A 57,671-nucleotide genomic window follows, 5' to 3' on the forward strand; every position below is an offset into this window, starting at 1 on the left:
GGAACTCCAAAGATTCCATTGATTTCCTATATCCGAATTTTGTCGATTCTGTTTGATAATGCCATAGAAGGAGCTTTGGAATCTGCGGAGCCAAAAATCTCAGTCGCTAATTTTTACCAAGATGGTGACTTTGTTTTCATGATTGAAAATTCAACCAAGGAAAAATCGGTAGATTTAACTAAGATTTTTGAGCGTGGCTACTCAACCAAGGGAGATAATCGCGGCCTCGGCCTAGCAACACTAATGGATTTCCAAGATGACTACGAAAATCTGTCGGTTGAAACCCACAGTTCAGATTACACATTCACACAAGTAGTGAGAATATACGATAGAGAAGGTAAAAATATTGGATAATTTAATAATTATTTTTGGCCTTTTGGTTAATTTTATAGGTTTTATTATATTAGGAATTTTATTTCAACAGATAACAAAGGTTAAAATAACGTTTTTAGAGTGGGTATTGATAATAATATTTGTTCAAACTGGTTCATTTTTAATGGACCCTAAAAAATGCTCGACGGTTATTTTAGTACTAATAAAAGATATTTCAGTGATTTTTTGTTTAATCTCACTTTCATTTCGCCATAATCCTAAAATAGGGATAAGATATCATATTTTTTATGCTTTGTATCCGATTAATCTTTATATGATTTTACAGGGAGTTTATGGTTATGGCATATTAGCAATCTTTTCAATAAAATTAAATCCACTTGCAATGACTTCACCATCGTTAGGAATTCTAATTGTCATGATGACTGAGGTTATTATTCCACCGATTTTTTACTATTTAGTTTCAAAATGGTTGAACATTGATATTTCAAATGTTCGAAAAACGCTAAAAAATTACCTTAGTGCAAGAGCGCTTAGGCTTGTTAATGTTGCTTTGTTGATTTTTTATCCGGGAATGGAATGTTTTGCGGCACTAACGCCTTTTGAGGATATGTCGATGAACAGAAATATTTATAGAGCAGTTATCTTCCTCTATTTCATTCTTCTTTTTATTTTCCTCTTTTATCTCAATTTCCGTCATGGGCAAGAGCAGAAAAATGAATTGCTTCGCAATCAAGAGATGGAGCTTGTGGCACTTGAAAATTATAGCAAGCACGTGGAGAGTTTATATGAGGAAGTGCGCAGTTTCAGGCATGACTACGCTAATGTCCTGATGAGTTTAAAGGTTGGAATTGATCAAGGCAATCTTGATGACATCAAGAAAATTTACGACGAAATTACAGCCGATTCGACGAAGCTAGTCAAGAATAATAAATTTGACCTGACTCGCTTGGCTAACATCGCAGACAGCGGCGTCAAAAGTCTCATGTCAGCTAAGTTTTTGCAAGCTGAAAATCAGGGCATCGAGATTAGCCTAGAAGTTGCCGAAAAAATGGGAACTCCAAAGATTCCATTGATTTCCTATATTCGAATTTTGTCGATTCTGTTTGATAATGCCATAGAAGGAGCTTTGGAATCTGCGGAGCCAAAAATCTCAGTCGCTAATTTTTACCAAGATGGTGGCTTTGTTTTCATGATTGAAAATTCAACTAAGGAAAAATCGGTGGATTTAACTAAGATTTTTGAGCGTGGCTATTCAACCAAAGGAGATAATCGCGGAATTGGTCTGGCAACGCTGATGAATTTCCAAGATGACTACGAGAATTTATCGGTTGAAACCCGCAGTTCAGATTATAAATTTACACAAGTAGTGAGAATATATGAGGGAGATAGTAGATGATTGAGATTATTGGATTTATTATTACAATGTTTTTGAATTTTTTTGGATTTATCATAATAGGTTTTCTTTTTCAACAAATAACTAAAACTAAGATAACTTTTCTAGAATGGTGTGCAATAATTTTATTTGTTCAAACTGGTTCAATTATTTTTGGTATCTTAACTGGTAATACTTTGAAAATAGGATTACTAGTTATCAAAGATATTGCCATTATTTTAGTTTTTATGCTGATATCGTATAGACATAATCCAAAATTAGAATTCAGATATCACATTTTTTATGCTTTATATCCAAATAGTCTTTATTTGATTATACAAGGAGTATTTGGATATACAATAATGGGACTTTTTTCAATCAAACTCTCTCCAGTCTCTACTCAAGTACATTCTTTAGCAGTATGGCTTTTTACTGCTATGGCTATTTTTGTTCCACCAATTTTTTATAATTTGCTTTCAAACTGGTTAAACATTGATATTTCAAATGTCAGAAAAACACTAAAGAATTATCTTAGTGCAAGAGCACTTAGATTTATCAATATTGTATTACTGTTTTTTTATCCAGGAGCGGAGTGTTTTGCGGCTATAGCACCTTTTGAGAAAAATTCGATAAATATAACTATTTATAGGGCGGTAATCTTCCTCTATTTCATTCTCCTTTTTATCTTCCTCTTTTACCTCAATTTCCGTCATGGGCAAGAGCAGAAAAATGAATTGCTTCGCAATCAGGAGATGGAGCTTGCGGCACTTGAAAATTATAGCAAGCACGTGAAAAGTCTTTATCAGGAGGTTCGCGGTTTCAGGCATGACTACGCTAATGTCCTGATGAGTTTGAAGGTTGGAATTGACCAAGGCAATCTTGATGACATCAAGAAAATTTATGAGGAAATCACGGCCGATTCGACGAAACTGGTCAAAAATAATAAATTTGACTTGACTCGTCTGGCTAACATCACAGACAGCGGCGTCAAAAGTCTCATGTCAGCTAAGTTTTTACAAGCTGAAAATCAGGGTATCGCGATTAGCTTGGAAGTTGCCGAAAAAATGGGAACTCCAAAGATTCCATTGATTTCCTACATCCGAATTTTGTCGATTCTGTTTGATAATGCCATAGAAGGAGCCTTGGAGTCAGAAACTCCAAAAGTTTCAGTCGCTAATTTTTACCAAGATGGTGACTTTGTTTTTATGATTGAGAATTCAACCAAGGAAAAATCGGTGGATTTAACTAAGATTTTTGAGCGTGGCTATTCAACCAGGGGAGAAAATCGTGGACTTGGTCTAGCGACGCTGATGGATTTCCAAGATGATTACGAAAATCTGTCCATCGAAACCCGCAGCTTAGATTACACATTCACACAAGTAGTGAGAATTTACGAGTCATAATTTTCTTAAAAAGCTAATTTTTGTCCTCTTAGGAATGTTTTTTGTCCTTTTAGGAATTGGGCGTCAAATTGGCACGAAAAAAAGGTATGATAGATATGGTTATCAGAGGATAACTTCTTAGTTGGAACATTGACAGATTAGATTTCTTATCGCTTTTGCTTTTTGGGTTAGTGGCAAATGAGTTTAGAAATCTTAAGAGTTTTATTGATCAATCAACCTGCTATTTCAGGTTAGTTATTATTGGAGATTAGGGGGAAATAATAGCTGGCATTATTGTCAAGTATTGGTTTAACTTTTGACATCTGTTTTTTCAGAGAATACTTACAATACTTTTAAAATCATTTCTGGGGAAGATAAAGGTGATTTATGCGCTAGTATTAGTGTTTTTCTGGGAGAAAAATCCATCCATAAAAAAAGAACTACTTGATATTAAAAGGAAATAGTTTGATGAGATTGTAGAGAGAAAGACGAGCGGAGCACTAGTATCCTTCATCGACCGCACACCAACCCTTTCTACACATCGAGTCATGAGTGTTGATTTTAGAAGATAAGACGTTTTTGTTTGCAACTAATAGTTTTTTAGTCCCTGTCGGTCGATAGGGATTTTTTATATGTTACAATAATAGATGATCAATGATGTTATTGTTTAAGGGAGAAAACAATGATTGATATCTATGTATTAGAAGATAATGTAAATCAGCAGTTCCGTATTGAGAAAATGATTGGAGACTTACTTGAGACGAATCAGTGGGAAACTCGTCATTTTGATTTATTTAGTGAACCTGATTGTTTAACTAACCTAGTTGAGGAGTCTTTTCCTCAAATTTTTTTCCTGGATATTGATATTCACGGAGATAATACCAAAGGAATCGAAGTGGCTAAGGCGATAAGGGAAAAATCACGCACAGCGACAATTGTTTTTGTGACGACTCACTCTGAATTCATGTTATTAACTTATCGAGCACAGGTTAGTGCACTTGATTTTATTGATAAAACAGATAAAGATGATGCGATAAAAGATAACTTAAAAAAATGCTTGCAAAAAGTTTTTGAGGATCAAGGACTTAACATTCCTAAGGAAATATTTGTTTTTGAAAATAACAAAACGAAAATCCGCATTCCTATGGAAGATATCCTTTATTTTGAAACCGCAGAAAGCCATCGTCTAAAGTTGATTACAAAGACTGGGCAACGTCACTTTTATGGTTCAATCAAAGAAGTGATGCAAGCTAATCAGAAATTATTTAGATGTCATAAATCATATCTTATTAACCTAAATAATATTGTTAGGTTAGATAAAAAAGAAGGTTTGGTTTATTTTGACGATGATAAAGCTTGTTATGTTTCTAGAAAATATATCAAAGACTTAAGATCAAAAATGGAAAATCTGAAATAGAAAAAACGCCAGCTTATTAGTTGGCGTTTTGTGCTTTAAAAAGGAAAGGACGGGATTTGAACCCGCGTGTGAAAGGATTCCACTTGCCAGATTTCGAGTCTGGTGCCGTACCAAGCTGGGCCACCTTTCCAAGCTCTAATAGGAATGTGAAGTGTGCTTAATCAAAAACACTAGCTAAGTCCGCATTTCTAAAAGACAATGTCATTATACTCCTTTGGAGTAAAAAAGCCAATCAAGTGAAATCTTTTGGCTTGATTACTGAATAAACGCCCATTTTTTGCTATAATAGGACTATCAATCAAAAAAAGGAAATACATTTGCAAGGTAGAATTATCAAGTCTCTAGCAGGTTTCTATTATGTAGAATCTGATGGAGTTGTTTATCAAACACGTGCGCGTGGAAATTTTAGAAAAAAAGGTCAAACACCTTACGTCGGTGATTTTGTTGATTTTTCAGCAGAAGACCATTCAGAAGGTTATATTTTAGCGATTCATGACAGAAAAAACAGTCTTGTTCGCCCACCAATTGTCAATATCGACCAAGCGGTGGTCATCATGTCAGCTAAAGAGCCTGATTTTAATGCTAATTTGTTAGATCGTTTCTTGGTTTTATTAGAGCATAAGGCGATTGAACCAATTGTTTATATTTCAAAAATGGATTTATTGACAAATCCTGATGAGATTGCAGCGATTCAACAACAATACCAAGAAATTGGCTATCAATTTTGCACATCTTTAGACGAATTGCTTCCGCTCTTGACGGACAAAGTGACCGTCTTTATGGGACAGACAGGTGTTGGAAAATCAACGTTGTTAAACAAGATTGCTCCTGGCTTAAAACTAGAAACAGGTGAAATCTCAGATAGTCTTGGGCGTGGTCGACACACGACACGAGCTGTTAGTTTTTATAATGTCAACGGTGGTAAAATCGCTGACACGCCAGGATTTTCTTCACTGGATTACGAAATAACTAATGCAGAAGACCTGAACAAAGCTTTTCCAGAGCTGCGTCGCTTAAGTCGTTTGTGTAAATTCCGTTCATGTACGCATACTCATGAACCATCGTGTGCGGTCAAAGACGCCGTTGAGTCTGGAGAATTTTGGCAGTCACGTTATGATAACTATCTTCAATTTCTCAGTGAAATTGAGAATCGTCGCGAAACATATAAGAAAGTTGTAAAAAGAAAGTAGGTACTTATGTCAAACAATAAAATCGCTCCATCAATTTTAGCTGCTGATTATGCTAACTTTGCTTCAGAATTAAAACGTATTGAAGAAACAAGCGCTGAATATGTGCACATCGATATTATGGATGGCCAATTTGTACCTAACATTACTTTCGGTGCAGATGTTGTGGCTAGCATGCGTAAACACAGCAAACTCGTTTTTGATTGCCACTTGATGGTTGTCAATCCAGAACGATTTGTTGATGCTTTTGCGCAAGCTGGTGCTGATATCATGACAATTCATGCAGAATCAACCCTTCACATTCACGGTGCCCTTCAAAAAATTAAAAAAGCTGGCATGAAAGCTGGTGTTGTTATCAATCCAGGTACACCTGTTTCAGCTATTGAACCTGTTTTGAGCTTGGTTGACCAAGTGCTTATCATGACAGTTAACCCAGGATTTGGTGGTCAAGCCTTTATTCCTGAAATGCTTGACAAGGTTCAAAAAGTCGCTAAAATTCGTGACGAAAAAGGTTATGACTTTGATATCGAAGTTGACGGCGGTGTGGATAACAAGACTATTAAAGCTTGCTACCAAGCTGGAGCTAATGTCTTTGTTGCAGGATCATATCTCTTTAAAGCTAGCGATTTGACTGCACAAGTAGAAACATTGCGCGTGGCTTTAGATGACTAAGGTAGCTGTATTTGCTGGTGGTCAATTATCAGATTTCTCCACCGGATTTGATGTCTTTGTTGGTGTGGATCGAGGCAGTTTGTTTTTGTTAGAAAATCAGCTCCCACTGGATATTGCAGTTGGTGATTTTGATTCAGTTAATCAAGATGAATTGCAAGAGATTCAGCGTAAAGCTGGTGTTTTTATTCAAGCAAATCCTGAAAAAGATGACACCGACACAGAACTAGCTCTGAAAACAGTTTTTGAGCAGTATCCAAAAGCCCAAGTGACTATTTTCGGAGCTTTTGGTGGTCGAATTGATCATATGATGTCAAATCTCTTCTTGCCTGGGGATCCTGATTTAGCACCATTTATGCGTCAGATAACTTTGCGAGACAAGCAAAACAGCATTCAGTTTTATCCAGCAGGGACTTGCCAAGTTTTACCAGAAGCTGAAATGACCTATGTGTCTTTTATGGCTGATGGCGATGCGGATTTAACCATCGAAGGGGCTAAATATAATTTGAATGCTAAGAATTTTTTCAAAAAGAAAATTTATTCTAGCAACGAATTTTTAGACCAGCAGCCTATTACAGTTACCTTAGCATCGGGTTATCTTATCGTTATTCAAAGTAAGGATAGGTAATATGTTAGTAATGACTTTATTGTTAGGAGTCATCGGAGTTGCTTTGTTGATTTACCTTTTATCAAAAATTGCAAAGCTAACTGATGATTTATCACAAAAAATGGATGATAATGCGGATAATTTATCTGACCAAGTATCTTACCAACTTGATTTAGCTCAAAAAGATCAGGTCTTGGCTTTGAATAATCAGCTTAATCGTCTGCAAAATGATTTATACACACAATTAAATGATATTCGCGATGTGCTTCACAAAAGTTTGAGTGAAAACCGCGACCGTTCTGACCAACGCTTAGAAATCATTAACCGTAATTTGACAAATTCTGTCAAAGAAATGCAAGCGTCTAATGAAAAACGCTTAGAAGAAATGCGTCAGACTGTTGAAGAAAAGCTAGAGCAGACTTTGCAGAATCGTTTGAAAGCTTCGTTCGAGACAGTTTCAAAACAATTAGAATCTGTTAACCAAGGCTTGGGTGAGATGAAAACAGTCGCTCAGGATGTTGGTACCTTGAACAAAGTGCTTTCTAATACGAAAACACGTGGTATTCTCGGTGAGTTGCAATTAGGGCAAATTATCGAAGATATTATGACGCCAAGTCAGTACGAACGTGAAGTACCAACCGTTTCTGGCTCAAGTGAACGCGTGGAATATGCTATCAAACTCCCAGGAGTTGAAGACGATGGTTATGTTTATTTGCCAATCGATTCAAAATTTCCGTTGGAAGATTATTATCGCCTAGAAGACGCTTATGAAAGTGGCGATAAAGAACAAGTTGAACTTTATCGTAAGTCACTTTTAAATAGTATCAAACGCTTTGCTAAAGATATCAATAAAAAATACTTAAATCCACCTGAGACAACCAATTTCGGTATTATGTTTTTACCGACAGAAGGATTGTATTCAGAAGTGGTTCGCAATGCTAGCTTCTTTGATAGCTTGCGACGTGATGAGAATATTGTTGTGGCAGGTCCGTCAACGCTGTCAGCTCTGTTAAATTCGCTTGCTGTCGGATTCAAAACTCTTAATATTCAGAAAAATGCGAACGATATCAGCAAGATTCTAGGGAATGTTAAGGTGGAATTTGAGAAATTTGGCAACATGCTTGTTAAAGCTCAAAAACAAATTAACACTGCAAATAATACCTTGGATAGCTTGATTTCCACACGAACAAATGCAATTATCCGTGCGTTAAATACAGTAGAATCTTACCAAGATCAAGCAACGAAAAGCTTGCTTAACCTCCCACCATTAGAAGAAGAGGACAATCATGAAAATTAGTCAAATGAAAAAAGACGAACTCTTTGAAGGGTTCTACTTGATAAAATCTGCAGAACTTCGTAAGACAAGAGCTGGTAAAGATTACATCGCCTTCACCTTCCAAGATGATAGTGGTGAAATCTCAGGAAATCTTTGGGATGCTCAGCCTTATAACGTTGAAGAATACACTGCAGGTAAAGTTGTTTATATGAAGGGACGTCGTGAGGTTTATAACGGCACACCACAAGTGAACCAAATTACGCTACGTAATACACGAGAAGGTGAGCCAAATGACCCACGTGATTTCAAAGAAAAATCACCTGTTGATGTTCTTGATGTTAAAGAATATCTTGAACAGATGATGTTTAAAATTGAAAATGCGGTTTGGCAACGTGTGGTCCGTGCACTTTATCGCAAATACGACAAAGAATTCTTTACATATCCAGCTGCTAAAACCAACCACCATGCTTTTGAATCAGGCCTAGCCTACCATACAGCAACTATGGTTCGTTTGGCAGATGCAATTGGTGATGTTTATCCGCAGCTTAATAAGAGTTTGCTTTACGCTGGTATTATGCTTCATGACTTGGCTAAAGTTATTGAATTGACAGGTCCAGACAATACAGAGTATACAGTTCGCGGTAATCTAATCGGTCACATTGCTTTGATTGATGAAGAAATTACAAAAGTTTTGACAGAGTTAAATATCGATGATACGAAAGAAGATGTTATCATTCTCCGTCACGTTGTTTTAAGTCACCATGGTTTACTGGAATATGGTAGCCCAGTTCGCCCACGTGTCATGGAAGCAGAAATTATTCACATGATTGATAATATCGATGCTGAAATGATGATGATGACAACGGCCCTAAGCCGTATCGATGAAGGTGAAATGACAAATCGTATCTTTGCTATGGACAACCGTTCTTTCTATAAACCAAAGCTATAATTAATCGATTTAAGAAATTCTAACCGTGGTTCGTCCACGGTTTTTTTAATATAAAAAAAGGTATCCAGACGGATACCTTTAATGATGTACAGTTGTATTATTTATTGCTTAGTATAGATATCTTGGTCGCCATCGCCTTCAGTCAAAGTGAGTTGATTACCGTCTAATTGATAGGTTTTCATATCATCACCGATTAGGATAATCTGCTTGTCAGCATTGACTTTTACGGGATCGATATCGATTTCTCCGTCGTATTCTTTAGTTTCTAGTTGCCCAGTTCCGTCTTTGATGGTCAAAGTTTTCACTTCATCAAATCTTTCTAGAACATAAGTTCCATCCAAAACAGTTGATGGTGCCGCGTTAGAAATATCTGAGCTGGAAGGACTAGATCCTGGATTGGTTTGGCTTGGCGTTGAAGTAGTTGAGCTTGAACTACTTTCTGAGATAGTTGAGCTAGTTTTTGCAGTTTGATTTGAAGGAGTAGCGTTGTTTTGCGCCTGACAAGCTCCTAAAAAAATTGCTAAGAGTAGCAGCCCAGTTAATGTAAACAGCTTTTTCATAATTAGACCTCCGTTTATCATTGATTCATGTGCAAGTGCACGAGGGACTATCAATTAAGCCAGAAATATTAGCTATATTATTTACAGCAGCTTTCCTTACCATTATTATATCATCGAGCATTTTTTACTGTCAAAAGATATCGCTTACTATATTGATATGACAGCTTTTCTTCCGATTTTTAAGGTGAAATGTCATGGTTAGAAAAAATATCAAATAACAAAATATTTTAATATTATGCTCTCTGGAATACCTTTACATTAGGAAAAAACATAAAAAATGTAGTTTTTTTATTAAAATGTTCGTTTTTTTCGTTTTCTTATGTTATAATAACAAAAACAGATACTAAAAAATGGAGAAATTATGAAATTACGACGTAGTGAACGCATGGTTGTCATCTCCAACTATTTGATTAACAACCCTTATAAGTTGACAAGCTTAAATACTTTTGCTGAAAAATATGAAGCAGCAAAATCTTCGATTTCTGAAGATATCGCCATCATCAAAAAAGCTTTTGAAGAATCTGGAATTGGCGAAATTGAAACAGTCACAGGGGCAAGTGGAGGTGTCATTTTTACACCAGGAATCTCTGAAGAAGAAGCAAGAGCGGTTATTGAAGACTTACGTGATAGTATGTCAGAAAGTAATCGTATCCTTCCAGGTGGTTATATTTATTTATCAGACTTGCTAAGTACCCCACGCATTTTACAAAGTGTTGGGCGTATTATTGCTAATGCCTTTAAAGGACACAAGATTGATGCTGTTATGACAGTTGCAACAAAAGGTGTGCCATTAGCTAATGCTGTAGCGAATATCTTAAACGTACCTTTTGTTATTGTTCGTCGAGACCTTAAAATCACTGAAGGTTCTACGGTTTCTGTCAATTACGCAAGTGGATCAAGTGACCGTATTGAAAAGATGTTCTTGTCAAAACGTAGCTTGAAACCAAATAGCCGAGTATTGATTGTCGATGACTTCCTTAAAGGTGGTGGTACTATTTCTGGTATGGTTAGCCTTTTGACAGAATTTGATAGTACATTAGTCGGAGTCGCTGTTTTCGCTGAAAATGCCCAAGAAAAACGTGACCGCATGAACTACAAATCATTGCTAAAAGTTTCAGAAATTGACGTTAAAAATAACCACGTTAAAGTTGAACTTGGTAATATCTTTGACAAATAATCAAAAAGAGGCGAGAGCCTCTTTTTTTGTATCTTCGAAAATAATGTTTTAAAACAGGAAAAACAAGCAAAATCAGTTGACATGTTGCTAGTCTTATGGTATTATTATGAACGGTACTTTTTACTTTTGGTCTCTCCAGAGTGTACAGAGACGTGCTGACAAATGTTGCAAAGTACACATTTTAGATAGGGACTGTCACCAAGCGCCCTATCAACCAAAATAAAAATCTTACAGGAGAAAAGTAGATGCCTACAATCAACCAGTTGGTACGTAAACCACGTAAATCTAAAGTTGAAAAATCTAAATCACCAGCTCTTAACGTTGGTTACAACAGCCACAAAAAAGTTCAAACTAACGTATCTTCACCACAAAAACGTGGTGTTGCAACACGTGTTGGAACAATGACACCTAAAAAACCTAACTCAGCCCTTCGTAAATTCGCTCGTGTACGTTTGAGCAACCTTATCGAAGTTACTGCATACATCCCAGGTATCGGACACAACCTTCAAGAACACAGTGTTGTTCTTATCCGTGGTGGACGTGTAAAAGACCTTCCAGGGGTACGTTACCACATCGTTCGTGGTGCACTTGATACTGCAGGTGTTGCTGACCGTAAACAAAGCCGTTCTAAATACGGTGCTAAACGTCCTAAAGGATAATAAGAAGGGAGATAAGAAAGAATGAGTCGTAAAAATAGAGCGCCAAAACGCGAAGTATTGCCAGATCCATTATACAATTCACAACTTGTAACACGTCTTATCAACCGTGTTATGCTTGATGGTAAACGTGGTACTGCTGCATCAATCGTATATGATGCATTTGAACAAATTAAAGAAGCTACTGGAAACGATGCACTTGAAGTATTCGAAACAGCTATGGAAAACATCATGCCTGTTCTTGAAGTACGTGCTCGTCGTGTCGGTGGTTCTAACTACCAAGTCCCAGTTGAAGTTCGTCCAGAACGTCGTACAACTCTTGGACTTCGTTGGTTGGTAAACGCATCACGTGATCGTGGTGAACACACTATGAAAGATCGTCTTGCAAAAGAAATCCTTGATGCTGCTAACAACACTGGTGCTTCAGTTAAAAAACGTGAAGATACACACCGTATGGCAGAAGCAAACCGTGCATTCGCACACTTCCGCTGGTAATCTGCAAGATAATGATACGTTACTTCGAATGCATTTAACTTGTTTTACTACTGGCATTCGAAATTGGCTTAATCAGAATTTATTTCTGCTTAGGTTGTATCAAATTTAATAAAACATCTTTAGAACGGGTAGGTCCTGCCTATCCGTTCTAAAAGTATGTTATAATAAAGTAGTAAACTAAATTTATAATAGGAGAAAAAAATGGCTCGCGAATTTTCACTTGAAAAAACTCGTAACATCGGTATCATGGCTCACGTCGATGCTGGTAAAACAACAACAACTGAGCGTATTCTTTACTATACTGGTAAAATCCATAAAATCGGTGAAACACACGAAGGTGCTTCACAAATGGACTGGATGGAACAAGAGCAAGAACGTGGTATCACAATCACTTCTGCCGCTACAACTGCACAATGGAAAGACTACCGCGTAAACATTATCGACACACCAGGGCACGTGGACTTCACAATCGAAGTACAACGTTCACTTCGTGTTCTTGATGGTGCGGTTACAGTTCTTGACTCACAATCAGGTGTAGAACCTCAAACAGAAACAGTTTGGCGTCAAGCTACTGAATACGGTGTTCCTCGTATCGTATTCTCAAACAAAATGGACAAAATCGGTGCTGACTTCCTTTACTCAGTAAGCACACTTCACGATCGTCTTCAAGCTAACGCTCACCCAATTCAATTGCCAATCGGTTCTGAAGACAGCTTCCGTGGTATCATTGACTTGGTTCGTATGAAAGCTGAAATCTACACTAACGACCTTGGTACAGATATTCTTGAAGAAGACATCCCAGCAGAATACGTAGATCAAGCTAACGAATACCGTGAAAAATTGATCGAAGCAGTTGCTGAAACTGATGAAGAATTGATGATGAAATACCTTGAAGGTGAAGAAATCACTGAAGCTGAATTGAAAGCTGCTATCCGTAAAGCAACTATCAACGTTGAATTCTTCCCAGTTCTTTGTGGTTCTGCCTTCAAAAACAAAGGTGTTCAAATGATGCTTGATGCGGTTATCGACTACCTTCCAAGCCCACTTGACATCCCTGCAATCAAAGGTGTTAACCCAGATACAGATGAAGAAGAAGAACGTCCAGCTTCAGATGACGAACCATTTGCAGCCCTTGCGTTCAAGATCATGACTGACCCATTCGTAGGTCGTTTGACATTCTTCCGTGTTTACTCAGGTGTATTGAACAGCGGTTCTTACGTTCTTAACACATCTAAAGGTAAACGTGAACGTATCGGACGTATCCTTCAAATGCACGCTAACCACCGTAACGAAATCGAAACAGTTTACGCTGGTGATATCGCCGCTGCTGTTGGTTTGAAAGATACTACAACTGGTGACTCATTGACTGATGAAAAAGCTAAAGTTATTCTTGAATCAATCGATGTTCCAGAACCAGTTATCCAATTGATGGTTGAACCTAAATCTAAAGCTGACCAAGATAAAATGGGTATCGCTCTTCAAAAACTTGCTGAAGAAGATCCAACATTCCGTGTTGAAACTAACGTTGAAACTGGTGAAACAGTTATCTCTGGTATGGGTGAACTTCACCTTGACGTCCTTGTTGACCGTATGAAACGTGAATTCAAAGTTGAAGCTAACGTAGGTGCTCCACAAGTATCATACCGTGAAACATTCCGTCAAGCTACTCAAGCACGTGGATTCTTCAAACGCCAATCTGGTGGTAAAGGTCAATTCGGTGATGTTTGGATTGAATTTACTCCAAATGAAGAAGGTAAAGGATTCGAATTCGAAAATGCTATTGTCGGTGGTGTGGTTCCTCGTGAATTCATCCCTGCAGTAGAAAAAGGTCTTCAAGAATCTATGGCTAACGGTGTTCTTGCTGGTTACCCAATGGTTGACGTTAAAGCTAAACTTTACGATGGTTCATACCACGATGTCGACTCATCTGAAACTGCCTTCAAGATCGCTGCATCACTTGCACTTAAAGAAGCTGCTAAAACTGCACACCCAGTTATTCTTGAACCAATGATGCTTGTTACAATCACAGCTCCAGAAGAAAACCTTGGTGACGTTATGGGTCACGTTACAGCTCGTCGTGGACGTGTTGATGGTATGGAAGCTCACGGTAACAGCCAAATCGTTCGTGCCTTCGTTCCACTTGCTGAAATGTTCGGTTACGCAACAGTTCTTCGTTCTGCAACTCAAGGACGTGGTACATTCATGATGGTATTTGACCACTACGAAGACGTTCCTAAATCAGTTCAAGAAGAAATCATCAAGAAAAATTCTGGTGAATAATTACTCATAAAAAGGATGCTCAAATGAGCGTCCTTTTTTGTAATGAAAACGGTAATAATATTTGCAATTTTAGCGAAATAGTTATATAATAATAGCGTTGAAAGGTTGATTTGTGCCTACGTAAGTTAATCTTTTCACAATTGTCTAAAAGGGAAACCTTTTAAAATAAAAAATTTTTTTTTGATTTTCATAAGGAGGAAATCACTAATGGTAGTTAAAGTTGGTATTAACGGTTTCGGTCGTATCGGTCGTCTTGCATTCCGTCGTATCCAAAACGTTGAAGGTGTTGAAGTAGCTCGTATTAACGACCTTACTGACCCAGCTATGCTTGCTCACTTGTTGAAATACGATACAACTCAAGGTCGTTTCAACGGTGATGTTGTTGTTAAAGATGGTGGTTTTGAAGTTAACGGTCAATTCGTTAAAGTTTCTGCTGAACGTGACCCAGAACAAATCGACTGGGCTAACGACGGTGTAGAAATCGTTCTTGAAGCAACTGGTTTCTTTGCAACTAAAGCTGCTGCTGAAAAACACTTGCACGAAGGTGGAGCTAAAAAAGTTGTTATCACTGCTCCTGGTGGATCAGATGTTAAAACAATCGTATTTAACACTAACCACGAAATCCTAGATGGTACTGAAACAGTTATCTCAGCTGGTTCATGTACAACTAACTGTCTTGCACCAATGGCTGACGCTTTGAACAAAAACTTCGGTCTTAAAGTTGGTACAATGACTACAGTTCACGGTTACACTGGTGACCAAATGACTCTTGATGGACCACACCGTAAAGGTGACTTCCGTCGCGCACGTGCTGCTGCTGAAAACATCGTTCCTAACTCAACTGGTGCTGCTAAAGCTATCGGTCTTGTTATCCCTGAATTGAACGGTAAACTTCAAGGTCATGCACAACGTGTACCAGTTCCAACTGGATCACTTACTGAACTTGTTTCAGTTCTTGACAAAAAAGTAACTGTTGAAGAAGTTAACGCTGCTATGCAAGCTGCTGCAACTGAATCATTCGGTTACAACACTGACCAAGTAGTTTCAAGCGATATCGTAGGTATCTCATTCGGTTCATTGTTTGACGCAACTCAAACTGAAGTAACTGAAGCTGCTGACGGTACTCAATTGGTTAAAACTGTTTCATGGTACGACAACGAAATGTCATACACTTCACAACTTGTTCGTACTCTTGAATACTTCGCAAAAATTGCTAAATAATCATTGAGTTGATCAGTTAAAGAGAGGATTTATTCCTCTCTTTTTTTTGTTTTCTGTAAATATGTTCTTTAGATCTCGTGCGCTTGTAGAGGCTGTGGGACAAATTCTATTGATTTAACTACCTCTTTTACAGGTTTTGTGATATAATTAGCATGTATAAAAAATTATAAGGAGTCCTATCAATGGCTAAATTGACTGTTAAAGACGTTGATTTGAAAGGTAAAAAAGTCCTTGTCCGTGTTGACTTTAACGTACCTTTGAAAGATGGCGTTATCACTAATGACAACCGTATTTCTGCGGCTCTTCCAACAATCAAGTACATCATCGAACAAGGTGGTCGTGCAATTCTTTTCTCTCACCTTGGACGTGTTAAAGAAGAAGCTGATAAAGAAGGTAAATCTCTTGCTCCAGTAGCAGCTGATTTGGCAGCTAAACTTGGTCAAGATGTTGTCTTCCCAGGTGTTACACGTGGTGCTGAACTTGAAGAAGCTATCAACAACCTTAAAGATGGTGAAGTTCTTCTTGTTGAAAACACTCGTTTTGAAGATGTTGACGGTAAAAAAGAATCTAAAAACGATCCAGAACTTGGTAAATACTGGGCTTCACTTGGTGACGGAATCTTCGTTAACGATGCATTCGGTACTGCACACCGTTCACACGCATCTAACGTAGGTATCTCTGCAAACGTTGAAAAAGCTGTTGCAGGTTTCCTTCTTGAAAACGAAATTGCTTACATCCAAGAAGCTGTTGAAAACCCAGTTCGTCCATTTATCGCAATCCTTGGTGGTTCAAAAGTTTCAGATAAAATCGGTGTTATCGAAAACTTGTTGAAAAAAGCTGATAAAGTTCTTATCGGTGGTGGTATGACTTACACATTCCTTAAAGCACAAGGTATCGAAATCGGTAACTCACTTGTTGAAGAAGACAAACTTGACGTTGCTAAAGAACTTTTGGCTAAAGCTAACGGTAAATTGATCTTGCCAGTTGACTCAAAAGAAGCTAACGCTTTTGCTGACTACACTGAAGTTAAAGATACTGAAGGTGCAGCTGTAGATGCTGGATTCCTTGGTCTTGATATCGGTCCTAAATCAATCGCTAAATTCGACGAAGAATTGACTGGTGCTAAAACAGTTGTTTGGAACGGACCTATGGGTGTATTTGAAAACCCTGATTTCCAAGCTGGTACAATCGGTGTAATGGACGCTATCGTTAAACAACCAGGTGTTAAATCAATCATCGGTGGTGGTGACTCAGCTGCCGCAGCTATCAACCTTGGCCGTGCAGACAAATTCTCATGGATCTCTACTGGTGGTGGAGCTTCTATGGAACTTCTTGAAGGTAAAGTACTTCCAGGTCTTGCTGCATTGACTGACAAATAATTCTCAACTTTGAGAATAGAAGAGCCCTTTGGGGCTCTTTTTTGTTTACACTTGAAAAAGTAAACGCATTCCAGTCTAGCGAAAACGATTTAAAATGTGTTAAAATAAAGAAAATATATTGGGTTGTGGGTTATGAAGTATTTGAAAGATCTTTTATCAAATTATAAATTTGATCCGAGTAAGTTTAAGTTAGGGATGCGAACGCTGAAGACAGGTTTGTCTGTCTTTTTGGTTCTCTTATTATTTCATTTATTTGGTTGGGAAGGGCTGCAGATTGGAACGCTGACGGCTGTTTTCAGCTTACGTGAAAGTTTGGATAAAAGTGTTCACTTTGGTTTTTCGCGTATTGTTGGAAATAGTGTCGGTGGTTTTCTATCTTTGCTCTTCTTTTTAATTAATCAATTTTTCCACAACCAATTTTGGGTGACTTTAATTTTTGTTCCAGTATTTACAATGCTTGGCATTATGATCAATGTTTCGATTAACAATAAAGCAGGGATTATTGGTGGAACTTCGGCACTTTTAATTATTACGTTGTCTATTCCAGCTGGGGATACGATTTTATATGTCTTTGCAAGGGTGTTTGAAACATTCTGTGGAGTCTTTGTTGCTATACTCGTTAATTCTGATGTAGATATGGTTCGCGAGTGGTTGAAAAATAAAAATGAAAAAAATTAAGTCTTAATGTTATATTTTCTAACATATGGGGTTGACAGTTTAGAATTTTCAGACTATAATAATTATCGGAAGGAGGTCATCATGAAAGAAAAAGAACTCAGACGTTCCATGGCGGTTTTTCCCATTGGGACAGTAATGAAATTGACCGATTTAACAGCACGTCAGATTCGTTATTATGAGGATCAAGGGTTAATAACCCCAGAACGTACTTCAGGTAACCGTCGTATGTTTTCATTAAACGATATGGATCGATTGCTTGAAATTAAAGATTTCCTTGACGAGGGGCTTAACATTGCGGCTATCAAACGTGAATACGCAGATAGACAAGATAAAGCACTTCAAAAGCAGAAGTCTTTAACTGATGCTGATGTTCGTCGAATCTTACAAGATGAACTCCGAAACCAAGGTCGTTTTTCGGCCCCATCACAGTACATTAGCAATTGGCGCATCTAAAAATAAGCGCCGCTCGGTTATTTCGGTTTTAAAAGGAGACCTAAATTCATGACTATTACAGCAGCTGACATCCGTCGCGAAGTCAAAGAAAAAAATGTTACATTTTTACGCTTGATGTTCTCAGATATCGCTGGAACATTGAAAAACGTAGAAATCCCAGCAACTGACGAACAACTTGACAAAGTATTGTCAAACAAAGCAATGTTCGATGGTTCTTCAATCGAAGGTTTTGTACGTATCAACGAATCTGATATGTTCTTGCACCCAGATCTTGATACATGGACAGTGTTCCCTTGGGGTGGTGAAAATGGTGCTGTTGCAGGTTTGATCTGTGATATCTACACTGCTGAAGGTGAACCATTTGCAGGTGACCCACGTGGTAACTTGAAACGTGCACTTCGTCACATGGAAAAAGTTGGTTTCAAATCATTTAACCTTGGTCCAGAGCCAGAATTCTTCTTGTTCAAATTGGATGAAAAAGGTGAACCAACTCTTGAAGTAAACGACCGCGGTGGTTACTTCGACCTTGCACCAACTGACCTTGCAGATAACACTCGTCGTGAAATCGTTAATGTTTTGACTGAAATGGGATTTGAAGTTGAAGCAAGTCACCACGAAGTTGCAATCGGTCAACACGAAATCGACTTTAAATATGCTGATGTTTTGAAAGCATGTGATAACATTCAAATTTTCAAACTTGTTGTTAAAACAATTGCTCGTAAACATGGTCTTTACGCTACATTCATGGCTAAACCTAAATTTGGTATCAACGGTTCAGGTATGCACTGTAACATGTCATTGTTCGATTACGATGGAAACAATGCTTTCTTTGATACTGAAGATCCAAAAGGTATGCAATTGTCTGAAACAGCATATTACTTCCTTGGCGGTTTGATGAAACACGCTTATAACTACACTGCAATCATGAACCCAACTGTAAACTCATACAAACGTTTGGTTCCTGGTTATGAAGCACCTGTTTACATCGCATGGGCTGGACGTAACCGTTCACCACTTATCCGCGTACCTGCATCACGTGGAATGGGTACTCGTTTGGAACTTCGTTCAGTTGACCCAACTGCTAACCCATATCTTGCTCTTGCTGTCCTTCTTGAAGCAGGTCTTGATGGTATTGAAAACAAAATTGAAGCACCAGCTCCAGTTGAATCAAATATCTACATCATGACTCAAGAAGAACGTAAAGAAGCTGGAATTCGTGATCTTCCATCAACATTGCACAATGCCGTTAAAGCATTGCAAGATGATGAAGTGGTTAAAGCTGCTCTTGGAAATCACATCTTTACAAACTTTGTGGAAGCTAAGAAAATTGAATGGTCAAGCTATGCGGCCTTTGTTTCACAATGGGAAATCGACAACTATCTAGATCTTTACTAAGAAGTAGTAGTAAGTAAGACAGCTTCTAGCTGTCTTTTTTTTTCCAAAAAATACCACATTCTAAATAGAAAGTTTAAATAAGAGCTATTCTAATTAGAGAGAATGTGGTATAATGTGAAGTAAATATTCTGAATAATTAGACTATTTTAGTCTATTTTAGACTATTTGTATTAATGATAGGAGTAAGAGCTATGAATGAAAGTGCTTTGAGGGCGCAGCAGACAACGCTTTGGGATCCATCTTTTGAATCAGATGCCTGTGGGATGGGGTTTGTTGCACAACTCGATGGTGAAGCAAGTCATACTTTGATTGATTATGCCTTGACAATGTTGACACGTATGAATCACCGTGGTGGTACAGGAGCTGAACCTGATACTGGTGATGGTGCCGGAATGTTGCTTGCTTTACCAGATGAATTTTTCCAATTAAAAGCAAAAGAAGCAGGTTATGATTTACCTAAAAAAGGTGACTACGCTGTTGCACAACTATTTTTACCTCAAGATACTGAGGCTAAAGATAGCCTTCTAGAAGCAGTTAAAGCAGAAATTAAATCAGCTGGTTTCCATGTTTTGATGACTCGTGATGTGCCATTCAATTATGACAATTGTGGTCCAGCGGCACAAGAAATTATGCCAAGCTTTGTTCAAGTTTTTGTTAAAAAACCTGATGATACTAAAGCTGGTCGTGATTTTGAAGACAAATTGTTCCGCTTGCGTCGTCAACTTGAAAAGAGCTTTTCATCTGATGAATTTTTCATCTGTTCTCTTTCAAGCAAAACAATTGTGTATAAAGGGATGCTTCATGCCTTTCAAGTAGGGCTATTCTACCCTGACTTGCAAGATGAACATTTTAAATCACACATTGCATTGACACACTCACGTTTCTCTACAAATACTTTCCCATCTTGGGATCGTGCACAGCCATTCCGTTTCTTGGCTCACAATGGTGAAATTAATACACTTCGTGGTGCAGAAAACTGGATGCACAGTCACCAGATTGAAGTTTATAATGAAGAAAACTCAGATTCTGCCAAGTTGGAAAACTGTTTAGAGTATCTTTATCGCAATGGCCGTGATATTCCACAAAGTTTATTGATGATGGTGCCAGAAGCTTGGGGTGACGAGTCAGGTCTTCCTGATGACCTTAAAGCATTTTATGAATATGCATCAAGTTTTGTAGCTCCATGGGATGGTCCAGCTGCTCTTGTCTTTACAGATGGTGACATGGTTGGTGCTCGTTTGGACCGTAATGGTTTGCGTCCTAGCCGCTACTCATTGACAAAAGATAATTTCTTAATCTGTTCAAGTGAATCTGGTGTTGTTGACCTTGAACCAAGTCGCGTTATCGAAAAAGGTGTGCTTGGACCTGGTAACATGATGTTGATTGACACAACTTCTGGTAAATTGATGCGTAATGAAGAAGTCAAAGCCTACTATGCTGCACAACATCCATACAAAGAATGGGTTGAAGAAAATATTGCACATCTTAATGACTTTGAAGCTTCAGAATTAACTCAAGAAACAAATGACATTGAAACAATGTGGAAAGCTTACGGATATAATGAAGAAGTTATTCGTACAGTTATCCTCCCAATGTCTGAAAAAGGTGAAGAACCTGTTATTTCTATGGGATTTGATAGCCCACTAGCAGTTCTTTCTAATAAGAGTCAATCTCTTTTCACTTTCTTTAAACAACAATTCGCCCAAGTTACAAACCCACCAATCGATGCGATTCGTGAACAAATTGTCGTTTCAACAAGTGTTTACCTCGGTGGTGATGGTAACTTCAAAGCTGATGGTGCTGATAACTGTGTCAAAGTTAAAATTGATAGTCCAGTTCTTTCAAGCGAAGATTTTGCCAAAATCGCTAACTTGCAAGACGAACGTTATCGTGCAACAACTCTCTCAACAGTTTACGATGTTGTTGAACCATCACATAATCGTTTGCAACGTGCGTTAGAAAATCTTTTCAAAGCAGCTGAAAAAGCTGTTGATAATGGTAGCAAGATTATCATTCTTTCAGACCGCAATGTAAAAGAAAACCAAACAACAATCCCAATGCTTTTGGCTGTTTCTGGTTTGAATAACTACATGGTTGTCAAAGGAAAAGCTAGTCAATTCTCAATCGTTGTGGATACGGCAGAAGCAATTGAAGTTCATCATTTTGCTACTTTGGTTGGTTATGGTGCTGCAGCCGTTCACCCTTATGGTGCTTATGCAACATTGAAAGAATACGGTAAAGATGAAACAGCATTTGAAAAATACCGTAAAGCAGCTGAAAAAGGTATCGTTAAAGTTATGAGCCGTATGGGGATTTCGACAATCCTTGGTTACAAAGGGGCTCAATTATTTGAAGCAGTTGGTCTTTCAGACTCAGTTGTTAACAAATACTTTACAGGTACAGTAACACGTATCGGTGGATTGTCTCTTGACCAAATTGAAAAAGAATATCTTCAACGTATGGAAGATGCCTTTGGACCTCGTCGTGGTGATTATCTTCAAAGTGGCGGTATTTATCAATTTAAAGCTGATGGTGAATATCACCTCTTCAATCCACATACAATCTACAATTTCCAACAAGCTGTTCGTAAAGGAGATTACAAACTCTTCAAAGAATACACTGCTGAATTGGATAAAGAAGCCTTGTCAACTCCGACGACACTTCGTTCAATCTGGGAATTTAAATCAGATCGTCCAAAAGTTGACCTTTCTGAGGTTGAACCAGCAGAAGCAATTGTTAAACGTTTCAAAGTTGGTGCCATGAGTTTTGGTTCGCTTTCTAAAGAAGCGCACGAAACAATCGCTGAAGCAATGAACTCAATTGGAGCTAAATCTAACTCTGGTGAAGGTGGCGAAAACCGTAATCGTTTCAAAGTGCAACCAGATGGTCGTAACTTGAACTCTAAGATTAAACAAGTCGCTTCAGGACGTTTTGGTGTCAATGCTGAATACCTTATGTCTGCTGAAGAAATCCAAATCAAATTGGCACAAGGTGCAAAACCTGGTGAAGGTGGTCAGTTGCCTGGTCAAAAAGTCTTCCCATGGGTTGCTGAAATTCGTGGTGCAACGCCTGGTGTGCGTTTGATTTCACCGCCACCTCACCATGATATCTACTCAATTGAAGATTTGGCACAATTGATTTATGACCTTAAAGCTATTAATCCTTATGCTAAAATCAATGTTAAATTGGTTTCAAGTACTGGTGTTGGTACAATCGCTACAGGTTGTGTAAAAGCTGGTGCTGATAAGGTTGTTATCTCTGGTTATGATGGTGGTACAGGAGCTTCTCCTCGTAACTCTGTTCGTGATGCTGGTCTTCCATGGGAAATGGGATTGGCTGAAGCTCATCAAACATTGTCACTTAATCGCCTTCGTCAACGTATGACGCTTGAAACAGATGGTAAATTGATGACAGGTCGTGATGTTGCCATTGCCACACTTCTTGGTGCAGAAGAATATTCATTTGCAAGTTTGACATTGATTTCAATTGGTTGTGTCATGATGCGTGTATGTTCTCTTAATACTTGTCCTGTTGGTGTTGCAACACAAAATCCAGAACTTCGTAAACACTTTGCTGGTAAACCTGAACATGTTATCAACATGATGATGTTTATGGCAGAAGAATTGCGTGAATACATGGCTGAGCTTGGTTTCCGTTCTGTTGATGAAATGGTTGGACATTCAGAAATCTTGAAAGCTAAATTTGTTCCAAAAGGTAAAGCTAAATCACTTGATTTCTCTCGTATGCTTGGAACAGCTTATCCAATTGAACGTAAGACAGAAGATCCATTTGCTGAAGCACGTCAATGGAAAGAATTGGATGGATTTGCCAAAGCCGCTGTCGATAGTGGTACAAGCGTAACAGTTAAAGAAACAATCAACAATGTTCAACGTGCTGTTGGAGCTCGTATGGCAGGTTGGATGGCTGAACGTTATGGTAACTACTCAGTTGAACCTGGTTTGATTAAGTACGAATACACTGGTATTGCTGGTCAATCATTTGCAAGCTTTATTACTCAAGGTATGGAATTGACTTTGGTTGGTGAAGCCAATGACTACATTGCTAAATCTATGTCAGGTGGACGTTTGATTGTGAAACCACCACATGATGCTGCTTATGATATTGAAAATTCACCAATTGTTGGTAACGTTGCCCTCTTTGGTGCGGTCAAAGGTGAAGCTTACTTCGCTGGTCGTGCTGGTGAACGTTTCTGTGTTCGTAACTCAGGTGCGAAAGTTGTTGTTGAAGGTGTCGGAGCTCACGGTTGTGAATACATGACAGGTGGTGTTGCGGTTATCCTTGGTACAACAGGTCGTAACTTCGCTGCTGGTATGAGTGGTGGTGTTGCTTACGTTTACGATGCTGATGGCGATTTCGCTGAAAAAGTTAACCGTCAAATGGTTGACCTTTACAAAGTTGGTGAAACACGTGGTGACGATGTTTTGGTAGATATGATTCAAAAACACTACGAATACACTGGTAGTGCCAAAGCTAAACGTTTGCTTGACAACTGGGCACAAGAAGTTGATAAATTTGTCAAAGTTTACCCAACTGAGTTCCACGAAATCAATAACATTGAGTATGCTCTTGCTAATACTGGTCTAGAAGGTGACGAACTTGAATTGCGTACTTTCGAAATTGCAACTGGTGGAGCTGAAACAGCAGCAGAAAAAGAAGAGCTTCTCGCACAAGTAACAGGGGGTAAATAAAATGGCTAATCCGTTTGGATTTTTGAAATATGATCGAAAAGACAATCCGTTTCGTCCTGTTGCTGAACGCATCTTGGACTTTGAAGAATTACAAGTTCCATTAACAGCAGAAGAGCGCCAAAAGCAAGCTGCGCGTTGCATGTCTTGTGGGATTCCTTTCTGTCACTCAGGACAATTTTACGGTGGTGGACGTGCAGTTTCAGGTTGTCCAAATGACAATTTGATTCCTGAATGGAATGATTTACTATACAAAGGTGACTATAAGCGTGCATTTGAGCGTTTATCACGCACTAATCCGTTTCCAGAGATGACTGGACGTGTTTGTCCAGCTCCATGTGAAAAAGGCTGTACAGAGGGCCTCAATGGCTCTGGTGTTACTATCCATGATAACGAACGTTTTATCATCGATACAGCCTTTGAAAATGGTTGGGTAGAAGAATCAGGTCGTCCAGCATTTCGTACAGGATTTAAAATTGCCGTTATTGGTTCAGGTCCTGCGGGCCTTTCAACAGCATGGCGTCTTAACAAACTTGGTCACAGTGTTACAGTTTATGAACGTAGTGATCGCTTTGGTGGACTTTTGATGTACGGTATTCCAAATATGAAGTTGGATAAAGAAGTTGTTCAACGTCGTATTGATCTTATGGAAAAACTTGGTATCAATTTTGTTGCCAATACAGAAGTTGGACGTGATATTACTGCAGATGATTTGTTGAAAGAATATGACCGTGTAGTTCTTGCCACTGGTGCTAGTGTGCCACGTGATTTGGATGTTCCTGGTCGTCACTTGACTGGTATTCGATTTGCAGTTGATTTCTTAACAGAAACAACTAAAAATGTTCTTGCATCTGATAACAAAAAACTTGGTCCAACACTTGAAGGAAAACATGTTCTTGTTATCGGTGGTGGTGATACTGGTAATGACTGTATCGGTACAGCGGTTCGTTTAGGTGCAGCAAGCGTTAAACAGCTTGAAATCACTCCAGAACCACCAGAAAAACGCTTACCAACTAATCCATGGCCACAATATCCAATGATTAAACGCGTTGGATATGGACAAGAAGAAGCTAATTTCGTACAAGATACAGAATTGACAACTTATGCAACATCAACAACAGAATTTATTGGTGCTGATCGTGGCCAAGTCATTGCTGCGAAAACTATCAAAGTTGGTCCTGGTTTCAAACCAATCGAAGGTACCGAAGAAACGATTAAAGCTGACCTTGTCTTGTTAGCAATGGGATTCACTGGTGCTGAAAAATCACTTTTTGAACAATTTGGTGTCCAAAGTGTTTATGATGATTATTCAACTAACAACGATCGTGTCTTTGTTGCTGGTGATGCTCGTCGTGGTCCAAGTCTTGTCATTTGGGGAATCCGTGAAGGACGTAAGGCTGCTGAACAAATCGACCAAGGCCTTCGTGTCATGGTTGCTCAATAATGAATTAATCTAAGCGTTTAACACACTTTCTTGTTTTCAATCATAAAAAAACTGTCCATTGGGCAGTTTTTTTGTAACGTTCATTTTGCAAATTGAGATTTCGTGAAATATAACGCTTACAATCCTTTATATAATTTGTAATATTGGCTTGCTATACTAGTGTTCATAAAGGGAGGAAGATTTTTATGAATTATAAAACAAAATTAGTTCTAGCTACGGCGACATTGTCAGGTGCTTTGCTATTTTCACAAGTAAATGTAAAAGCAGATACTTACACCTTGCAAAGTGGTGATTCATTTTATAGTGTGGCGCAGATGTATGGACTGAGTGTTTATGATTTAGCAGCCTTAAATGGTATGTCGATTTATGACACTATTGTTCCTGGGCAAGTGCTACAGATACCTGATAAGACACCAATTGATCCATTTGTGACTAATTTGTTAACATCAAGTAGGAATTCTGAGGTAAGCCAAACTGATGTGCCAGCGTCAAAGCAGGACAGCTCGACTAATACTTACCCTGTTGGGTAATGCACTTGGGGTGTTAAGCAGGTAGCTACATGGGCAAGTAATTGGTGGGGAAATGCTGGCGATTGGGCAGCCAATGCCGCTTCACAAGGTTATGTGGTTGGGACACAGGCTGAAGTAGGAGCTATTGTCTGTTGGACTGATCCAGATAGTTATGGGCATGTGGCTTATGTGACAGCTGTAAATGCTAGTGGGCAAATTCAAGTTTTAGAATCTAATTATGGCAATAAACAATGGATTGATAATTATCGTGGTTGGTTTGATCCAACAAAGAGTAACACTGCTGGAACAGTCAGCTATATCTATCCAGAAAGTTATTAACAAGATAGAATAAGTCTGGAAAAATTCCAGGCTTTTTTATTTCTGTGGATAAGTTGTTGATAAAAAGCTAGTTGATGTGATCAACTAGCTTTTTGATTATTTATCATCTGGTGTGAGAATCATTGGAATAATGATTGGTTCACGTTCAGTTTTTTCGTATAGGAATGGACGAAGCGCGTTAACGATAGCACCGTTAACAGATTGGATACTTGCATCTTTGTTTTTCAAAGCAATGCGGATAGCATTGAAGAGAACACGTTGACTTTCGCGAATAAGGTCACCAGATTCACGCATGTAGATAAATCCACGACTAAGAATGTCTGGACCTGCCAAAATCATTTGGCTATCAAAGTCAACAGTAGCAACGGCAAGAACAACACCGTCTTCAGATAAATCACGGCGGTCACGAAGTACAGCAGCACCGATATCTCCGATACCATTACCATCAACATAGATATCCTGAGCGTTAAAGTGTCCAGCACGACGAGCTGAGTTAGCTGTAAGAGCTAGCACATCACCGTTTTCCATGATGAAGATATTGTCTTTTGGCACACCTGTGTCCATCGCTAAACCAGCGTGGATTTTAAGCATACGGTATTCACCGTGAACAGGCATGAAGAATTTTGGTTTCATCAAGCGGAGCATAAGTTTTTGCTCTTGTTGTCCACCGTGACCAGATGTGTGGATGTTGTTAACTTTTCCGTGGATAACTTCTACACCAGCTTCTTGGATAGTGTTGATAAGTTTGTTAACACTTGTTGTATTACCAGGAATTGGGCTAGAAGAGAAGATGACAGTATCGCCAGGTTGTAGTGTAACTTGACGGTGTGTACCATTAGCAATACGTGCTAGCGCAGCCATTGATTCACCTTGGCTACCTGTACACATAATCAAAATTTCACTAGCGTGGTAGTCTTTGATTTCGCTTGGTTCGATAAATGTTCCTTTTGGAACTTTGATGTAACCAAGTTCAATACCGTTTACAATGGCTTTTTCCATTGAACGTCCGAAGACTACGATTTTACGTCCAGTTTTAACAGCTGCTTCGGCAGCTTGTTGGAGACGGAAGATATTTGAAGCAAATGACGCAAAGATAATACGTCCATGGATGCCTTCAATAATCTTCATAATAGATTGTCCAACAACTTTTTCTGAGTTTGTAAAGGTTGGAATTTCTGCGTTAGTAGAATCAGATAGCAAACATAGGACGCCATCCTCACCAAGTGCAGCCATGCGGTGGATATCTGCTGGTTCACCAACCGGTGTCCAGTCAAATTTGAAATCCCCTGTGCAGACAATTTTACCTTGTGGTGTGTGGATAACGATTCCTAGAGGTTCCGGAATTGAGTGGGTTGTACGGAAGAATGTAACGCTAAGGTTTTTAAAAGTCAACTCTGTATTGGCGTTGATTTCATAAAGTTTAGCGTCACGTAAAAGTCCGTGTTCTTCCAATTTTCCTTTGATAAGTGAAAGCGCAAGTGGTCCAGCATAAATTGGAATATTGGCTTGTTTCAAAAGAAATGGAATCCCACCAATGTGGTCTTCGTGCCCGTGAGTAATCACAAGGCCTTTAATGCGATCGATATTGTCAACGATATATGAATAGTCTGGAATAACGTAGTCAATACCGAGCAAATCGTCTTCTGGGAATTTGATACCAGCATCTACGATAATGATTTCATCTTGATATTCAATACCGTAAGTGTTTTTACCAATTTCTCCGAGACCACCAATCGCATAAACCCCAACTTCTTCGGGTTTTAAATTGATTTGTGACATGTTATAACTCCGTTAATTTAAAGGCACCTGTTTCTTTTTCGTAGGCTAGGTGTTTTTCTGAAAGAAGTTCAATGTATTCAACGTTGTAAGGTGTTTTTGCCTCTACAAGTTCACGAGTTTTGATACGTCCTTCAAGTTCGTTAGCTGCGTCAATTTCTAAATAAAGAGCTTTAGTTTGTTCGCGGCGTGGGTTACGTTCTTTTGTTTCTTGATAAAAAACTTTATAAATCATAGTTTTTTCCTTTCTTGATATACCTGTGGTTAATCAAACTACACAAAACACGTCAACTAGCTTGTACATACTTGCTACTTGACCAGTTCTTATTAAATTTTTTCTGAGTAATTGATTTAACCTTGATTCGTTGCAATTATTAAAATTATATCATAAAATAAGAAGTATAATCAAGTGAGGGAATTTAAATGATGAAAGTTTTAGCCTTTGATACTTCAAGTAAGGCTTTGTCTGTTGCCATCTTGGATGGTGAAAATTTACTAGCCGATGTAACGGTCAATATTAAGAAAAATCACAGCATTAATTTAATGCCTGCGATTGATTTTTTGATGAAAGCAGTTGATTTAAAACCAACTGATTTGGATAGAATTTCAGTAGCTCAAGGTCCTGGCTCATACACTGGGCTACGTGTGGCAGTTGCGACTGCAAAAACACTGGCATACACTTTAAATATTGAGTTGGTAGGTGTTTCTAGTCTTTACGCGCTTGCTGCTGCGGCTGATTTTGATGGCTTAGTTGTCCCAGTGATTGATGCTCGTCGTAATAATGTGTATGCTGGTTTTTACAAAGATGGTCAATCTCTTAAAGACGACCAACACATGAACTTTGCCGATGTTCTTGAAGCAGTTAAGGACGAAGAATCTGTTATGTTTGTTGGTGAAGTGGCTAATTTCAGCAATCAAATTGCTGAGAGTCTTCCGCAAGCTAAGGTTCTTTCTGTTTTGCCGTCAGCTTATGCTATTGGTAAACGTGGTCAAGAGTTACAACCAGTTGATGTGGATAGCTTTGTGCCAAGTTATCTAAAACGTGTTGAAGCAGAAGAAAATTGGCTTAAAACACACACAGAAAATCCAAGTGCAAATTATGTCAATCGCATCTAATATGAAAGATTTACAAGCAAGTGTTACTGCTGTTTATGAGATATTGTCAGATGTTTACCCAGTATCTCCGTGGTCTGAAAAGCAGATTTTATCAGACATGCAACAGGATAATGTTGATTACTTTTTTGTCAAAAAAGATGAAAAAGTTGTAGGATTTTTAGCCATTTCACAATTGGCTGGGGAACTAGAAATTACAAATATTGCCATAAAAAAAGCTTATCAAGGACATGGCTTAGGTAGTCAATTGTTGGCTAATCTGGATCATGTTGATTTTCCGATTTTCTTGGAAGTGAGAGCGTCAAATACTCCTGCACAAGCTTTGTATGAGAAATTTGGTTTTGACATTATTGGCAAGCGTAAGCAATATTATCATGAACCAGTAGAAGATGCGATTATCATGAAGCGCGAAGGTAAATACGAGGTAATTAATCGATGAAAGATAGATATATTTTAGCCGTGGAGAGTTCTTGTGATGAAACAAGTATTGCGGTTTTGAAGAATGAAAGTGAGATTTTAAGTAACGTCATCGCAAGCCAAATCGAAAGTCATAAGCGTTTTGGTGGTGTTGTGCCTGAAGTTGCTAGTCGTCACCATGTTGAAGTAATTACAACTTGCTTTAAGGATGCTTTGGAAGCTGCAGGCATTGAAGTTAGCGACTTAGATGCGGTTGCGGTCACTTACGGACCTGGTTTGGTTGGTGCGATTCTGGTTGGAATGGCGGCTGCTAAAGCTTTTGCTTGGGCAAATAATTTGCCATTGATTCCAGTCAACCACATGGCAGGACACTTAATGGCGGCGCGTGAAGTAAAAGAACTTCAATACCCATTGATGGCTTTATTGGTTTCTGGTGGTCACACAGAACTTGTCTATGTGTCTGAACCAGGTAATTATAAGATTGTTGGTGAAACACGTGATGATGCTGTAGGTGAAGCTTATGACAAAGTTGGTCGTGTGATGGGCTTGACTTACCCAGCGGGACGTGAAATAGACCAATTGGCACATAAAGGAAAAGATATCTATGATTTCCCACGTGCGATGATTAAAGAAGACAATCTTGAGTTTTCATTCTCAGGGTTGAAATCAGCCTTTATTAATCTCCATCATAATGCGGCTCAAAAAGGTGAAACTCTTTCAAATGAAGATTTGTCAGCATCATTCCAAGCAGCTGTCTTAGATGTTTTAATGGCTAAAACCAAAAAAGCTTTGGAGAAATATCAAGTTAAAACCCTTGTAGTAGCAGGTGGTGTAGCTGCTAACCAAGGCCTTCGTGAACGTTTAGCAGATGAAATCACAGAAGCAGAAGTTGTCATTCCCCCACTACGTCTATGTGGTGATAATGCGGGAATGGTTTCACTAGCTGCAGCTATTGAATACGACAAAGGACATTTTGCTGGACTTGATTTAAATGCTAAACCAAGTCTTGCCTTTGATACATTGGATTAAATATAAATAAGCTCCTGAAAATTTCAGGGGCTTTTGACTTATTACCAGGTTTAGTAGTTTAATTTTGACATGATTTTTTCGAGCTGAGCAACTTCATCTGTGGATAAGTTTGATAATAGCAAATCAGATTGTTGCTGTTCATATTCATGAAGTTGTTGATAAATGTCCACGGCTTTTTCTGTTGGGTAAACACGCTTGATTTTTTGATTAACAGAATCTTTCTTTAATTCAAAATAGCCAAGCTTAACAAGTTTTTTGATGGTTCTAAAGGCTGTTGTGCGATCAATTTGGACATTATCAGCTAATTCCCCTAAAAACATACCAGGTTGTTCACAGATACGAATGATATAGATATAAAGGTTATTATTTAAGCCAAATTCTTTAAAGTGATTGTTAGAATCTATTTGAATAGTACGCGTAATGGCACCAATAGTACGAATGATTTTAAACATTTTATCTCCTCGAATAAATTTTATCAAAAAATTATTGCATTTACAATAAAATGTGCTATAATATGAGAAATATTATTGCAAATACAATTAAATAAAAGGGGAGAGTTTATGGAAATCAGAAGTTTTGAGCCAAAATTTAATCAGTCAGTAAAAGAGATGATTTTAGATATTCAACAAAATGAATTTCTACTTCCAATCACGCTATCTGATCAACCTGATTTATTGGATATTGAACGTTCATACCAAAATAAAGGTGGACAGTTTTGGGTGGCTGTGGATAGCAGCAGTGGTCATGTAATTGGATGTCTTGGTTTAGTTGCACTTAGAGATGGGAATGTTGCTTTAAAGAAAATGTTTGTTGCAAAACCTTATCGAAAATTAGGTTTAGGGAAAAAGTTATTAGAAGAATTTATTACTTATTGTTATGAAAATAGTAAAAAGGCGATATTTCTTGGAACAACATCAGATTTTGAAGCTGCTCAATATTTTTATCAAAAATCTGGATTTAAAGAAATTACTTCGGCAGATTTACCTGAAGATTTTCCACGTTTAACTGTGGATAACTGTTATTACACTTATTACATTAACTAAAAAAGCAGACGTAGTCTGCTTTTTTAGTGATAAAAACTTTTTTCTTTCTAGATATATTACCAGCTGGCTTTTGTGACCCCTGGGATTTTTCCTTCGTGAGCAAGATTACGGAAGTTGATACGGCTCATGCCAAATTTTCGCATGTAAGCATGAGGACGACCGTCAATGCGGTCACGGTTTTTCAAGCGATTTGGATTTGAGTCGCGTGGTAATTTACGAAGGGCTTCGTAATCACCTTTAGCTTTTAGTTCGCGACGCAAGTCTGCGTATTGTTCAATGAGTTTTAATTGTTTATTGTATCTAGCGATTTTTGATTTTTTAGCCATAATATCTCCTTTTAGTTAACTGGTTAACAAAATTAATTATAACACTTTTAGGTCAAGAATCAAGCAAAAAAACCTTAACTAGTTAAATATTTTTTTAAAAATATAAAAAAGAAATCCAAAATTGGATTTCTCAACAATTGTTAATAATGTAAACTTCCAGCAACCCAGCCTGTGCACAAGGCAACCGTGATATTAAAACCACCTGTGTGGGCATTGATATCAAGGACTTCGCCAGCAAAGTGCAAACCTGGAACTTGCTTGCTTTCAAGAGTTTTAGGATTGATTTCTTTTAAGTCAACGCCGCCTTTGGTTACAAAGGATTTTGCGAGAGACATTTTTCCAGCGACCTTGATTGGTAAAGCTTTTATCTTATCCACAAGCTCTTTTTCTTGATTTGGGGTCAGTTGTTTGACTTTTTCAGGAAATGGCTGAGCAAAAAAGTTTGCTAAGCGCTCAGGGACAAGCATTTTAAGAGTATTCTTAAGTGATTTTTCACGATGTTCTTCTAAAAATGCAAGAAGGTCTTCTGTGGATATATTGGGGATAACATCGAGTGTGATAGTTTCTCCACCTTTAATAAAACTAGACATGCGAAGCGCAGCGGGTCCAGATAGTCCAAAGTGGGTAAAGAGTAAATCATGTGTAATGTGATGTTTCCCATAAGATAGGTTGATATCGCTCAGAGAAATTCCCTGAAGTTCCTTGTGTGGAAAATCTGTTAATAAAGGACTTTCTGCTGCTTCAAGTTCGGTTAAGTTTAACTTGAAGTGACGAGCGATTTCATAGCCAAATCCAGTCGAACCAGTTGATGGATAAGCTTTCCCACCAGTTGTGACAATGAGTTTTTCACAGACAAACTCATTTGAAGCAGATTTGATGTGGAAAAGGTTATCGATTTTTTTCACAGAAACGACTTCGGTATTTGTTAAGACTGTACCACCGAGTTCGCTAATTTTATGTGCTAGAGCATCGATGATTGTTTTTGATTTATCAGTTTTTGGGAAGACGCGTCCATGGTCTTCAACTTTTAAAGCAACACCATTTTCTTCAAAGAATCGCATGATATCATGGTTGTCAAATTGTGAAAAGACACTATATAGAAAACGCCCATTGCCAGGGATGCCTTCCATCAGGTCATCGATAGTACCGTTATTTGTGACGTTACAACGACCGCCACCTGTACCAGCTAATTTTTTGCCGAGGCGTTTATTTTTTTCAATCAGTAATGTTTTGTAGCCATAATAGCTGCTGGAAATAGCAGCCATCATTCCAGCAGGTCCCCCGCCGATGATAATTGTATCGTATTGTTTCATATAATCATTGTAGCATAAAATATTTCTATCCCGTAGTCAAATGCTAATAGATATTTTTGAACTAGAGTAGCGAGTTTACAGAAAATGACAGAAAGTTGACACGATTGCAAAAAAAGCCTATCAATTCAAGCTTTAAGCAGTCAAGTAACTGGCTAAAAATTGACAATCAAGTGTTCATGTGTTATCCTTTTCATAAGTATTTCAATGTAAAAGAGGATATTATGGCAATCGAGAAAACAGTTAGTGAAATTGCTGAGATTCTAGGAGTTAGCCGCCAAGCGGTTAATAATCGTGTTAAGAATCTCCCAGAAGAAGATGTAGATAAAAATGAAAAAGGTGTTACAGTAGTTAATCGTAGCGGCTTGATCAAATTAGAGGAAATCTATAAAAAAACTATTTTTGAAGATGATCCAATTGACGAAGAAACAAAACAACGTGAACTTTTGGAAATTTTAGTTGATGAAAAAAATACAGAGATTACACGTCTCTATGAACAACTAAAAGCTAAGGACAAACAATTGGCTTCAAAAGATGAACAACTTCGAGTGAAAGATGTTCAAATCGGTGAGAAAGACAAGCAACTAGATCAACAACAACAATTGACACTAGCTGCTATGGAAGATAGCAAACGTCTTCAACTTGAACTTAATGAAGCTAAGGCTGAGTTTGAAGAAATTCAAACAAAAACTGAAGAAGCTATTCAAGAGCAAGAAGAAGCAGCTGTTCCGAAAGGATTGTTTGCTCGTCTCTTTGGTAAAAAATAGGCTTATTAGGCGGAGCTGGGACGAAAGTTCCAGCTTGTTTTATAAAGAAATGATGATGTTTTTAGGGAGGAATCATGGAAAAGCTATCTGAGTACATTGCTTTTGACTTGGAATTTAATACAGTTGCTGAAATTAGCCATATTATTCAAGTTTCTGCTGTAAAATTTCGAGATGGTGAAGAAGTTGACAACTTTGACACTTACGTTTACACAGATGTTCCTTTACAATCTTTTATTAATGGCTTAACAGGTATTACATCTGAAAAAATTGCGAACGCTCCAAAGTTGGATAAAGTCTTGGCTGATTTTAAAGATTTTGTTGGGAAAACAGCTCTCGTTGGCTACAATGCCTTGAAATCAGACCTTCCTTTGTTAGCTGAAAATGATTTAGACTTGACAGAGCTTTACAAGGTTGATCTTTATGATGAAGCTTATGAACGTCGTAGTTCTGATTTGAATGGAATTGCAAATCTTAAGTTGACAAGCGTTGCTGATTTTTTAGGAATTTCTGGACATGGGCATAATTCTTTGGAAGATGCTCGTATGACAGCTCTAGTCTATGAAAAATTTATGGAATTTGATGAGAATAAATCTTATCTGAATCAGCAAGAAGAAGAGCATGGCGATAATCCATTTGCTGCTTTGGGTGGCTTTTTCGATTAAGAGCTTAGCTATTTTTCAAAAAAGGAAAAATCATCTAGGGTAACCTCTTGCTTGTGACCTTAGGTTATGTCCTATAATGAGGGCAGAAAGGAGGTGAAGGAAATGTCTCAGACTTACACAACTGGTGATTTGGCTAAATTGGCTGGTGTTTCGGTTCGCACAGTGCAGTACTACGATAAGCGTGGTATTTTGCTACCGTCACAATTGACAGAAGGTGGTCGTCGTATCTATACCGAGAGTGATTTGGAACGGCTACATCTGATATGTTTTTTACGAGAGTTGGATTTTTCGATTGAGCAGATTAAGCGTCTTTTTGCTGAAAAAAATGCCAAGCAGGTTTTAGAACTTCTTCTTGTAGAACATATCAAAGAAACTAAAGAGCAACTTGCAGAAAAGAAAGCTAAACTTGACACTGCTGTAAACTTACTTGACAGAGTTAAGAGCCAGTCAGGACAATCACTAGACTTTTTATCAGACATTTCTCTTACCATGAAAAATCAATTATCTTTGAAAAAGGTCCATCTGAAGATGTTTTTCATCTTTTTGCCTTTAATTATCCTTCAAGTGGGAAGCATAGTATGGGCAATTGTGGCAAGGAATTTTTGGATTTATCTGCTTGCTGAAATCATCATACTACCTTTTGCAATCTGGTTTTCAAAGGTATATGCTCAAAATGTTGCTTACGTTTGCCCAAATTGTCATCACCGATTTCAACCAAATTTTAAGACATTTTTCTTTGCTCCGCATACGCCAAAAACACGAAAACTCACTTGCCCGCATTGTCATGAAAAATCTTATTGTTTAGAAGTTGCAAGTAAATAAAAAGCTCGAACCATTTGGTTCGAGCTTTTTTGTCTGGCATTATTAGAATGGTAATTTTCCTGCAAAAGCGCCAAGTGTTTTTTGAGTAGCAGCATCAACTTGAGAAAGAGCATCGTTGATAGCTTGTGTTGTCATGTCTTGAAGTGTTTCAATATCGTCTGGATCAACAATAGCATCCTTAAATGTGATGTTTACCAATTTTTTATCACCTGTAAATTCAGCAACAACTAATTCTTGAGCTGATTTTCCAGTAAAAGTAGTGCTAGCCAATTCAGCTTGCTTTTTCTCCATTTGTTTTTGGAGTTTTTGAGCTTGGCGCATCATGTTTTGCATGTTCATCATAATAATCTAGATTCCTTTCGTAGCGAGGGTTTGAGCCTTTATTAATTTGGAAATTTATCTTGAAAAAGATATTAATATTATAGCATCTTTCCTATAGAACTTAAAGTTTGGAGTTAGGGTTATGATTATTGTTTTTGGTCTGATAAGAGAGGATTTTACAAAAACTTTACAAAAAACAGGTAATGGATTTGATATTAACTGCTTATAATGACGACTATAAAGATGTTAAAGGAGAAAGCCATGAAAAAATGGAAAATGTTAGCCGGTTTAGCTCTACTTAGTTTGGGAGCAGGTTCAGTCTTATCTGCTTGTGGAAAATCATCTAAAACTGAGTCAGGAACGGGGCAGATTAATGTTGTCTCTCGTGAAGAAGGATCAGGGACACGCGGTGCTTTTGTTGAGCTTTTTGATTTAAAAGGAAAAAATAGTAAAGGCGATACAGTTGATATGACTACATCAAGTGCTATCGTAACGAACTCAACATCGGTCACATTAACGACTGTTGCTGGAGATAAGTCAGCAATTGGTTATGCATCATTAGGTGCTCTTAATGACAGTGTCAAAGTTTTGAATATCGATGGCCAAAAAGCTAGTGTTGAGACAATTAAGGATGGTTCTTATAAGATTTCTCGTCCATTTAATATTGTGACAAAATCAGAAATCAGTAAGTCAGCAAAGGATTTCATGACTTATATCTTAAGTAGTGATGGTCAAAAGATTGTTAAGGATAATGGCTATATTCCTCTTGAGCAAAAAGAGCCTTATCAAACAAGTGTGACTACTGGAAAAGTAGTGGTTTCTGGATCTAGTTCGGTAACTCCAGTTATGGAAAAATTGAAAGAAGCTTATGGCAAAGTTAATCCAGGTGTTAAAGTCGATATTCAACAAAGTGACTCATCAACCGGTATCACTGACACTATTGATGGAACATCGGATATTGGTATGGCTTCTCGCGAATTAGAGGAAGCTGAAAAAGCAAAAGGTGTTTCATCAACTGTTATTGCAATGGATGGCATTGCACTTGTTGTCAATAAGGCTAATGAGGTAGAAAATTTGACCAGCCAACAGGTAAAAGATATCTTTTCTGGCAAAATAACAGACTGGAAAGACTTGACTGATTAAGAGGATGTCATGAATCACAAAAAAGAAAAAATCATGCAGGGGCTATTCTTTTTAACAGCCTGTATTTCAATCGTTTCAGTTTTATTGATATGCATTTTCTTGTTGGCAAATGGACTGCCTGCTATTAAAGAAATTGGCATTAAAAATTTTCTTCTGGGAGAAATTTGGCGTCCATCAAGTAATGAATTTGGCATTTTACCAATGATTGTTGGGTCACTTTATGTGACGCTGGGAGCTTTAGTCATAGGGGTTCCGATTGGTATCTTTACGGCAGTTTTTATGGCAAAATTTTGTCCACCTGTTCTTTATAAGCTTTTGAAGTCAGCTATTAATTTAATGGCAGGAATTCCGTCGGTTGTTTATGGTTTCTTTGGTTTAGTTGCCCTTGTTCCCTTTGTGCGTAATTACATTGGTGGCTATGGTATGGGAGTATTAACGGCATCAATTCTTTTGGGGATAATGATTTTGCCAACTATAGTTAGTGTGTCGGAGTCAGCGATTAGGGCTGTGCCTAATCATTATTACGAAGGAGGATTAGCTTTAGGAGCTTCTCATGAAAGAAGTATATTTTTTGTGGTACTTCCAGCTGCCAAACGTGGCATATTGGCGTCCGTTATTCTCGGACTTGGTCGCGCTGTTGGAGAGACTATGGCTGTTATTATGGTAGCAGGTAATCAGGCGATTTTACCAAGCTCATTAACCTCAGGGGTTCGAACACTAACAACAAATATTGTTATGGAAATGGGGTATTCATCAGGACTTCATAGGCAAGCTTTGATTGGAACGGCTGTTATTTTGTTTCTGTTTGTCTTGATTGTTAACATTGCTTTTTGATTATTACGGAAAGAGGATTAGTATGAAAAATATCAATCAGAGAAATATCAAACAAAAGATTGACTCTCGTAAAAAAGATCCTCTGTCGATGATTTTATTTTGCATGGTGTATTTGGCAGCCTTCTTAAGTTTTTTAGTTATCACTTTTATTGTTATTTATATTCTAGTTAAGGGTGTACCTCATCTTAGTAAGGGCTTATTTGCTTTAACTTATACGACAGAAAATGTTTCTCTATTACCAGCTTTGATTAACACTTTGTTGATAGCGGTATTGACTCTTTTGATTGCTGTTCCGATTGGAATTGGTGCTTCTATTTACCTAACGGAATACGCTAGAAGGGATAACCCATTAGTTTCAATTATTAGGATTGCTACCGAAACACTTTCAGGAATTCCATCGATTATTTATGGTTTGTTTGGGGCACTTTTCTTTGTTAAGTATGCGCATTTTGGTCTTTCTTTGTTATCAGGTGGTATTACGTTAAGTATTATGATTCTTCCCCTAATCATGCGTACAACGGAAGAAGCTTTACTATCTGTTCCTGATGGGTACCGAGAAGGAGCCTTTGCTTTAGGTGCTGGAAAATTACGGACAATTTTTAGAATAGTTTTACCAAGTGCAATACCGGGTATTTTCTCAGGGGTTATTTTAGCAATTGGCCGTATTATCGGAGAATCTGCGGCTCTTATTTTTACAGCTGGAACTGTTGCGGAAGTAGCAAGAAGTGTCTTTAGTTCCTCTAGAACTTTAGCAGTTCATATGTATGCGATATCTGGTGAGGGCTTATATCTTAATCAGACTTATGCAACAGCAGTAGTTCTCTTGGTATTAGTCATTGGTATTAATGTTTTATCTGGTTTTGTGGCTAGACGTCTAGGAAGTGAGATGAGTGATGAGTAAGTTAATTGTTGATAATTTAGATTTATATTATGGTGATTTTCATGCCTTAAAATCGATTGATTTAGAAATTCCAGCAAATGGAATCACAGCTTTTATTGGGCCGTCAGGGTGTGGAAAATCCACCTTGTTAAAAAGTTTGAATCGCATGATTGATTTGGTTAAAGATTGTCGTATCACTGGGAAAGTGATTCTAGATGATGAAGACATTTATCAAGATATTGATATCAACAGATTACGTAAAAAAGTTGGTATGGTATTTCAAAAGCCAAATCCATTTCCAATGAGCATTTACGACAATATTGCCTTTGGACCGAGAACACATGGGATTCACGCGAAGGCTCAACTAGATGAAATTGTTGAACGTTCTTTAAAACAAGCAGCAATTTGGGATGAGGTCAAAGATCGTTTGACGAAATCGGCTATGGGTTTATCGGGTGGTCAACAACAACGTCTCTGCATTGCGCGTGCTTTAGCTATTGAGCCAGAAGTTTTATTGATGGATGAACCAACTAGTGCATTGGATCCTATATCAACGTCAAAAATCGAAGATTTGGTGATTGCTTTAAAAGAAAAATATAGCATTGTCATGGTAACTCATAATATGCAACAAGCAGTGAGAATTTCAGATAAGACAGCTTTCTTTCTTATGGGGGAGTTGGTTGAGTGTAATCAAACAAGCCAGATCTTTTCACTGCCGCAAGATGAAAGAACAGAAAATTATATTACAGGGAGATTTGGATGATTCGTTCAACATTTGAAAATCAACTGCAAGAGCTAACGAAAAATGTCATCCTGATGGGAGCCTTGTGTGAGGATGTCATTTCAAAATCAGTTCAATTTTTGAAGAAAGATGATTCGTATTTGGTTAACAATGTGGTTAAAACCTACCAGAAAATTGAACGGCTTGAGCGTGATATTGAGGAGCAGTGTTTGAAATTACTCTTACGTCAACAGCCTGTTGCTAAAGATTTAAGGCGAGTTTCAGCAGCATTGAAGATGGTTTATGACATGAAACGTATTGGAGCGCAAGCTGCAGAAATTGGTGAAATTGTGAATCAAGGTCACATTCAACCTGGACCAGAGTTAGAGTATTTGCAAAAAATGGTCGGCCATGTTGTAGGTATGGTAACAACCAGTATTGATGCCTTTGTATACGATAATGAAGAGATGGCAAATCAGGTTATTCGTTACGACAATACAGTTGACCAAGATTTTGATACAATAAAGGTAAATTTGATGACATATTTTTCAGGCAAAGATGTTGATGGCGAGCATGCTATTGATGTCTTGATGGTAGCTAAATACATTGAACGTATCGGTGACCATACGGTTAATATTGCCAAATGGGTGATTTTTTCCATTACTGGGCAATTAGATGGAGATGACATATGATTTACTGTGTTGAAGACGATGATGATATCCGTGAATTGATGCTCTATACTTTAAAAACAGCTGGTTTTGAAGCTCTTGGATTTCCAAACGCTGATGACTTTTGGCAAGCCGTGTCTAGTCAAAAGCCTGATTTGGTTTTATTAGATATTATGTTGCCTGGAAGTGATGGTTTAGCCATTTTAGAAAAGCTAGAAGGAACACCTACGACTGCAGATATTCCAGTCATTATGGCAACAGCCAAAGGAACGGAATACGACAAGGTAAAAGGGCTAGATATGGGAGCCGATGATTATCTTGTTAAGCCTTTTGGCATGATGGAGATGATTTCACGAATTAAGGCTGTTTTGCGTCGAAGTCAAAAAGCACCTGCTCCTAAGCAACTACAACTTGGAAATTTATCACTAGATGTGGAAAATTATATTGTTAAAAAAGATAATCAAGTGATTCATTTAACTCTGAAAGAGTTTGAACTTCTTGCTCTTTTGCTGAAAAATCCCAATCGTGTATTTACCAGACAAGATCTACTTAAACAAGTCTGGGGAGATGATTTTTTAGGTGAAACGAGAACTGTGGATGTCCATATTGGAACGCTTCGAACAAAACTTGGTGATGCTAGCCATTATATTCAAACGATTCGTGGTGTCGGTTATCGCCTGGAGGATGACAATGGTTAAGAAGATTTTTCGTTCGACGCTTATGGTAACTTTGGGAATTCTCTTTTTAGCAATTATGCTGATTATGGGGGTTCTCTATAGCTATTTTGCTCAAGTACAAAAAGAACAACTTCAGACAGAGACGTCCTTAGTTGCCCAAGGGGTCAATCTTGAGGGAAAAAGCTATTTTAATCACCTTAAGGTATCAGGAGTTCGAATGACTTGGATTGACCATAAAGGAGATGTTCTTTATGATAGTCAGTCTAATGCAAAGAAGATGGATAATCATGCCAATCGGAAAGAATTCAAGGAAGCCTTGGCTGATGGTTATGGAGAAAGCACGCGCTATTCATCTACTTTAACAACTAAGTCCTTGTATTTAGCACAGCGTCTTGATGACGGAACGGTTATCCGATTATCAGTGACACAGCATAGCTTATTATTACTGTATATTCGCATGTTTCAACCATTTGCCTTGATTATCATATTAGCTATTGCTTTATCAATCTGGGTTGCGCGATATACTGCCAAACGTATTGTGGCTCCTCTAAATGATTTAGATCTAGATCAGCCACTGCAAAATGAAGCTTATGATGAAATTTCTCCTTTATTAAGACGAATTGATCATCATCAAAAAGCGTTGAGTAAGCAAGAAGCCTTGTTAAACCAGAAAAAAGAAGAATTTGATACCATCATTTCAAAAATTAAAGAAGGTATTATTTTGTTGGATGCTAAGTGTCAGGTAATTAGTATTAATGACGCGGCGCAACAACTTTTTCAGACAGATCAAACTTGTCTTGGAAAAGACATCTTACAAATTACGAGAGACTTGTCGTTTCATAAATGGTTAAAATCAGGTCTAGCTGGTCATAAGCAAGAGGGAATTATTCATTTTGACAAAGAGAGTTATAAAGTTCTGATTCGCCCGATTTTATTTGATGGTCATGTGACAGGTTTGGTCATTCTTTTATTTGATGTGACGGAACAATTACAAATTGAGCAGCTGCGTCATGAATTTACGGCTAATGTCTCACATGAATTAAAGACACCTTTACATGTTATCTCGGGATACTCAGAGATGCTGGTTAATGGAATGGTTTCAAGTGAGGATGCTCCTTATTTTGCAGGCAAAATTTACAAAGAATCTAAGCGCATGGTTCAACTAGTTGAAGATATTATCAATCTTTCACATTTGGATGAGACTGATCAGGTACCTATGGAAACATTGGACATCTATGCAATTGCTAAAAATGTTCTTGATAGTTTGTCTACCAAAGCTAGTCAGAGACAGATCCATTTACACTTAACAGGTCAGCCAACCATGATGCTAGGAAATCCTGCTTTGATTCACTCAGTTTTGTACAATCTCTGCGATAATGCTATTACTTATAACCGTGATAAAGGAAGCGTCGAAGTTACAATAACATCGGATGAAAAATACGTTTTCTTAGCTATTAAGGATACTGGTCTTGGCATTCCAAAAGAAGAACAAGAACGGATTTTTGAACGCTTCTATCGTGTTGATAAAAGTCGCTCAAGAAAAGTTGGTGGAACTGGTCTTGGTTTGTCTATTGTCAAACATGCTTTAAAACTTCATGAGGCTACTATCCAAGTCAGAAGTCAGGAAAATATTGGAACACAGATGTTACTAACATTTCATAAATAAAAAAGGTTGAACCTAGGGTTCAACCTTTTTATAATTATTTTTCTACCGGAAGACTAATGCTTGATTGGTCTAAATCAACGGTTAAAATATAATTGCTATTGTCGCGGATAGTGTGTTCAAAGTCTGTAGTGTAGAGAAGAACACGTAAGCTATCACCTTTTTTAAGTTTATAGATGCTTGGTTGAAGCGTGAAATCAAGTGTCATCCATTCATTTGGTTTGATGTCTTCAACTGTTAGCAAATCATTTCGGTTTTGAAGATTGAGAACACCTTTTGTGATGACACGTTCTTGTGTTTTGACAAAAGGGAGTTCCTTAAGAGCTTCGCGTGAGAAGTTGCGCCCGTTGTCGATAGCATGAAGGCTTCGGTTGGTTGGCACATCTTTGAAACGTTTTTTCTGACCATAATCTAAAACTTGTGCTGACAAGAGACCTTTATTTTCACTTGATTTAAGTGTCAAATGTAATGTTACCTGACCATTGATTTGATAATCTTGGTTAACTGGAATATCAAGGCAAATAGCGTTTGCTTTACCAGCAAATAAGTCACTCTTGAATGTGCGGAAGTTTTTACTATAACGTTCAAAGTCATCTTTACCATAATGGTTATCAATGATTTGAAGGTCTTTTCCAAGAGGCAATGTTTCTTGGTTAGCACTACCAAATTGTGTTAAGCTGCTTGTCCAAGTTTGTTCTTGACTATTATCTTGCCAAATCAATGTTGGTAAATCAAAGTGATTATCTTGACCTAAGAGTTTTTGAGAGAGCAAAGCATTCATGCTTTCACGAAAATCAATGGATTGCCAGTTGTGCATGTAGACATGCTCTCCATTGTGAAGGAAGGCATGCTTTTCAACAGAGCTTGGCAATGCGTTAAAAATGTTAAAAATGTGACGTGGTTTAACGTTCCAGTCTTGAAGACCGTGAGTGTAAACACAAGTAGCTTTAACTTTATCAGCATGTGGAAGATAGTTGCGGTCATGCCAGAACTGATTATAATCACCAGAAGTACGATCAAGTTCTGAAGATTGTTCATCTAAAAGTTCTTGATAGTGTGCGTTGTTACGGAGATAATCACCAGAAAGCAAATTACGTGAGTAAGTCAATTCGGTAAGGACATCGAGGTCTTCACCAGGGTAACCACCAGGGCTGCAGACAAGACCATTTTCACGGTAGTAGTCATACCAAGATGAAATAGCTGATTCGGCAATGATGACTTTTAGTCCTTCAACGCCGGTTGTGGCAAGGGCAGTTGACATAGTTCCAAGATAAGATTTACCAGTGGTACAAACAAGTCCATTTGACCAATCAGCTAGCACTTTTTGATCACGACGGTGGCTAGAAAAGGCGATTGCTCTGCCATTTAACCAATCAATAACAGCTTTAAAACTTTCTACTTGAGCGTAGTCACCACTTGTCATAAAGCCATTTGAACCAGCTGTTCCAACTCCAGAGACATAGATATTGGCAAATCCGCGAGCTAAGAAATAGTCATTCAGGGTATAAGGATCGATGAAGTTGAAGCTTTCTTCAGTCTCACCCACTGGAAGATCAAGGTCAGGAGTTTCAAGTGGCTCGAAGTCACGTGTCTCAACACTGATTTTACCAGCGGCTTTAACAGCTAAATCGCCTTCCATTTTGTAAAGTTTCTTGTCGTTAGCAACGCCATTTGTCCCTTCGTGGTAAGGACTTGCTGTCATCATGGTTGGCACGTGATGTTTGGTATTTGGTCGAATGATATTGACTTTAATCAAATCCAATTGTCCATCTTGATCGGTATCAAGAGGAGATTGAACGTAGACAACTTCACGAATCAAGTCATTCGTATCAAAGGTTGCTAAAGATTTGCCGTTGAAGAAATGATAATCATTATCAACTGGAATCAGACCTTTACTGATTAAATCATCGAGTAAAGTCATTCCGCCTTTTTGGCGGCTAACAAGGAGGTGGTAAAGGGCCTCAATAACGTGTCCTTTTTGATAATTGATTGGAAAATCGATTTTCTCTAAAAAGTCAGTTGTATCTGTAAAATCAACGTGTGGTGTGAATCCGAGTAATTGAAGGGCAATGGTATAAAAAATATCTGCCGTTAGAGGACGATCAGATTTGAAAAATGTCAGTAAATCTGTCTCGAAATCTGCAATAAGATTGTGAAGTGGGTAATCCGTGTCTTTATAATTAAAGAAAATCTTACGACAGAAGTGCTCCAGTGTCTCTTTATCAGATTGACGTTTGTTAAGCTCAAATCCAAGAGCTTGTAATTCTTGTTCACAAGCATCGGCAGGCCTTGGTATGTAAGAGAATTGGTTATATTTCATGAAAATTTCTCCTTCTAAAAGTAAACGTTTTAATTTTACAGATAACCTTTACATTATCTATTATACTTGATAAAATGTTAATTGTCTAAACTATATTTTTTTTGGAGGAAACAAAAAGACATGGACTTTTCATGGACTGTGAAATACATCACAGAATTTATTGGAACAGCTCTTCTTATCATCCTTGGTAACGGTGCTGTTGCAAACGTTGATCTTAAAGGTACAAAAGGACACAACTCAGGTTGGGTTATCATCGCTCTTGGTTATGGTTTTGGTGTTATGATGCCAGCTCTTATGTTTGGTAACGTTTCAGGTAACCACATCAACCCTGCTTTCACAATTGCACTTGCAGTTTCAGGTATGTTTGAATGGTCACACGTTGCTCAATATATTATCGCTCAAGTACTTGGTGCAATGTTTGGTCAATTGCTTGTTGTTATGGTTCACAAACCATACTACCTTCAAACTGAAAACCCAAATGCTATCCTTGGTTCATTCTCAACTATCTCAGCTGTTGACGATGGTACAAAAGAAACTCACAAAGCTGCATGGGTTAATGGTTTCTTGAACGAGTTCCTTGGATCATTTGTACTTTTCTTTGGTGCAATGGCTCTTACTAAAAACTACTTCGGTGCACAATTGATTTCTCAATTGACTGCTGCAGGTTATGATGCTTCTACAGCTGCAACTCAAGTTGCTCCTTACACTACAGGTTCACTTGCTGTTGCTCACATGGGTATCGGATTCCTTGTTATGACACTTGTAACTTCACTTGGTGGTCCTACAGGTCCTGGTCTTAACCCTGCACGTGACCTTGGTCCACGTATCGTCCATGCTTTGCTTCCAAAATCAATTCTTGGTGAACACAAAGGCGATTCTAAATGGTGGTATTCATGGGTACCAGTTGTAGCTCCAATCCTTGCTGGTGTTGCTGCAGTTGCCTTGTTCAAATTCTTATACCTATAAGATTACAAGATAATAAACCAGAAAAGAACCTTCGGGTTCTTTTTTATTATGCCAGGAGAGCATAATTTCTTGTCAAACTGACTATTTTTTTCTAAAATAGAAAAGACCCGGTCCTTATTTTGTAAGAACTTGTATAACATCATCTAACAAAAAACACTGTGAGGAGATAATTATGACTTTATTTAACGGAGTCACGTTTAGGCATCCCGTTTTACGTATCAATAATCGTGATCACAACATCGATTTTTATCAAAAATTAGGCTTTAAATTAGTGAACGAAGAAAATGCCATTGCTGTATTTTCAACAAAACAGCGAACTGCTCGTTTCGTCATTGAAGAATCACCAGCACCAGACACTCGTGCTGTTAAAGGTGATAAAAAAGTTAATAAAATCGTTGTTAAAATCCCTAAAGCAAGTGAGATCGAAGGAATTTTAGGTAACGGTATTGATGTGGAACGACTTTTCAAAGGTAAACGAGGCTATGCTTTTGAGACAGTATCTCCAGAAGGTGACCTCTTCCTCTTGCATTCAGAAGACGACATTCAGGAGTTAAGAGAAATTGATAACCAAACATTTCCTGAAAATGACGCCTTAAAAGAAGTTTCTGATTTCTACTTTGAAGGTTTGACACTTAATGTTGCTGATAAAGCTGGTACACAAGCCTTCTATCAAACTGTATTTGGTGGTAAATTGCCATTAGATCTTCAGTTTGAACAAGGAAATGGAGCAGATTTAACTGTTGACCCTCAAAAAACATGGGATTTGGAAATTCTAGAATTTAAAGTTCCTAAGAACTATGATCTTAAAGCTTTAGCTGATTATTTAGAAGCTAAAGGACAATCTATCTATCTAGATAAAAAAGAAAGTGTCTTGGTTCTTTCAGATCCTAGTCAAGTTGAAATTTGGTTTATCAAATGACAGATTTGCTAGACATTATCAATGATCAGATTGATCGCAATATTTATCATGGAGCTAGTTTAGCTCTTTTTAAAGACAATCAATGGACAGAGCGCTATATTGGAACGATTGATGGTAAGGCACCTGTTGTTTCTGGTTTAATATATGATTTGGCCTCTGTATCTAAGGTGGTTGGTGTCGGAACCGTTGTTATTTCACTTGTCCGTGAAGGAAAGTTGGATATTGATGCGCCGCTTAAGCAATATTATCCTGATTTTCATGAGGAGAATCTGACGCTTCGCCAACTATTAACCCATAGCAGTGGGATTAATCCTTTTATTCCAAATCGTGATGCGCTTAATGCCAAGGAGTTAAAAGAGGCTATTAATCACATTACGGTAGAAGATAAAAAGGATTTCTTGTACACAGATATTAACTTTTTATTGCTTGGTTTTATGTTGGAAGGTATTTTTGGAAAATCTTTAGATGAGATTTTCAAGGAAAAGGTATTTGAACCTTTTGACATGACTAAGACAGGTTTTGGGCCAGTTAAAGGTGCTGTGCCAACGGTAGCTGGAATTTCTGACGGCCTTGTCCATGACCCTAAAGCTAAGGTGCTTAAAAATCACGCCGGCTCAGCTGGGTTATTTTCTAATCTTGCTGACCTTGAAAAACTGTGTCAGCATTATCTGACGGATGATTTTGCGCGTGATATTTGGCAAAACTTTAGTCATGCCAATAAAGAACGCTCGCTAGCTTGGAATAAAGAGGGAGATTGGCTTGACCATACAGGTTATACGGGAACTTATGTGGCTATTAACCATAAAGAACAAAAAGCGGCTATTTTCTTAACCAATAGAACCTATTCTTACGATGACCGTCCGCTTTGGATTAAAGAACGTCAGAAAATTTCTAACTGGATTCAGGAAAATTTTTAAAAAGACTGCTATTTTTATGAAAACGCTTTACTTTTTCTCAGCTTTTTTAGTGCGAAAGTGCTATAATGAAAGTAAACAGAGAAAGGGAGGACAAGGTTATGGCAGATGTACTTACTGTTGTTTTCAATGTTGAAAGTGAAGCTTATCAAGCATTTTCAGAATTAAAAGCTTTCAAGCAAGACAGCCACACCCAAATCGCACAAATTGCCTTGGTCAAGAACGAAAATGGTAAAATCACTATCAAAGATTCTGTTGATTTTGATGATACCAGCCATGAATACGCAACGATTGGTGGAATTGTCGGTGGTTTGATTGGTATCTTGAGCGGACCGATTGGTGTCATTATCGGCTATGGTATCGGAAGTCTTGCCGGTGCTGCGAGTGGTAGTATGACAGACGCTACCAACAATAGCTTGATTGAAGAAGTGACAACTAAGCTACTTGATGGCGATGTTGCTGTTATTGCTTTGGTACATGAAGAGGACGAAAGTATATTGAACCATGTCTTTGCTCCTTATAAGACAAATATCATGCGTTGGGATGCTATCGCTCTTGCTCGTGAAGTTGAACTTGCAGGTCAAGTTCAAGATGAACTTTATGACAAGGTTCAAGAAGACATGAACGAACGTCGTGTTAATCATTTAAAAGAACAAGGTAATGATATTGCAGAAGCCATTAAGGCTAAATTCCGTCGCTTACGAGGAAAAGAATAGTTTTAAGCAGTCAATCGCTATTCATCTCTAAACAGTGAAAAATAAACACTCTTGACTTTCGGTCAGGAGTGCTTTTTTATTTTATAAAGTTTTCATCATGCTGATATGTTGGATGCCTGCTTCCTCAAATTCTTCACCAAAGGGAGTGAAGCCAAGTTTATCGTAAAAGCCTTTTGCTGTTAATTGCGCATGAAGAATCATTTCTTTAAAACCTTGTTGTTTACAAAAAGTGATGACTTCTTCTAGAAGGTGTTTTCCAAAATGCTTTCCTTGATGGTCAGGAAGAACTGCCATGCGTTGCAAAGTTGCTTTGCTGTGGTCTTGATTTGGCAAAATGCGGCAAGTAGCGACAGCATTTTCTGAGTCATTATAAAGGACAAAATGCAGACAATAAGCTTCGTTTTCATCGATTTCAAGAGATAAAGGAACACCCTGTCCTTTTACAAAAACGATTTGTCGGATCTTCATGGCATCTAGATAGGTGTCTGAAAGTGTATTTCTGGTTTGTTTGATTTTCATAGCTCTATTTTAAGGACAAAAAAAGACTCTGTCAACTGACAAAGTCTTTTCGATATTTATTATTTAGCAGCAACAGTTTCAGCAACGTCATCCATTGAAAGAACTTCGTGGAAGACGCGTTGTGTCAATTCTGTCTTTTGTTCTTTAGTAAGGTATTTAGTGTTGACACAGTAACCTGAGATACGAACGATAACATCTTCACCATTCATAATCTTGTCATAAACATCTTTAAGATCCATGACGTTCAAGTTAACGTGTTGTCCACCGTTTTCGAAGTAACCATCAAGGATAGTTACCAAGTTATCAACTTGTTCATCAAATGTCTTACCAAGAGCGCGTGGAGAAACTTGAGTTGTAAGTGAGATACCATCTGCAGCATATGAGAAGTCAAGGCTTGCAAGAGAGTTCAAGTTTTGCAACCAACCACCACGAGCTTTGTTAGATGGGTTGGCACCTGGTGAGAAGAATTCAAGTTTAGAAAGGTTTACGGTACCATCTTCGTTGAGGTAAACCCCTTTGTGAACTGGAGAGTTACCAGTTTGTTTAGAGTAAGCAACGTTTGAAGTGATTGTAAGAAGTGATACAGTAGCTTCAGCGTTCTTGTAAAGTTTGTGGCTACGAAGACGAGTAGTGTAAGCCTCTACCAACCATTCGGCAAGTTCGTTAGAACGAGGGTCATCTTCACCCCAACGAGGGAAGTCACCAGTTGTTTCGTAGTCGTAGATGTAACCATCTTCGTCACGGATTGGTTTAACGGTAGCATATTTGATTGCTGACAAAGTATCAACAGTATTGGCAAAACCACAGATACCGAATCCCATGTTGGCACGTTGTTTAGTTGGCAAGAATGCCATTTGAACAGCTTCGTAGTTGTATTTATCAGTCATGTAGTGAATGATGTTAAGAGCATCTACGTAAGTTGAAGTCAACCAATCAAGAGATTTTTCAAAGTTAGCTTTAACAGTTTCGAAATCAAGGATTTCGTCACGAACTGGTTCGATGTCAAATACTTTGTAGTCTTTGTGAACATCATCGTAACCACCGTTCAAACCAGTAAGAAGAGCTTTAAGGACGTTTACACGAGCACCAAAGTATTGGATGTTGTGACGTTGTTCTTCGTTTTCTGGGTCAAGTGGTGATACACAACATGAGATACATGACATTTCACCATAACCGTCTTTAGCCATTGTTGTTACACCTTCGTATTGGATTGAAGAGTGTTTGTGTGACATTTTCATACAGTAGCGACGGAATGAATATGGCAATTTATCAGTCCAAAGAACTGTCAAGTTTGGTTCTGGAGCGTTACCGATGTTATCAAGTGTGTGCAAGAAACGGTAGTCCATTTTAGTAACACGATGACGACCGTCAGCACCCATACCAGCCATAGATGTAGTGATGAATGTTGGGTCACCAGAGTAAAGTTCGTCGTAAGCTTTAGTACGAGCAAATTTTACAGTACGAAGTTTCAAGACAAAGTCATCGACAAATTCTTGGATTTCTGATTCTGTGAAAGTACCACGAGCAAGGTCACGTTCAGCAAAGATATCAAGAACGATTGGCACACGTCCTAGAGAAGTAGCGGCACCATTGATAACACGACATACGGCCATGAAGGCGATGTTTACCCATTGGATAGCTTCTTTAACGTTCATGGCTGGTTTACGGACATCAACACCGTAAAGGTCACCAAGTTTAACAACTTCACCAAGAGCTTGGTATTGCATGTTAACTTCTTCGCGCAGACGAATAGATTCTTCGTCGATTTCAGTGATAGCGTTCCAGTCGTTAACTTTTTCTTGCATCAAGTAGTCAGCACCATAAAGAGCAAGACGAGCATAAACACCGATGATACGTCCACGTGAGTAAGCATCTGGAAGACCAGTTACTGTGTGAGCGTGACGGGCACGGCGGATATTAGATGTATAAGCGCGGAAAATTCCGTCATTTACTGTAGTAGTGTATTTTGTAAAAATTTCATGAACAGCAGGATCTGGTTCATAACCATGTTCTTTAAGTGCTGTTTCTGCCATACGGATACCACCTTTTGGCATGAAATTCAATTTGAACAACTCATCATTTTGAATACCGTAGATTAATTCATCGTCTTTTGAAATATAGCCGGCAGGAATATCTGCGATTGATGTTGGACGAGTGTCCATTGGGAAACGAGTTGCTTCGTATTTAGCTTTAGTGTCTTCAATGATTTTCTTGATTTTAAGAGAGCGTTCAGTAGCTGGTGCTAAGAAGCTTTCATCACCATCATATGGTGTGTAGTTAGCTTGAACGAAGCGAGAAACGCTGGCTTTTTCTTTCCAGTCAGTACCTTTAAAGCCTTCCCAGGCTTTTTCAAAAACATCTGCATTTGTTTTAACAGTCGCCATAATGAGATTTCTCCTTAAATTCTAGTAACAAGTCATCTGTTACATTTACAAGTATAAGTTTAGCACAAAGGAAGCGTTTTCCCAAGCAAAAAAATTGGAAAAAACAAGAATCTTTTCTAGTACAGTTTCAGAAATTTGGGCAACTGTACTAGAAATTTGTAAGTTTTGCTTGAAAGCAATGAAAATTGTTATAATAGAGTCAGAAAGGACTGGATGATGCTTATTTTTCCATTAATTAATGACACTTCTCGAAAAATTATTCACATTGATATGGATGCCTTTTTTGCATCAGTGGAAGAAAGGGATAATCCAGACCTCAAAGGAAAGCCTGTGATTATCGGTTCTGATCCGCGTAAGACAGGTGGACGAGGCGTCGTATCAACATGTAACTATGAAGCCAGAAAATTTGGCGTTCATTCGGCCATGTCTTCAAAAGAAGCTTACGAACGTTGTCCACAGGCTATTTTTATTTCTGGAAATTATCAGAAATACCGAGAAATTGGAATGCAAATTCGTGAGATTTTCAGACGTTACACTGATCTTGTTGAGCCCATGTCGATTGATGAGGCTTACTTGGATGTGACTGAAAATAAATTCGGCATCAAGTCAGCGATTAAAATCGCTAAAATGATTCAATATGATATTTGGCAAGAAGTTCACCTGACTTGTTCAGCCGGTGTCTCTTATAACAAATTTCTAGCTAAACTAGCTTCGGATTATGATAAACCGAAAGGTTTAACCTTAGTATTGCCAGAAGATGCGCAGGATTTTTTGAAGAAATTACCAATTGAAAAATTTCATGGTGTCGGTAAAAAATCAGTTGAAAAACTACATCAAATGGGTGTTTTTACGGGGGCGGATTTATTAGAAATACCAGAGATGACTTTGATTGATCACTTTGGGCGCTTTGGTTATGATTTGTACCGTAAAGCGCGAGGTATTTCAAATTCACCAGTCAGACCCAATCGTATTCGAAAATCTATTGGGAGTGAACGTACCTACAGTAAATTACTGTACGAGGATGCTGATATTAAGTCGGAGATTTCAAAAAATACACGTCGAGTTGTGGACAGCTTAATGCGAAATAATAAAGTTGGTCGCACTGTCGTTTTGAAGGTTCGATACGCGGATTTTTCGACTTTAACCAAGCGTAAAACACTAGATGATGTCACCAATGATTTTGAGGTGATTGACCAAGCTGCTCATGCGATATTTGACAGCTTAGAAGAATCAAAATCTGGCGTGCGTCTTCTTGGGGTTACTATCACGGGATTAGAAGATAATATTCGTCCATTAAATCTCTTTTAAAAATTAAAATACCGTCTTAGCTCAAGTTCTGAGACGGTATTTGATTTCTTAAAAGTTATTGATTAACACTTTCAGAATCAGTCTCATCGTCTTCTTTATCTAAAAGCTGTGCCGCTTTGTTGTACACATAAGCATAAAGCCCCAAAAAGACAAGTGGCAAAACGATATTGAATGGTGAAAGTGGAATATTAAGATATACACTCAAGGCAAAGCTTGCAAGATTGTAAACAACAGTATAAATCAAGGCAATGCGGTAAGGTGATAAACTTGGAGCATTGTCTTTGATTTTTGATAAGTTTTTGAATGCTAAAACAGCTACAATGATGTTAACAACAAGAGCAATAACTGCAATGATAACAATGCCAACATTGGTAGAAGCTTCAAGAATTCGGAATTTCTCAGCATCAAGTTGTTCTTTAAACTTATCAAGGTTATTAACGACGATATAATGGCTAATAACACTCCAAACTTTGCTTAGCGCAGCAAGAACATTTACCCAAGCGATAAAAAGCGTCCAAGAACGCAAAGATTGACGAATTTTTTCATAAGAAACCATTTCAAACCTCCTAAAAACAATGGTAATCCTATTATGATAGTACAGATATTATAACACAATTTCCTTATATGTAAACACTTTTTTGCCAAGAGATGTTATATCAAGAAACCCTTTAGTTTCAAGGATTAAATCGTTTTAAGCCTCTAAATGTTTTAAGTGTAAAGCTATTCTATCATCTGAAAATTTATATTTATACAAAATAAATGCATAAGAAAAACTAGGAATTTATGGCTAAAAAATCCTAGTTTTTTATTATTATTATTTTTTGAAAAATTGTTCGATATCTTCTTTGGTGATACCGATCATTGGATCGATAAATGGAAGATTTTCTTCTGTTAGGCGGTATTCTTTGACGTTATCTGGTTTGTCTTCGTCAAAATCAAGGCTAAGTTGAACAACCTTTTCGGATTTTTCTTCTTCAACGTGAGCAGAAGAAGAACTTGCTTTATCTTCTAGTGGCTCATTTTGGCTTTCTTCTGCCTCGTCTGGATTTTCTATCGTTTCTGAGTTGTCAAGTTCTTCTGGATTTGCTGTGAAGCGTTGGACGAGGTAAGTTTTGCGTTTAGAGCCTTCGTTTTTTATGGCGTAATCAAAGGCAGTAATCTCTCCCAGCATGACTAATTTACTTTTAGAGCGGGTAATGGCTGTGTAAATCAGATTGCGTTGTAGAAGACGACGACTTTGGCGCGTAATTGGCAGAATAACTACTTGAAATTCACTCCCTTGTGATTTGTGGATGGACATGGCGTAGGCAAGCGTGATTTTGTGCCATTCATTACGAGGGTAAATCACTTCTGTCCCATCAAAAGACATGTAGAGTTCATCTTGTTTGGATTCTGTGTATTTGGCAGGAATCAAGTCTGTGATATAGCCGATATCACCGTTAAAGACATTGAGTTCGGCGTCATTAATCAAATGAAGAACTTTGTCCCCTTTACGGAAATTCATATCACCAAAGGTAAATGATAATTGGTCACCGAGTGGATTAAGCAAATCTTGAATGATTGTATTGAGGCGGTTAATGCCGGCAGCACCACGGTACATAGGCGCAAGAATTTGAATTTCTTGAGGGCTAATGCCGCTTTTAATAGCTGCGCTGACAATTTTCGGAATCATCTCAGGAATATACTGGGCACCAGCTTCAAAGTAAGAACGGTCCGCTTTTTTCTGGGTAAAATCAGCTGGCAAGACGCCTTGTCTCATCTGATTAGCTAGAGTGACAATAGTCGAATCTTCAGATTGCCTAAAGATTTTTGTCAATGCTATTTGCGGCAGTGTTTTGATTTTAAGCAAATCAGCTAGCACTTGCCCAGGCCCAACGGATGGAAGTTGGTCGCTATCTCCAACAATAATGACTTGAGTATTTGATGAAATGGAGCTAAAGAGCTGATTAGCTAGCCAAGTATCTACCATTGAAAATTCATCGATGATAATCAAATCACAGTCCAAATAATCATCCATGGCTTGATAGTCATTGTCACCGTTTAATCCAAGATGACGGTGGATGGTTGCACTTGGAAGTCCAGTTAATTCGTTCATGCGACGGGCTGCACGACCTGTTGGCGCAGCAAGAACGATTGGGATATCTTTTTTCTCTAAATCAATGCCGTGCAAATCAGCATAAGCAGCAATCAAACCATTAATGACGGTTGTTTTACCAGTTCCTGGTCCACCAGTTAGAATGAAAACTTTACTTTGAAGTGCTTCTTTGATGGCATTCTTTTGAACGGTATCATAGGAAATGCCAAAGGTATCTTCGATGTCTTCAATTTCTTCTTGTAAGTCTTGGTCTGAAAACTGTTTAGTTAGTGGAGTGTCAAGGATGCGTGTTAGATTTTTCTTGATACCAGCTTCGGCATAATACAGTGTATTATCAAAGATTTTTGTGCCGATGTTTTGCACCTTGTCTTCAGCGATAAGTGTTGATAATTCCTTAGCGACAGCAGCAGGATCTAGCTCAATTTGGCGGGCTTCCTCCAAAATGGTAATAGCATTTTCTAGTAAATCACGCGCCTCAACGTAAGTATCCCCATTTTCAACCGAGGTTTCAAATAAGCTGTGAACGAGTGCGGCACGAAAACGCTGCGGTGCATCTGCCTCAATGCCCAATTGTTCGGCTAGCTGGTCTGCAATTTTAAACCCAATGCCTTGAATATCTTCAACCAATTGGTAAGGATTTTCTTGGATAATCTCTAAACTTTCTTCCTTATAATGATTGAAAATATCAATAGCTACACGATTGGTTAAGCCGTATTCAGCGAGTTTTGAGAGGATTTGCTCAGTACCGTAGTTGAGCTTTAATTTGGCAACAAAATTGTCACGATTTTCTTTAGATAGTCCTGAAATACTCTCGAGCTTACTTGGGTCTTCTAGAATTTTATCAATCGTATCATCACCATAGAGTTGGACGATTTTTTCAGCTGTTTTCTTCCCAATGCCTTTAAAGTGGTCACTTGAAAAGTACTTGATGAGCCCAGAAGATGTTGGTTTTGTTCGCTCGTATCTGGTAACTTTTAGCTGTTCACCATATTTTGGATGCTGGGTTAATTCTCCCCAGAAGGTGTAGTTTTCGCCTTCGATGACATCAGCAATGGTTCCTGTGACAATGATTTCAAAATCATCAAAGTCAGAATCGGTATCTTCGATTTCGAGTAATATGATTTTAAAGAAGTTACTGGCATTTTCAAAAATAATACGGTCAATAGTGCCAGAAAAGAAGTATTCCATAAGTCATCCTTACTTGATTGTTATAGTGGCTTTATTATATCATTCGCCAATGTGATAGACAAACATCGCATTAAAAAGACCTAACTCATGTGAGTTAAGTCTTCATTGAACTTAGTTGACGCCTCCAATTTTTGAGAGTGGCCAGAAGCGGAATTTGACTTCGCCGACGATAGCTGATTTTTTGAAGGAACCAACTTCACGGCTGTCTTTTGAAACGATGCGGTCATCTCCAAGCAAGAAATACTGATTTTTGGGAACTTTGACAGTAAATTCAGTGCTGCCATCCTTAGCAGTGGTGAAGGCATCAGAGCTTTCAGCTAGTTGTTGGAATAAGGTGTTGTAAGAGTAAATGTCTTGCAACTCATCATCATCGAAAGCTTTTTGGTATTTGTCTAGATAAGGTTCACTTGTCTTTTTACCGTTAACGTAAAGGGTATCGTCTTTATAGGTAATGGTATCACCTGGGAGTCCGATGACACGTTTAACGATTTCTTTGGTTTTGTTACCTTCTTTTTCTTTCGCTACAACAATATCAAAGCGATCAATTTTGGCAGTTCTTAGAACGATTAGGCGTTCTCCATCAGCCAGTGTAGGGTCCATAGAATGACCGTCAACACTCACAGGCTGGATAAGGAAAAGACGAACAAGACCAAGAGTGATGAAAAAGAGGATAAAGGGTCCCCATTCTTTGATGAAGTGTTTCATAATTGGTTCCTCGATGTTATTTTTTTAATAAATTTTGTGCTTTTTGGGTGTTTGCAAAGTGGAGCTTTGCAGTGTGTTCTAAACCAGGCATGCCGTAAGCTGCTAAAATTTGACTAGCTACTTTATCAGATTTGCTACCAGCACCACTTGGAAGTTTATACTGCACTTCTTGGCTTAGCTTATCTAAATTCTCCAAGAAAAGGTTACGGGCGATAATGGAGCTAACTGCGACAGCAAGGTATTTTCCTTCAGCCTTTTCTTCTAAGGTTAAAGGATTGTCAAAGTGATTTACCTCGTTTTTGAGGTATTTTTCGTAATTTTGACGGCTAGTAAAAGCATCAATCACGATTTTTTCAGGTTTTACGCCATCTTGCAGTAGCAGATAAATAGCTTGATTATGAAGAGCTACTTTTACAGAGACTGCATTGTGCATCTTACCTTTTCCAACGACTTGGTTGTATTTTTGAGGGGACAATAGCAGAGCTTTATGCTTGATTTTCTCTTCTAAGATTGGGGCGATTTGGCGAATCTTACTATCCGTTAAATTCTTAGAATCATCGACACCAAGTTTCTTTAGCAGCGCGTGGTCATCAGGAGTTACAAAACTAGCAACAACCGCTAAGCCACCAAAGTAAGAACCGTTGCCGACTTCATCTGAACCGATTAAAGGCATGGCTTGACCAGCCTTAGTATTCTGCGTGTCTTCTGACGCTTGATAACCAAATTGGCTAGCGACTTCTTGTGCAGCATTTCCTTGAAAAACGACTTTACCAGAGGTGTAAGCAAGGACTGTGACGCCATTTACTTTTGCGGCAAAAGTGACGTAGGGATTATTGTTTGTGACTTGTTTGCCAGCTAGTGTTTTAATGAGGTTTTGCAAGTCAATTTTCCCTAGTTTCATAACAATTGTATTCATAATTTTATTGTAACATAAAAAGATGACAAGGTGGCAAAATAGCCTGTTGAAACTGGGATTTTCAC

53 protein-coding genes, 1 tRNA gene and 1 pseudogene are annotated in these 57,671 nt (G+C 38.1%); 40 read left to right on the forward strand and 15 right to left on the reverse strand.

Features of this window, described 5'->3' with window-relative positions; translation table 11 throughout:
- From E0E02_RS06240 to E0E02_RS06255, 4 genes are all read left to right on the forward strand, one after another.
- Window positions 1-354: GHKL domain-containing protein (locus E0E02_RS06240; RefSeq protein ID WP_133018144.1), on the forward strand; the 354-nt coding region annotated here is incomplete at its 5' end.
- Window positions 347-1,729, forward strand: a complete 1,383-nt coding sequence (locus E0E02_RS06245) for a GHKL domain-containing protein (protein ID WP_240789019.1) — start codon at window positions 347-349, stop codon at window positions 1,727-1,729. The genes E0E02_RS06240 and E0E02_RS06245, both read left to right, overlap by 8 nt.
- On the forward strand, window positions 1,726-3,108 hold the full coding sequence (locus E0E02_RS06250; protein WP_133018145.1) for a GHKL domain-containing protein: 1,383 nt from the start codon (window positions 1,726-1,728) through the stop codon (window positions 3,106-3,108). Before E0E02_RS06245 ends, E0E02_RS06250 begins: the two co-directional genes overlap by 4 nt.
- A 661-nt stretch (window positions 3,109-3,769) precedes the next feature.
- Window positions 3,770-4,504 (forward strand): LytTR family DNA-binding domain-containing protein, encoded by a 735-nt coding sequence (locus E0E02_RS06255; protein ID WP_133018146.1) that lies wholly within the window; start codon window positions 3,770-3,772, stop codon window positions 4,502-4,504.
- 41 nt (window positions 4,505-4,545) lie between these two features.
- Here E0E02_RS06255 and E0E02_RS06260 read toward each other — a convergent pair.
- Window positions 4,546-4,634 (reverse strand) — tRNA-Ser (locus E0E02_RS06260).
- Window positions 4,635-4,821: 187 nt separating this feature from the next.
- Here E0E02_RS06260 and rsgA point away from each other — a divergent pair.
- Genes rsgA through E0E02_RS06285 form a run of 5 tightly spaced genes read left to right on the forward strand, consistent with a single transcriptional unit; the run spans window position 4,822 to window position 9,192 of the window.
- Entirely contained in the window at window positions 4,822-5,694 is an 873-nt protein-coding gene (rsgA, locus tag E0E02_RS06265; RefSeq protein WP_133018147.1) for a ribosome small subunit-dependent GTPase A, read from the forward strand.
- A 6-nt stretch (window positions 5,695-5,700) separates the two neighbouring features.
- A complete protein-coding gene (gene rpe / locus E0E02_RS06270; RefSeq protein ID WP_074560922.1) occupies window positions 5,701-6,363 on the forward strand; it encodes a ribulose-phosphate 3-epimerase in 663 nt (220 codons plus the stop codon).
- A complete protein-coding gene (locus tag E0E02_RS06275) occupies window positions 6,356-6,988 on the forward strand; it encodes a thiamine diphosphokinase (RefSeq protein WP_133018148.1) in 633 nt (210 codons plus the stop codon). The genes rpe and E0E02_RS06275 overlap by 8 nt, the downstream gene beginning before the upstream one ends.
- A 1-nt stretch (window position 6,989) precedes the next feature.
- The gene (locus E0E02_RS06280; RefSeq protein WP_074560920.1) at window positions 6,990-8,264 is read left to right on the forward strand and encodes a DNA recombination protein RmuC; all 1,275 of its coding nucleotides are present in this window, start codon (window positions 6,990-6,992) and stop codon (window positions 8,262-8,264) included.
- Window positions 8,254-9,192 (forward strand): 3'-5' exoribonuclease YhaM family protein, encoded by a 939-nt coding sequence (locus tag E0E02_RS06285; RefSeq protein ID WP_006531898.1) that lies wholly within the window; start codon window positions 8,254-8,256, stop codon window positions 9,190-9,192. Before E0E02_RS06280 ends, E0E02_RS06285 begins: the two co-directional genes overlap by 11 nt.
- A gap of 101 nt (window positions 9,193-9,293) precedes the next feature.
- Here E0E02_RS06285 and E0E02_RS06290 read toward each other — a convergent pair whose 3' ends face one another.
- Window positions 9,294-9,752, reverse strand: coding sequence for a hypothetical protein (locus E0E02_RS06290; protein ID WP_165937142.1), 459 nt, complete (start codon window positions 9,750-9,752; stop codon window positions 9,294-9,296).
- Window positions 9,753-10,113: 361 nt separating this feature from the next.
- Here E0E02_RS06290 and purR point away from each other — a divergent pair, with 361 nt between their 5' ends.
- From purR to E0E02_RS06355, 12 genes and pseudogenes are all read left to right on the forward strand, one after another.
- Entirely contained in the window at window positions 10,114-10,929 is an 816-nt protein-coding gene (gene purR / locus E0E02_RS06295; protein ID WP_039696241.1) for a pur operon repressor, read from the forward strand.
- Between the two features lie 245 nt (window positions 10,930-11,174).
- Entirely contained in the window at window positions 11,175-11,588 is a 414-nt protein-coding gene (rpsL, locus tag E0E02_RS06305; RefSeq protein WP_003066537.1) for a 30S ribosomal protein S12, read from the forward strand.
- 21 nt (window positions 11,589-11,609) lie between these two features.
- On the forward strand, window positions 11,610-12,080 hold the full coding sequence (gene rpsG, locus E0E02_RS06310) for a 30S ribosomal protein S7 (RefSeq protein ID WP_004233289.1): 471 nt from the start codon (window positions 11,610-11,612) through the stop codon (window positions 12,078-12,080).
- 201 nt (window positions 12,081-12,281) lie between these two features.
- Window positions 12,282-14,360: an elongation factor G gene (gene fusA / locus E0E02_RS06315; RefSeq protein WP_020917479.1), complete on the forward strand. Its 2,079-nt coding sequence runs from the start codon at window positions 12,282-12,284 to the stop codon at window positions 14,358-14,360.
- A gap of 207 nt (window positions 14,361-14,567) precedes the next feature.
- Window positions 14,568-15,581: a type I glyceraldehyde-3-phosphate dehydrogenase gene (gene gap, locus E0E02_RS06320; RefSeq protein ID WP_021143165.1), complete on the forward strand. Its 1,014-nt coding sequence runs from the start codon at window positions 14,568-14,570 to the stop codon at window positions 15,579-15,581.
- Between the two features lie 182 nt (window positions 15,582-15,763).
- Window positions 15,764-16,960, forward strand: a complete 1,197-nt coding sequence (locus E0E02_RS06325) for a phosphoglycerate kinase (RefSeq protein WP_033153373.1) — start codon at window positions 15,764-15,766, stop codon at window positions 16,958-16,960.
- Between the two features lie 132 nt (window positions 16,961-17,092).
- Window positions 17,093-17,638 carry an aromatic acid exporter family protein gene (locus E0E02_RS06330; protein ID WP_133018150.1) on the forward strand — a complete coding sequence of 182 codons (546 nt, stop codon included), beginning with the start codon at window positions 17,093-17,095 and terminating at the stop codon, window positions 17,636-17,638.
- 81 nt (window positions 17,639-17,719) lie between these two features.
- The gene (locus E0E02_RS06335; RefSeq protein WP_015695674.1) at window positions 17,720-18,091 is read left to right on the forward strand and encodes a MerR family transcriptional regulator; all 372 of its coding nucleotides are present in this window, start codon (window positions 17,720-17,722) and stop codon (window positions 18,089-18,091) included.
- 48 nt (window positions 18,092-18,139) lie between these two features.
- Window positions 18,140-19,486 carry a type I glutamate--ammonia ligase gene (gene glnA, locus E0E02_RS06340; protein WP_074560916.1) on the forward strand — a complete coding sequence of 449 codons (1,347 nt, stop codon included), beginning with the start codon at window positions 18,140-18,142 and terminating at the stop codon, window positions 19,484-19,486.
- 191 nt (window positions 19,487-19,677) lie between these two features.
- A complete protein-coding gene (gene gltB, locus E0E02_RS06345) occupies window positions 19,678-24,195 on the forward strand; it encodes a glutamate synthase large subunit (RefSeq protein ID WP_074964988.1) in 4,518 nt (1,505 codons plus the stop codon).
- 1 nt (window position 24,196) lies between these two features.
- Window positions 24,197-25,636, forward strand: coding sequence for a glutamate synthase subunit beta (locus E0E02_RS06350; protein ID WP_074626817.1), 1,440 nt, complete (start codon window positions 24,197-24,199; stop codon window positions 25,634-25,636).
- A 185-nt stretch (window positions 25,637-25,821) separates the two neighbouring features.
- Window positions 25,822-26,484: pseudogene (locus tag E0E02_RS06355) on the forward strand (CHAP domain-containing protein).
- 96 nt (window positions 26,485-26,580) lie between these two features.
- Here the strand turns inward: E0E02_RS06355 and rnjA are convergent.
- The gene (gene rnjA, locus E0E02_RS06360; protein WP_039696257.1) at window positions 26,581-28,263 is read right to left on the reverse strand and encodes a ribonuclease J1; all 1,683 of its coding nucleotides are present in this window, start codon (window positions 28,261-28,263) and stop codon (window positions 26,581-26,583) included.
- Window position 28,264: 1 nt separating this feature from the next.
- Window positions 28,265-28,495 (reverse strand): DNA-dependent RNA polymerase subunit epsilon, encoded by a 231-nt coding sequence (locus E0E02_RS06365; protein ID WP_074564447.1) that lies wholly within the window; start codon window positions 28,493-28,495, stop codon window positions 28,265-28,267.
- Between the two features lie 188 nt (window positions 28,496-28,683).
- Here E0E02_RS06365 and tsaB point away from each other — a divergent pair, with 188 nt between their 5' ends.
- From tsaB to tsaD, 3 genes are read left to right on the forward strand one after another with little or no spacing between them, the layout of a single operon-like run.
- Window positions 28,684-29,376: a tRNA (adenosine(37)-N6)-threonylcarbamoyltransferase complex dimerization subunit type 1 TsaB gene (gene tsaB / locus E0E02_RS06370; protein ID WP_080728286.1), complete on the forward strand. Its 693-nt coding sequence runs from the start codon at window positions 28,684-28,686 to the stop codon at window positions 29,374-29,376.
- A gap of 1 nt (window position 29,377) precedes the next feature.
- On the forward strand, window positions 29,378-29,812 hold the full coding sequence (gene rimI / locus E0E02_RS06375) for a ribosomal protein S18-alanine N-acetyltransferase (RefSeq protein WP_234787205.1): 435 nt from the start codon (window positions 29,378-29,380) through the stop codon (window positions 29,810-29,812).
- Complete coding sequence (gene tsaD / locus E0E02_RS06380) at window positions 29,809-30,819, forward strand: tRNA (adenosine(37)-N6)-threonylcarbamoyltransferase complex transferase subunit TsaD (protein ID WP_133018151.1); 1,011 nt, start codon at window positions 29,809-29,811, stop codon at window positions 30,817-30,819. Before rimI ends, tsaD begins: the two co-directional genes overlap by 4 nt.
- Window positions 30,820-30,869: 50 nt before the next feature.
- Here tsaD and E0E02_RS06385 read toward each other — a convergent pair whose 3' ends face one another.
- Window positions 30,870-31,271, reverse strand: a complete 402-nt coding sequence (locus tag E0E02_RS06385) for a MarR family transcriptional regulator (protein WP_133018152.1) — start codon at window positions 31,269-31,271, stop codon at window positions 30,870-30,872.
- Window positions 31,272-31,379: 108 nt separating this feature from the next.
- On the opposite strand from E0E02_RS06385, the gene E0E02_RS06390 reads away from it, so the two are divergent.
- The gene (locus E0E02_RS06390) at window positions 31,380-31,862 is read left to right on the forward strand and encodes a GNAT family N-acetyltransferase (RefSeq protein ID WP_133018153.1); all 483 of its coding nucleotides are present in this window, start codon (window positions 31,380-31,382) and stop codon (window positions 31,860-31,862) included.
- Window positions 31,863-31,918: 56 nt separating this feature from the next.
- On the opposite strand, the gene rpsN is transcribed toward E0E02_RS06390, so the two are convergent.
- The gene (gene rpsN / locus E0E02_RS06395; protein WP_024343539.1) at window positions 31,919-32,188 is read right to left on the reverse strand and encodes a 30S ribosomal protein S14; all 270 of its coding nucleotides are present in this window, start codon (window positions 32,186-32,188) and stop codon (window positions 31,919-31,921) included.
- Between the two features lie 140 nt (window positions 32,189-32,328).
- Window positions 32,329-33,501, reverse strand: a complete 1,173-nt coding sequence (locus E0E02_RS06400; protein ID WP_133018154.1) for an NAD(P)/FAD-dependent oxidoreductase — start codon at window positions 33,499-33,501, stop codon at window positions 32,329-32,331.
- A gap of 221 nt (window positions 33,502-33,722) precedes the next feature.
- On the opposite strand from E0E02_RS06400, the gene E0E02_RS06405 reads away from it, so the two are divergent.
- The 3 genes from E0E02_RS06405 (at window position 33,723) to E0E02_RS06415 (ending at window position 35,749) form a co-directional block, all read left to right on the forward strand.
- Window positions 33,723-34,265 carry a DUF536 domain-containing protein gene (locus E0E02_RS06405; RefSeq protein WP_133018155.1) on the forward strand — a complete coding sequence of 181 codons (543 nt, stop codon included), beginning with the start codon at window positions 33,723-33,725 and terminating at the stop codon, window positions 34,263-34,265.
- Window positions 34,266-34,339: 74 nt separating this feature from the next.
- The gene (locus E0E02_RS06410; protein WP_133018156.1) at window positions 34,340-34,927 is read left to right on the forward strand and encodes a 3'-5' exonuclease; all 588 of its coding nucleotides are present in this window, start codon (window positions 34,340-34,342) and stop codon (window positions 34,925-34,927) included.
- Window positions 34,928-35,029: 102 nt separating this feature from the next.
- On the forward strand, window positions 35,030-35,749 hold the full coding sequence (locus tag E0E02_RS06415) for a MerR family transcriptional regulator (RefSeq protein WP_133018157.1): 720 nt from the start codon (window positions 35,030-35,032) through the stop codon (window positions 35,747-35,749).
- Between the two features lie 42 nt (window positions 35,750-35,791).
- Here E0E02_RS06415 and E0E02_RS06420 read toward each other — a convergent pair whose 3' ends face one another.
- Complete coding sequence (locus E0E02_RS06420) at window positions 35,792-36,091, reverse strand: YbaB/EbfC family nucleoid-associated protein (RefSeq protein WP_074564436.1); 300 nt, start codon at window positions 36,089-36,091, stop codon at window positions 35,792-35,794.
- A gap of 240 nt (window positions 36,092-36,331) precedes the next feature.
- Between E0E02_RS06420 and E0E02_RS06425 the strand changes: the two genes are divergently transcribed.
- From E0E02_RS06425 to E0E02_RS06455, 7 genes are read left to right on the forward strand one after another with little or no spacing between them, the layout of a single operon-like run.
- Window positions 36,332-37,213, forward strand: a complete 882-nt coding sequence (locus E0E02_RS06425) for a substrate-binding domain-containing protein (protein ID WP_133018158.1) — start codon at window positions 36,332-36,334, stop codon at window positions 37,211-37,213.
- Between the two features lie 9 nt (window positions 37,214-37,222).
- The gene (pstC, locus tag E0E02_RS06430; protein WP_133018159.1) at window positions 37,223-38,047 is read left to right on the forward strand and encodes a phosphate ABC transporter permease subunit PstC; all 825 of its coding nucleotides are present in this window, start codon (window positions 37,223-37,225) and stop codon (window positions 38,045-38,047) included.
- Between the two features lie 22 nt (window positions 38,048-38,069).
- Window positions 38,070-38,948 (forward strand): phosphate ABC transporter permease PstA, encoded by an 879-nt coding sequence (gene pstA, locus E0E02_RS06435; RefSeq protein WP_039696277.1) that lies wholly within the window; start codon window positions 38,070-38,072, stop codon window positions 38,946-38,948.
- Window positions 38,941-39,690, forward strand: coding sequence for a phosphate ABC transporter ATP-binding protein PstB (gene pstB / locus E0E02_RS06440; protein ID WP_133018160.1), 750 nt, complete (start codon window positions 38,941-38,943; stop codon window positions 39,688-39,690). The genes pstA and pstB overlap by 8 nt, the downstream gene beginning before the upstream one ends.
- Window positions 39,687-40,340 carry a phosphate signaling complex protein PhoU gene (gene phoU / locus E0E02_RS06445; protein ID WP_133018161.1) on the forward strand — a complete coding sequence of 218 codons (654 nt, stop codon included), beginning with the start codon at window positions 39,687-39,689 and terminating at the stop codon, window positions 40,338-40,340. The genes pstB and phoU overlap by 4 nt, the downstream gene beginning before the upstream one ends.
- The gene (locus E0E02_RS06450; RefSeq protein WP_074964997.1) at window positions 40,337-41,014 is read left to right on the forward strand and encodes a response regulator transcription factor; all 678 of its coding nucleotides are present in this window, start codon (window positions 40,337-40,339) and stop codon (window positions 41,012-41,014) included. The genes phoU and E0E02_RS06450 overlap by 4 nt, the downstream gene beginning before the upstream one ends.
- Entirely contained in the window at window positions 41,007-42,659 is a 1,653-nt protein-coding gene (locus tag E0E02_RS06455) for an ATP-binding protein (protein ID WP_039696285.1), read from the forward strand. The genes E0E02_RS06450 and E0E02_RS06455 overlap by 8 nt, the downstream gene beginning before the upstream one ends.
- 34 nt (window positions 42,660-42,693) lie before the next feature.
- Here E0E02_RS06455 and E0E02_RS06460 read toward each other — a convergent pair whose 3' ends face one another.
- Window positions 42,694-44,976, reverse strand: a complete 2,283-nt coding sequence (locus tag E0E02_RS06460; RefSeq protein WP_133018162.1) for a Xaa-Pro dipeptidyl-peptidase — start codon at window positions 44,974-44,976, stop codon at window positions 42,694-42,696.
- Between the two features lie 120 nt (window positions 44,977-45,096).
- On the opposite strand from E0E02_RS06460, the gene gla reads away from it, so the two are divergent.
- From gla to E0E02_RS06480, 4 genes are all read left to right on the forward strand, one after another.
- Window positions 45,097-45,942, forward strand: coding sequence for an aquaglyceroporin Gla (gene gla, locus E0E02_RS06465; RefSeq protein WP_074564426.1), 846 nt, complete (start codon window positions 45,097-45,099; stop codon window positions 45,940-45,942).
- A gap of 172 nt (window positions 45,943-46,114) precedes the next feature.
- Window positions 46,115-46,861: a CppA N-terminal domain-containing protein gene (locus tag E0E02_RS06470; RefSeq protein WP_074560893.1), complete on the forward strand. Its 747-nt coding sequence runs from the start codon at window positions 46,115-46,117 to the stop codon at window positions 46,859-46,861.
- The gene (locus E0E02_RS06475; RefSeq protein WP_133018163.1) at window positions 46,858-47,778 is read left to right on the forward strand and encodes a serine hydrolase domain-containing protein; all 921 of its coding nucleotides are present in this window, start codon (window positions 46,858-46,860) and stop codon (window positions 47,776-47,778) included. Before E0E02_RS06470 ends, E0E02_RS06475 begins: the two co-directional genes overlap by 4 nt.
- 98 nt (window positions 47,779-47,876) lie before the next feature.
- Window positions 47,877-48,491 carry a DUF1269 domain-containing protein gene (locus E0E02_RS06480; RefSeq protein ID WP_133018164.1) on the forward strand — a complete coding sequence of 205 codons (615 nt, stop codon included), beginning with the start codon at window positions 47,877-47,879 and terminating at the stop codon, window positions 48,489-48,491.
- A gap of 81 nt (window positions 48,492-48,572) precedes the next feature.
- Here E0E02_RS06480 and E0E02_RS06485 read toward each other — a convergent pair whose 3' ends face one another.
- Both E0E02_RS06485 and pflB read right to left on the reverse strand, forming a co-directional pair.
- The gene (locus E0E02_RS06485; RefSeq protein ID WP_133018165.1) at window positions 48,573-49,010 is read right to left on the reverse strand and encodes a GNAT family N-acetyltransferase; all 438 of its coding nucleotides are present in this window, start codon (window positions 49,008-49,010) and stop codon (window positions 48,573-48,575) included.
- A gap of 59 nt (window positions 49,011-49,069) precedes the next feature.
- On the reverse strand, window positions 49,070-51,394 hold the full coding sequence (pflB, locus tag E0E02_RS06490) for a formate C-acetyltransferase (protein WP_074560890.1): 2,325 nt from the start codon (window positions 51,392-51,394) through the stop codon (window positions 49,070-49,072).
- Window positions 51,395-51,610: 216 nt separating this feature from the next.
- On the opposite strand from pflB, the gene dinB reads away from it, so the two are divergent.
- Entirely contained in the window at window positions 51,611-52,702 is a 1,092-nt protein-coding gene (dinB, locus tag E0E02_RS06495) for a DNA polymerase IV (RefSeq protein ID WP_133018176.1), read from the forward strand.
- Window positions 52,703-52,757: 55 nt separating this feature from the next.
- Here the strand turns inward: dinB and E0E02_RS06500 are convergent, their stop codons facing one another.
- The 4 genes from E0E02_RS06500 to rnhC all read right to left on the reverse strand — a co-directional run bounded on the left by E0E02_RS06500 (window position 52,758) and on the right by rnhC (window position 57,606).
- Entirely contained in the window at window positions 52,758-53,258 is a 501-nt protein-coding gene (locus tag E0E02_RS06500; protein WP_074868538.1) for a hypothetical protein, read from the reverse strand.
- A gap of 258 nt (window positions 53,259-53,516) precedes the next feature.
- Entirely contained in the window at window positions 53,517-55,985 is a 2,469-nt protein-coding gene (locus E0E02_RS06505) for an ATP-dependent RecD-like DNA helicase (protein ID WP_133018166.1), read from the reverse strand.
- A gap of 111 nt (window positions 55,986-56,096) precedes the next feature.
- Window positions 56,097-56,690: a signal peptidase I gene (gene lepB / locus E0E02_RS06510; protein ID WP_133018167.1), complete on the reverse strand. Its 594-nt coding sequence runs from the start codon at window positions 56,688-56,690 to the stop codon at window positions 56,097-56,099.
- Between the two features lie 16 nt (window positions 56,691-56,706).
- On the reverse strand, window positions 56,707-57,606 hold the full coding sequence (gene rnhC / locus E0E02_RS06515; protein ID WP_074564415.1) for a ribonuclease HIII: 900 nt from the start codon (window positions 57,604-57,606) through the stop codon (window positions 56,707-56,709).
- Between the last annotated feature and the right edge of the window lie 65 nt (window positions 57,607-57,671).

Source organism: Streptococcus sp. KCJ4932 (assembly GCF_004352745.1).
Taxonomy (GTDB): domain Bacteria; phylum Bacillota; class Bacilli; order Lactobacillales; family Streptococcaceae; genus Streptococcus; species Streptococcus ruminicola.

Excerpts from the sequence above, each read along its gene's own strand:
- E0E02_RS06250 (WP_133018145.1), top strand. The coding sequence starts at position 1,726 with ATGATTGAGATTATTGGATTTATTATTACAATGTTTTTGAATTTTTTT.
- E0E02_RS06255 (WP_133018146.1), top strand. The coding sequence starts at position 3,770 with ATGATTGATATCTATGTATTAGAAGATAATGTAAATCAGCAGTTCCGT.
- rpe (WP_074560922.1), top strand. The coding sequence starts at position 5,701 with ATGTCAAACAATAAAATCGCTCCATCAATTTTAGCTGCTGATTATGCT.
- E0E02_RS06275 (WP_133018148.1), top strand. The coding sequence starts at position 6,356 with ATGACTAAGGTAGCTGTATTTGCTGGTGGTCAATTATCAGATTTCTCC.
- E0E02_RS06280 (WP_074560920.1), top strand. The coding sequence starts at position 6,990 with ATGTTAGTAATGACTTTATTGTTAGGAGTCATCGGAGTTGCTTTGTTG.
- E0E02_RS06285 (WP_006531898.1), top strand. The coding sequence starts at position 8,254 with ATGAAAATTAGTCAAATGAAAAAAGACGAACTCTTTGAAGGGTTCTAC.
- E0E02_RS06290 (WP_165937142.1), bottom strand. The coding sequence starts at position 9,752 with ATGAAAAAGCTGTTTACATTAACTGGGCTGCTACTCTTAGCAATTTTT.
- purR (WP_039696241.1), top strand. The coding sequence starts at position 10,114 with ATGAAATTACGACGTAGTGAACGCATGGTTGTCATCTCCAACTATTTG.
- rpsL (WP_003066537.1), top strand. The coding sequence starts at position 11,175 with ATGCCTACAATCAACCAGTTGGTACGTAAACCACGTAAATCTAAAGTT.
- rpsG (WP_004233289.1), top strand. The coding sequence starts at position 11,610 with ATGAGTCGTAAAAATAGAGCGCCAAAACGCGAAGTATTGCCAGATCCA.
- fusA (WP_020917479.1), top strand. The coding sequence starts at position 12,282 with ATGGCTCGCGAATTTTCACTTGAAAAAACTCGTAACATCGGTATCATG.
- gap (WP_021143165.1), top strand. The coding sequence starts at position 14,568 with ATGGTAGTTAAAGTTGGTATTAACGGTTTCGGTCGTATCGGTCGTCTT.
- E0E02_RS06325 (WP_033153373.1), top strand. The coding sequence starts at position 15,764 with ATGGCTAAATTGACTGTTAAAGACGTTGATTTGAAAGGTAAAAAAGTC.
- E0E02_RS06330 (WP_133018150.1), top strand. The coding sequence starts at position 17,093 with ATGAAGTATTTGAAAGATCTTTTATCAAATTATAAATTTGATCCGAGT.
- E0E02_RS06335 (WP_015695674.1), top strand. The coding sequence starts at position 17,720 with ATGAAAGAAAAAGAACTCAGACGTTCCATGGCGGTTTTTCCCATTGGG.
- glnA (WP_074560916.1), top strand. The coding sequence starts at position 18,140 with ATGACTATTACAGCAGCTGACATCCGTCGCGAAGTCAAAGAAAAAAAT.
- gltB (WP_074964988.1), top strand. The coding sequence starts at position 19,678 with ATGAATGAAAGTGCTTTGAGGGCGCAGCAGACAACGCTTTGGGATCCA.
- E0E02_RS06350 (WP_074626817.1), top strand. The coding sequence starts at position 24,197 with ATGGCTAATCCGTTTGGATTTTTGAAATATGATCGAAAAGACAATCCG.
- rnjA (WP_039696257.1), bottom strand. The coding sequence starts at position 28,263 with ATGTCACAAATCAATTTAAAACCCGAAGAAGTTGGGGTTTATGCGATT.
- E0E02_RS06365 (WP_074564447.1), bottom strand. The coding sequence starts at position 28,495 with ATGATTTATAAAGTTTTTTATCAAGAAACAAAAGAACGTAACCCACGC.
- tsaB (WP_080728286.1), top strand. The coding sequence starts at position 28,684 with ATGATGAAAGTTTTAGCCTTTGATACTTCAAGTAAGGCTTTGTCTGTT.
- rimI (WP_234787205.1), top strand. The coding sequence starts at position 29,378 with ATGAAAGATTTACAAGCAAGTGTTACTGCTGTTTATGAGATATTGTCA.
- tsaD (WP_133018151.1), top strand. The coding sequence starts at position 29,809 with ATGAAAGATAGATATATTTTAGCCGTGGAGAGTTCTTGTGATGAAACA.
- E0E02_RS06385 (WP_133018152.1), bottom strand. The coding sequence starts at position 31,271 with ATGTTTAAAATCATTCGTACTATTGGTGCCATTACGCGTACTATTCAA.
- E0E02_RS06390 (WP_133018153.1), top strand. The coding sequence starts at position 31,380 with ATGGAAATCAGAAGTTTTGAGCCAAAATTTAATCAGTCAGTAAAAGAG.
- rpsN (WP_024343539.1), bottom strand. The coding sequence starts at position 32,188 with ATGGCTAAAAAATCAAAAATCGCTAGATACAATAAACAATTAAAACTC.
- E0E02_RS06400 (WP_133018154.1), bottom strand. The coding sequence starts at position 33,501 with ATGAAACAATACGATACAATTATCATCGGCGGGGGACCTGCTGGAATG.
- E0E02_RS06405 (WP_133018155.1), top strand. The coding sequence starts at position 33,723 with ATGGCAATCGAGAAAACAGTTAGTGAAATTGCTGAGATTCTAGGAGTT.
- E0E02_RS06410 (WP_133018156.1), top strand. The coding sequence starts at position 34,340 with ATGGAAAAGCTATCTGAGTACATTGCTTTTGACTTGGAATTTAATACA.
- E0E02_RS06415 (WP_133018157.1), top strand. The coding sequence starts at position 35,030 with ATGTCTCAGACTTACACAACTGGTGATTTGGCTAAATTGGCTGGTGTT.
- E0E02_RS06420 (WP_074564436.1), bottom strand. The coding sequence starts at position 36,091 with ATGATGAACATGCAAAACATGATGCGCCAAGCTCAAAAACTCCAAAAA.
- E0E02_RS06425 (WP_133018158.1), top strand. The coding sequence starts at position 36,332 with ATGAAAAAATGGAAAATGTTAGCCGGTTTAGCTCTACTTAGTTTGGGA.
- pstC (WP_133018159.1), top strand. The coding sequence starts at position 37,223 with ATGAATCACAAAAAAGAAAAAATCATGCAGGGGCTATTCTTTTTAACA.
- pstA (WP_039696277.1), top strand. The coding sequence starts at position 38,070 with ATGAAAAATATCAATCAGAGAAATATCAAACAAAAGATTGACTCTCGT.
- pstB (WP_133018160.1), top strand. The coding sequence starts at position 38,941 with ATGAGTAAGTTAATTGTTGATAATTTAGATTTATATTATGGTGATTTT.
- phoU (WP_133018161.1), top strand. The coding sequence starts at position 39,687 with ATGATTCGTTCAACATTTGAAAATCAACTGCAAGAGCTAACGAAAAAT.
- E0E02_RS06450 (WP_074964997.1), top strand. The coding sequence starts at position 40,337 with ATGATTTACTGTGTTGAAGACGATGATGATATCCGTGAATTGATGCTC.
- E0E02_RS06455 (WP_039696285.1), top strand. The coding sequence starts at position 41,007 with ATGGTTAAGAAGATTTTTCGTTCGACGCTTATGGTAACTTTGGGAATT.
- E0E02_RS06460 (WP_133018162.1), bottom strand. The coding sequence starts at position 44,976 with ATGAAATATAACCAATTCTCTTACATACCAAGGCCTGCCGATGCTTGT.
- gla (WP_074564426.1), top strand. The coding sequence starts at position 45,097 with ATGGACTTTTCATGGACTGTGAAATACATCACAGAATTTATTGGAACA.
- E0E02_RS06470 (WP_074560893.1), top strand. The coding sequence starts at position 46,115 with ATGACTTTATTTAACGGAGTCACGTTTAGGCATCCCGTTTTACGTATC.
- E0E02_RS06475 (WP_133018163.1), top strand. The coding sequence starts at position 46,858 with ATGACAGATTTGCTAGACATTATCAATGATCAGATTGATCGCAATATT.
- E0E02_RS06480 (WP_133018164.1), top strand. The coding sequence starts at position 47,877 with ATGGCAGATGTACTTACTGTTGTTTTCAATGTTGAAAGTGAAGCTTAT.
- E0E02_RS06485 (WP_133018165.1), bottom strand. The coding sequence starts at position 49,010 with ATGAAAATCAAACAAACCAGAAATACACTTTCAGACACCTATCTAGAT.
- pflB (WP_074560890.1), bottom strand. The coding sequence starts at position 51,394 with ATGGCGACTGTTAAAACAAATGCAGATGTTTTTGAAAAAGCCTGGGAA.
- dinB (WP_133018176.1), top strand. The coding sequence starts at position 51,611 with ATGCTTATTTTTCCATTAATTAATGACACTTCTCGAAAAATTATTCAC.
- E0E02_RS06500 (WP_074868538.1), bottom strand. The coding sequence starts at position 53,258 with ATGGTTTCTTATGAAAAAATTCGTCAATCTTTGCGTTCTTGGACGCTT.
- E0E02_RS06505 (WP_133018166.1), bottom strand. The coding sequence starts at position 55,985 with ATGGAATACTTCTTTTCTGGCACTATTGACCGTATTATTTTTGAAAAT.
- lepB (WP_133018167.1), bottom strand. The coding sequence starts at position 56,690 with ATGAAACACTTCATCAAAGAATGGGGACCCTTTATCCTCTTTTTCATC.
- rnhC (WP_074564415.1), bottom strand. The coding sequence starts at position 57,606 with ATGAATACAATTGTTATGAAACTAGGGAAAATTGACTTGCAAAACCTC.